The 57671-nt window shown below is 68.3% G+C and carries 41 protein-coding genes and 1 tRNA gene (2 of these 42 running past the window's edge); 26 read left to right on the forward strand and 16 right to left on the reverse strand.

The annotated features are described in order from the left end of the window. The 5 genes from FHR66_RS07570 to FHR66_RS07590 all read right to left on the reverse strand — a co-directional run. A protein-coding gene (locus FHR66_RS07570; RefSeq protein WP_160969598.1) for a YoaK family protein crosses the window boundary here: on the reverse strand, window positions 1-64 show its 5' portion. The gene continues 605 nt to the left of window position 1, outside the view; the window shows 64 of its 669 coding nt (coding positions 1-64); its start codon is at window positions 62-64; the stop codon falls past the left edge of the window. Between the two features lie 87 nt (window positions 65-151). Further along, window positions 152-604 (reverse strand): hypothetical protein, encoded by a 453-nt coding sequence (locus FHR66_RS07575; RefSeq protein ID WP_184647261.1) that lies wholly within the window; start codon window positions 602-604, stop codon window positions 152-154. A 41-nt stretch (window positions 605-645) separates the two neighbouring features. Next, window positions 646-2046: a PhoH family protein gene (locus tag FHR66_RS07580; protein WP_160969602.1), complete on the reverse strand. Its 1401-nt coding sequence runs from the start codon at window positions 2044-2046 to the stop codon at window positions 646-648. Window positions 2047-2128: 82 nt separating this feature from the next. Continuing rightward, entirely contained in the window at window positions 2129-2608 is a 480-nt protein-coding gene (locus tag FHR66_RS07585; RefSeq protein WP_010343914.1) for a peroxiredoxin, read from the reverse strand. A gap of 61 nt (window positions 2609-2669) precedes the next feature. Beyond that, window positions 2670-3245, reverse strand: a complete 576-nt coding sequence (locus FHR66_RS07590) for a glycine cleavage system protein R (protein WP_087943489.1) — start codon at window positions 3243-3245, stop codon at window positions 2670-2672. Window positions 3246-3411: 166 nt separating this feature from the next. Between FHR66_RS07590 and dapA the strand changes: the two genes are divergently transcribed. Further along, window positions 3412-4320 (forward strand): 4-hydroxy-tetrahydrodipicolinate synthase, encoded by a 909-nt coding sequence (gene dapA / locus FHR66_RS07595; RefSeq protein WP_160969604.1) that lies wholly within the window; start codon window positions 3412-3414, stop codon window positions 4318-4320. 17 nt (window positions 4321-4337) lie between these two features. Beyond that, complete coding sequence (locus FHR66_RS07600; RefSeq protein ID WP_048489026.1) at window positions 4338-4862, forward strand: hypothetical protein; 525 nt, start codon at window positions 4338-4340, stop codon at window positions 4860-4862. A gap of 463 nt (window positions 4863-5325) precedes the next feature. Here the strand turns inward: FHR66_RS07600 and fdxA are convergent, their stop codons facing one another. From fdxA to FHR66_RS07625, 5 genes are all read right to left on the reverse strand, one after another. Then, window positions 5326-5649: a ferredoxin FdxA gene (gene fdxA / locus FHR66_RS07605; RefSeq protein ID WP_017909525.1), complete on the reverse strand. Its 324-nt coding sequence runs from the start codon at window positions 5647-5649 to the stop codon at window positions 5326-5328. Window positions 5650-5741: 92 nt separating this feature from the next. Beyond that, on the reverse strand, window positions 5742-6641 hold the full coding sequence (locus FHR66_RS07610) for a 2-dehydro-3-deoxygalactonokinase (RefSeq protein WP_160969606.1): 900 nt from the start codon (window positions 6639-6641) through the stop codon (window positions 5742-5744). Beyond that, window positions 6638-7561, reverse strand: coding sequence for an SMP-30/gluconolactonase/LRE family protein (locus FHR66_RS07615; protein ID WP_160969608.1), 924 nt, complete (start codon window positions 7559-7561; stop codon window positions 6638-6640). Before FHR66_RS07615 ends, FHR66_RS07610 begins: the two co-directional genes overlap by 4 nt. Window positions 7562-7565: 4 nt before the next feature. Next, window positions 7566-8717 carry a galactonate dehydratase gene (gene dgoD, locus FHR66_RS07620; protein ID WP_160946586.1) on the reverse strand — a complete coding sequence of 384 codons (1152 nt, stop codon included), beginning with the start codon at window positions 8715-8717 and terminating at the stop codon, window positions 7566-7568. Beyond that, window positions 8714-9334 carry a 2-dehydro-3-deoxy-6-phosphogalactonate aldolase gene (locus FHR66_RS07625; protein WP_160969610.1) on the reverse strand — a complete coding sequence of 207 codons (621 nt, stop codon included), beginning with the start codon at window positions 9332-9334 and terminating at the stop codon, window positions 8714-8716. Before FHR66_RS07625 ends, dgoD begins: the two co-directional genes overlap by 4 nt. A 276-nt stretch (window positions 9335-9610) precedes the next feature. On the opposite strand from FHR66_RS07625, the gene FHR66_RS07630 reads away from it, so the two are divergent. The 9 genes from FHR66_RS07630 to folE2 all read left to right on the forward strand — a co-directional run bounded on the left by FHR66_RS07630 (window position 9611) and on the right by folE2 (window position 26745). Next, on the forward strand, window positions 9611-10573 hold the full coding sequence (locus tag FHR66_RS07630; RefSeq protein ID WP_160969612.1) for a LysR substrate-binding domain-containing protein: 963 nt from the start codon (window positions 9611-9613) through the stop codon (window positions 10571-10573). Window positions 10574-10860: 287 nt separating this feature from the next. Continuing rightward, window positions 10861-13797, forward strand: coding sequence for a TonB-dependent receptor (locus FHR66_RS07635; protein WP_160969614.1), 2937 nt, complete (start codon window positions 10861-10863; stop codon window positions 13795-13797). An 83-nt stretch (window positions 13798-13880) separates the two neighbouring features. Next, window positions 13881-15818: a sialate O-acetylesterase gene (locus FHR66_RS07640; RefSeq protein ID WP_167087626.1), complete on the forward strand. Its 1938-nt coding sequence runs from the start codon at window positions 13881-13883 to the stop codon at window positions 15816-15818. 17 nt (window positions 15819-15835) lie between these two features. Further along, window positions 15836-17527, forward strand: coding sequence for a DUF5597 domain-containing protein (locus tag FHR66_RS07645; protein ID WP_343160689.1), 1692 nt, complete (start codon window positions 15836-15838; stop codon window positions 17525-17527). Window positions 17528-17580: 53 nt separating this feature from the next. Then, window positions 17581-20463 (forward strand): TIM-barrel domain-containing protein, encoded by a 2883-nt coding sequence (locus tag FHR66_RS07650; protein ID WP_160969618.1) that lies wholly within the window; start codon window positions 17581-17583, stop codon window positions 20461-20463. A gap of 529 nt (window positions 20464-20992) precedes the next feature. Next, window positions 20993-22486 carry a xylulokinase gene (xylB, locus tag FHR66_RS07655; protein ID WP_167087628.1) on the forward strand — a complete coding sequence of 498 codons (1494 nt, stop codon included), beginning with the start codon at window positions 20993-20995 and terminating at the stop codon, window positions 22484-22486. Window positions 22487-22520: 34 nt separating this feature from the next. Next, the gene (gene xylA, locus FHR66_RS07660) at window positions 22521-23861 is read left to right on the forward strand and encodes a xylose isomerase (RefSeq protein ID WP_167087630.1); all 1341 of its coding nucleotides are present in this window, start codon (window positions 22521-22523) and stop codon (window positions 23859-23861) included. Between the two features lie 90 nt (window positions 23862-23951). Beyond that, window positions 23952-25379 carry a sugar porter family MFS transporter gene (locus FHR66_RS07665; protein ID WP_160968947.1) on the forward strand — a complete coding sequence of 476 codons (1428 nt, stop codon included), beginning with the start codon at window positions 23952-23954 and terminating at the stop codon, window positions 25377-25379. Between the two features lie 418 nt (window positions 25380-25797). Next, a complete protein-coding gene (gene folE2, locus FHR66_RS07670; RefSeq protein ID WP_160968949.1) occupies window positions 25798-26745 on the forward strand; it encodes a GTP cyclohydrolase FolE2 in 948 nt (315 codons plus the stop codon). A 262-nt stretch (window positions 26746-27007) separates the two neighbouring features. On the opposite strand, the gene FHR66_RS07675 is transcribed toward folE2, so the two are convergent. After that, window positions 27008-27082 (reverse strand) — tRNA-Glu (locus FHR66_RS07675). 30 nt (window positions 27083-27112) lie between these two features. Here FHR66_RS07675 and pcnB point away from each other — a divergent pair. The 7 genes from pcnB (at window position 27113) to FHR66_RS07710 (ending at window position 33345) form a co-directional block, all read left to right on the forward strand. After that, window positions 27113-28531 carry a polynucleotide adenylyltransferase PcnB gene (pcnB, locus tag FHR66_RS07680; RefSeq protein ID WP_160969037.1) on the forward strand — a complete coding sequence of 473 codons (1419 nt, stop codon included), beginning with the start codon at window positions 27113-27115 and terminating at the stop codon, window positions 28529-28531. Continuing rightward, the gene (gene folK / locus FHR66_RS07685) at window positions 28528-29037 is read left to right on the forward strand and encodes a 2-amino-4-hydroxy-6-hydroxymethyldihydropteridine diphosphokinase (RefSeq protein WP_160968951.1); all 510 of its coding nucleotides are present in this window, start codon (window positions 28528-28530) and stop codon (window positions 29035-29037) included. Before pcnB ends, folK begins: the two co-directional genes overlap by 4 nt. 31 nt (window positions 29038-29068) lie before the next feature. Then, window positions 29069-29887 carry a 3-methyl-2-oxobutanoate hydroxymethyltransferase gene (gene panB, locus FHR66_RS07690; RefSeq protein WP_160968953.1) on the forward strand — a complete coding sequence of 273 codons (819 nt, stop codon included), beginning with the start codon at window positions 29069-29071 and terminating at the stop codon, window positions 29885-29887. Continuing rightward, a complete protein-coding gene (gene panC / locus FHR66_RS07695; protein ID WP_160968955.1) occupies window positions 29884-30723 on the forward strand; it encodes a pantoate--beta-alanine ligase in 840 nt (279 codons plus the stop codon). Before panB ends, panC begins: the two co-directional genes overlap by 4 nt. A 173-nt stretch (window positions 30724-30896) precedes the next feature. Beyond that, entirely contained in the window at window positions 30897-31277 is a 381-nt protein-coding gene (gene panD, locus FHR66_RS07700; RefSeq protein WP_160968957.1) for an aspartate 1-decarboxylase, read from the forward strand. Then, a complete protein-coding gene (pgi, locus tag FHR66_RS07705) occupies window positions 31274-32788 on the forward strand; it encodes a glucose-6-phosphate isomerase (protein WP_167087632.1) in 1515 nt (504 codons plus the stop codon). The genes panD and pgi overlap by 4 nt, the downstream gene beginning before the upstream one ends. 137 nt (window positions 32789-32925) lie before the next feature. Beyond that, a complete protein-coding gene (locus tag FHR66_RS07710) occupies window positions 32926-33345 on the forward strand; it encodes a hypothetical protein (RefSeq protein WP_160968961.1) in 420 nt (139 codons plus the stop codon). Here FHR66_RS07710 and FHR66_RS07715 read toward each other — a convergent pair. Continuing rightward, the gene (locus tag FHR66_RS07715) at window positions 33342-34484 is read right to left on the reverse strand and encodes a cytochrome-c peroxidase (protein WP_160968963.1); all 1143 of its coding nucleotides are present in this window, start codon (window positions 34482-34484) and stop codon (window positions 33342-33344) included. The two genes, FHR66_RS07710 and FHR66_RS07715, sit on opposite strands and share 4 nt — an antisense overlap. 26 nt (window positions 34485-34510) lie before the next feature. On the opposite strand from FHR66_RS07715, the gene FHR66_RS07720 reads away from it, so the two are divergent. The 6 genes from FHR66_RS07720 (at window position 34511) to FHR66_RS07745 (ending at window position 50759) form a co-directional block, all read left to right on the forward strand. Beyond that, complete coding sequence (locus FHR66_RS07720; protein ID WP_160968965.1) at window positions 34511-39445, forward strand: IPT/TIG domain-containing protein; 4935 nt, start codon at window positions 34511-34513, stop codon at window positions 39443-39445. Between the two features lie 63 nt (window positions 39446-39508). Next, window positions 39509-44893, forward strand: coding sequence for an RHS repeat-associated core domain-containing protein (locus FHR66_RS07725; protein ID WP_160968967.1), 5385 nt, complete (start codon window positions 39509-39511; stop codon window positions 44891-44893). After that, window positions 44877-45326, forward strand: coding sequence for a hypothetical protein (locus FHR66_RS07730; RefSeq protein WP_160968969.1), 450 nt, complete (start codon window positions 44877-44879; stop codon window positions 45324-45326). Before FHR66_RS07725 ends, FHR66_RS07730 begins: the two co-directional genes overlap by 17 nt. Window positions 45327-45664: 338 nt before the next feature. After that, window positions 45665-46042 (forward strand): hypothetical protein, encoded by a 378-nt coding sequence (locus FHR66_RS07735; protein ID WP_160968971.1) that lies wholly within the window; start codon window positions 45665-45667, stop codon window positions 46040-46042. Window positions 46043-46462: 420 nt separating this feature from the next. Continuing rightward, window positions 46463-49084 (forward strand): glycoside hydrolase family 3 protein, encoded by a 2622-nt coding sequence (locus tag FHR66_RS07740; RefSeq protein ID WP_456361734.1) that lies wholly within the window; start codon window positions 46463-46465, stop codon window positions 49082-49084. A gap of 112 nt (window positions 49085-49196) precedes the next feature. Further along, entirely contained in the window at window positions 49197-50759 is a 1563-nt protein-coding gene (locus tag FHR66_RS07745; RefSeq protein WP_160968975.1) for a sodium/sugar symporter, read from the forward strand. A gap of 28 nt (window positions 50760-50787) precedes the next feature. Here FHR66_RS07745 and FHR66_RS07750 read toward each other — a convergent pair whose 3' ends face one another. The 3 genes from FHR66_RS07750 to FHR66_RS07760 form a co-directional block, all read right to left on the reverse strand. Continuing rightward, window positions 50788-52581 (reverse strand): sensor domain-containing phosphodiesterase, encoded by a 1794-nt coding sequence (locus FHR66_RS07750; protein WP_208417133.1) that lies wholly within the window; start codon window positions 52579-52581, stop codon window positions 50788-50790. A gap of 81 nt (window positions 52582-52662) precedes the next feature. Further along, entirely contained in the window at window positions 52663-53229 is a 567-nt protein-coding gene (locus FHR66_RS07755) for a response regulator transcription factor (protein ID WP_160968977.1), read from the reverse strand. Then, window positions 53226-54449, reverse strand: a complete 1224-nt coding sequence (locus tag FHR66_RS07760; RefSeq protein ID WP_167087634.1) for an ATP-binding protein — start codon at window positions 54447-54449, stop codon at window positions 53226-53228. The genes FHR66_RS07755 and FHR66_RS07760 overlap by 4 nt, the downstream gene beginning before the upstream one ends. A 125-nt stretch (window positions 54450-54574) precedes the next feature. Here FHR66_RS07760 and ispG point away from each other — a divergent pair, with 125 nt between their 5' ends. Then, window positions 54575-55840, forward strand: a complete 1266-nt coding sequence (ispG, locus tag FHR66_RS07765; protein WP_160968981.1) for a flavodoxin-dependent (E)-4-hydroxy-3-methylbut-2-enyl-diphosphate synthase — start codon at window positions 54575-54577, stop codon at window positions 55838-55840. After that, window positions 55821-56546, forward strand: a complete 726-nt coding sequence (locus FHR66_RS07770) for a phosphatase PAP2 family protein (protein WP_048489048.1) — start codon at window positions 55821-55823, stop codon at window positions 56544-56546. The genes ispG and FHR66_RS07770 overlap by 20 nt, the downstream gene beginning before the upstream one ends. A gap of 26 nt (window positions 56547-56572) precedes the next feature. Here the strand turns inward: FHR66_RS07770 and FHR66_RS07775 are convergent, their stop codons facing one another. Beyond that, window positions 56573-57671 carry the 3' portion of a TPM domain-containing protein gene (locus tag FHR66_RS07775; RefSeq protein WP_160968983.1) on the reverse strand. The gene runs 86 nt beyond the window's last position, so 1099 of the gene's 1185 nt are visible here — the last part of the coding sequence; its start codon lies off the right edge, out of view — the gene reads right to left on this strand; its stop codon occupies window positions 56573-56575.

Below are 57671 nucleotides of genomic sequence, written 5' to 3' on the forward strand. Positions count from 1 at the left end.
TGCCGGCGACGGCGGCCAGCGCCCCAGCGAAGGCCCAGGCCCAGCGTGGCAGTTCCAGGTTCATGCCGCGCGCAGGGCAGCCGCGGCGCGGCGGCCGCGGGATGCGCACGCTCCAGCGTGCCGCCCGCACTGGCGCCTGCCTGCAGCCACCTCAGCGTGCGCCGTTGAGCGCGATCTCGGAAAAGCGTTCGCTGGCCGGGTCGTAGACCGCGCCCCAGAAACGGCTGCCGCCGCCGCAGGCCTTTACCGCGTCGACCGTGGGGTCGCGCTCGCTGTTGTCGTCCGGCGCGAAGGCGTTGACGTAGATCGCCTGCTTGCCGCGGTACAGGATGCCGACGTATTGGCGATCGGACGCGGTGGGGTCGGCGATCTGCGGCTGCAGTTGCGCCAGGTGCGCCTCCAGTTGCGCGATCTGCTCCGGGGTCGGGATCCAGTAGCCGGCGACGTCGCCGTCGTGGCGCGCCGGGCTGTCACGCGAGCAGGTGTCGAGCACCTGCGCCGCGGTGCTGTTGCGGGTGACGATCCACGACTGCCCGGCCTTGACCGCGGTCGGCACCGTGGCGGCGGGCCCGCGCGCGGTGGCGCAGGCGCCGAGCAGGGCCATGGCCAGCGCCGCGCCGGCCAGGCGCACGCCGGCCGCCGCGTTCACAGCACCTCCGAGGCGTAGTCGGCCAGGCGCGAACGCTCGCCGCGGCGCAGGGTGATGTGCGCGCTGTGCGGCCAGGCCTTGAAGCGATCCACCGCGTAGGTCAGGCCGGAGGTGGTCTCGGTCAGGTACGGTGTGTCGATCTGTTCGACGTTGCCCAGGCACACGATCTTGGTGCCGGGGCCGGCACGGGTGATCAGCGTCTTCATCTGCTTCGGGGTCAGGTTCTGCGCTTCGTCCAGGATCAGGTAGCGCGACAGGAAAGTGCGCCCGCGCATGAAGTTCATCGAGCGGATCTTGATGCGGCTGGCGAGCAGATCGTTGGTGGCCTGGCGGCCCCAGGTGCCGCCTTCCTGGGTGTGGGTGAGCACTTCCAGGTTGTCGGTGAGCGCGCCCATCCACGGCGTCATCTTCTCTTCCTCGGTGCCGGGCAGGAAGCCGATGTCCTCGCCGACGCTGACCGTGGCGCGGGTCATGATGATCTCGCGGTAGCGCTGCTGGTCCATGGTCTGCGCCAGGCCCGCGGCCAGCGCCAGCAGGGTCTTGCCGGTGCCGGCGGTGCCAAGCAGGGTGACGAAGTCGATTTCCGGGTCCATCAGCGCGTTGAGCGCGAAGTTCTGCTCGCGGTTGCGCGCGGCGATGCCCCACACTGCGTGCTGGCCGCTGCGGAAGTCGTCGACCAGCGCCAGCGTCGCCTTGCGCTCGGCGCTGACCTTGACCACGCGCAGTTCCACTTCGTCTTCGCCGGGCAGGTACAGGTACTGGTTCGGGTACCAGTCCTCGTCGGCGGCCAGGGCGATCTCGTAGCAGGTGCGGCCCTTGTCGCTCCAACTGCGCAGGTCCTGGTTGTGCTTCTGCCAGAAATCCTCCGGCAGCTCGATCGCGCCGGTGTAGAGCAGGCTGAAATCGTCGAGCGCGCGGTCGTTCTCGTAATCCTCGGCGACCAGGCCGCTGATCGCCGCCTTGATCCGCAGGTTGATGTCCTTGGACACCAGGATCACCGGAATTTCCGGCTGTTCCTCGCGCAGCGCCAGCACCGCGGCCAGGATCTTGTTGTCCGGGGCGACGCTGCCGAAGCTGCGCCCGGGCTCGACCGGACGGATCTGGAAATACAGCCGGCCGATGCTGCCGGTGCTCTTGAGCTGGATGCCCTGCGGATGGCTGAGCGGAATGCCGGATTCGATCTGCTCGGCGCCGGCGCCCTCGATCAGTTCGTTGAGGAAACGGCTGACCTGGCGCGCGTTGCGGCTGACTTCGGACATGCCCTTCTTGGCATTGTCCAGTTCCTCGATCACCTGCATCGGCAGGAACACGTCGTGTTCCTCGAACTTGAACAGCGCGGTCGGATCGTGCATCAGCACGTTGGTATCCAGCACGTAGATGCGCTTGCCTCGGGTCATCATGGATTCCTGGAAGAGGAGCAGGGACGAACCATCGCTGCCTGCGGGGCAGGGCGATGCGGGGTGCGGGAAACGGCAGTGATCACTGCTTGGCGGCGGCCTGCAGCGCGTCGAGCACGGCCTGGGCGTGGCCGGGAACCTTGACCTTGCGCCAGCTGCGGACCAGTTGGCCGGTCGGCGAGAGCAGGAAGGTGCTGCGCTCGATGCCCAGCACCTGGCGGCCGTACATGTTCTTTTCCTTGATCACGTCGAAGGCGCGGCACAGCGCCTCGTCGGCATCGCTGATCAGCGGGAAGCGGAAGCCCTGCTTGGCGCAGAAGTTGTCGTGCGACTTCACCGAGTCGCGCGACACGCCCAGCACGGTGGCGCCGGCCTGTTCGAACTGCGGCAGCAGCGCGTTGAATTCGATGCCCTCGGTGGTGCAGCCGGGCGTGCTGTCCTTCGGATAGAAATACAGCACCAGCCAGCGGCCGGCGTAATCGCCGAGCGTGGCGCTGGCGCCGCCGGACAGCGCCAGCGGCAAGGCCAGCGTGCTGCGGTCCAGGGTGTCGCCGTCCTTCATGGGGTGTCCTCCGCGTGCATCGCCATCATCTGCGTTCGATTGCGTCGGTGTCCAGCACGGCTCAGAACTTCATCGGATCCATGATCGCGTCCAGGTTGAGGTGGTCGCAGAACTCGAGGAAGTCGTCGCGGAGCGCGGCGATGTGCATGTTCGCCGGCACCCCGATCGTCACCTGCGCCGAGAACATCTCCGCGCCGGTCTGCATGGCGCGGTAGCGCGTGCTCTGCAGGTTCTCGATGGTGATGCCCTGGCGGTCGAAGAAATCGGCCAGCTGGAACAGGATGCCCGGTTTGTCGGCGGCGATGACCTCGACGATGTACGGCAGCAGGTTGGACTGCGCCTGCTTGGCGCCGGTGCGGTACCACACCAGCTTCATGCCTTCCTCGCGGTCGAGGCGGGTGAGCATGGCTTCGAGCTTGGCCACCGAGTCCCAGGAGCCGGTCGCCAGCGCGGTCACCGACACGTCGCGGCCGACCGTGGCCAGGCGCGCATCGACGAGATTGCAGCCGCTGTCGGCGATACGACGCGTCACCGGCAACAAGGGCGACTCCGGATGCGTCGTGTAGGCGTTGATCAGGAGGTGGTTTTCGGTCGGCGCGGGCCGGGGCGTGGTGTCGGTCAAAGGGGCTTCCGGCATTGCGTAAGGCTGAACGGCATCCGGGCGGTCGCCCGGCACGGTGTGCAGCATACTTGCCCGCGCTTTCGGGCCGCAAGTAACATGCGGGGCGACCCTGCCCCGCGTGCGGGGCCGATCCGTCCGCGCAGCCTGCGCGGCCCTCCTCTCCCAGCGAGCACCCGGCATCTTGTCCCTCTCCGGCATCATCACCGCCCTGGCCACGCCCTTTGAGGGCAATGGCGACCTCGACCTCGACGCCTGGCAGCTGCTGCTCAAACGCCAGCTCGACGGCGGTGTGCAGGGGTTGGTGGTGGCCGGATCGACCGGCGAGGCGGCCACGCTGCTGGACGCCGAATACGACCGGATCCTGCGCGAGGCGGTGCAGACGATCGGCGGGCGCGTCCCGGTGCTGGCCGGGACCGGCCTGTCCGGCACCGCCAAGACCGTGGCGCTGACCCGCCGCGCCGCCGCCAACGGCGCGCAGTACGCGCTGGTGGTGACGCCGCCGTACGTGCGCCCGACCCAGGCCGGGCTGATCGCGCATTACACCGAGGTCGCCGAGCAGGGTGGCCTGCCGGTGATGCTGTACAACGTGCCCGGCCGCACCGGCTGCGACCTGCTGCCGCAGACCGTGGCGCAGCTGGCGCAGCACCCGAACATCGTCGGCATCAAGGACGCCAGCAGCGACCCGCAGCGCATCGCCGCGCTCGCGGCCCTGCGCAGCGAGCACTTCGCCGTGTTCAGCGGCGACGACGGCAGCGCCGCGCAGGCGATGCTGGCCGGCTACGACGGACTGATCTCGGTCGCCTCCAATGCCTTGCCGCGCGCCTACCGGCGCCTGTGCGACCTGGCGCGCGCCCGCCAGGCCGAGCCCGCGCAGGCCTGGGACGCGCGGCTGCAGCCGTTCCATGCCTTCTGCGGCATCGAATCCAACCCGATTCCGGTCAAGGCGCTGCTGCAGCGTGCCGGGATCGGCCAGGGCCTGCGGCTGCCGCTGCTGCCGCTGTCCGCGGCGCACCACGCCACGGCCGACCGACTTGCCGCCGACGCTGTCGCGTTGGAAGACCTATCCAGCCGCGAAACGCTCGCGGCCTGACTCCAGGAGATTGATTGATGCGTGCTTCCGTTCCCTACGTCCGCGTGCTGTCGGCCGCCGTGCTGGCGACCACCCTGGTCGCGGCCACCAGCGGTTGCAGCTGGTTCCACAAGGGCAAGCCGCGCGGCGACTATGCGCTGGCGCCCGACATGCGCCCGCTGGAAGTGCCGCCGGATCTGACCTCGCCCGATACCTCGGCGGCGATGAAGGTGCCGGCGCTGGCCTCGGCGCAGCGTCCTGCGGCCCCGGCCGGCCAGGCGCCGGCGGCGTCGAACAGCGGCTTCGTGGTGCCGGGCGCGCGCGACCAGGTGTTCGGCCAGGTCGGCGACGCGCTGGGCGGCATCGAAGGCGTCACCATCGCCAGCCGCGCGCAGCTGCTGGGTTCCTACGACGTGGCCTACGAAGGCAGCAACTTCCTGGTCCGCGTGGTAGCGGTGGATGCCGGCGTGTACGTCTCGGCGGTAGACCCGCGCGGCCTGCCGGCCACCGGCGAAGCGCCGGTCAAGCTGATCGCGGCGCTGAAGGCCAAGCTGGGTCACTGAGCCGGTACGGGTCCGGCGCGTGCGCCGGATCTGTTGCAGAACGCGAAACGGGCGCCGCAGTGCGCCCGTTTTCGTTCGGCGAGAACACGGCGCGGTTTCTTTGCAGATGCAAGGGGCGGCTTTAGCCGGGATGGGCTTGATCGGGATGTCCGTCGCGGCTGATCCAGAAAAGGGGACAAGCGCCATTCCTTGCTTCAGCGCGACGCTGCGCGCCGTACCCTCAACCCAACCCCTCTCCCGGAGGGAGAGGGGCTCGCGCTTCTCCCTTCTCCCTCTGGGAGAAGGTGCCCCGCAGGGGCGGATGAGGGTCGGGCGAAGCCTCGCGTCCTACGAGGGTGTAACCACCCCCGTGCCCGGTCGAGCGGCGGCAACGCGAGTTGTCAGAGGCGCCCTGAAGTCGCAGCTTGTCTCTACGGTTTTGTACGGTCTGGCGGGCGGCGCCTGGGCGGAATCCGCGGCGCGGTTACTTCTGCAGCAGCGGCAGCTTGTTCGGCTTGCCGTCCCACTCGGCGGCGTCGGGCAGCGGTTCCTGGCGCGTGGTCAGCACCGGCCAGGCCTTGGCCAGTTCCGCGTTGAGCGCGACGAAACCTTCCTGGCCGGCCGGCACGTCGTCCTCGGGATAGATGGCGTTGGCCGGGCATTCCGGCTCGCACAGGGTGCAGTCGATGCACTCGTCCGGATCGATCACCAGGAAGTTCGGGCCGGCGTGGAAGCAATCCACGGGGCACACTTCCACGCAGTCGGTGTATTTGCACTTGATGCAGTTTTCGGTGACGACGAAAGGCATGGCTCGATCCGGCGATTAACCCGGTAATTCTAATGCAAAGCGGCTGTCACCGCCGTGTGTGGGCCGGCTGGGGGCGGCGCGCGACGTGCGGCTCAGCCGGCGAGACCGCCGTGCTGCCGCGCAAGGCGATACAGGCCGCGCGCAGCCAGATCTTCCGGATGGGTGCGCACGCTGCTGCCGAGTGCGGCCAATGCATGCGCATAGCGCGCCAGCAGGCCGCTGCCGCCAACCAGGTGCACCACCGGCGGCAAGGTGGCGTGGGCGCGCAGTTCGTGGCCGATCAGCAGCCCGGACAGGTAGGAGGGCGCCGCGGCGCCGCTCAGGCGGTCGAACAGGCCCAGGCTGCGCACGCCGAACAGATGGTGCAGCAGGCCGCCGGGATCGCCGCTGCGCTGCACGCCGGCATCGAACGCGGCCGCGTCGAAGGCGCCGTCGTTGGCGTCCATCAACCGCGCCAGCAGGCTGTGCGTGCGCAGCAGCGCGTACAGTTCGCCGGTCATCAGCGTCGCCACCGAGGCGATGCGCCCGTCCTGCAACGTCACCCACTTGCTGTGGGTGCCGGGCAGGCAGACGTGGTGGATGTCGGCCGCATGCGGTTCCTGTGCGAGCAATGCGAGCAGGCCGATCAGTTGGGTCTCCTCGCCGCGCATCACGTCCGGCACGGCATCGGCATCGCTGGCCACGCCGGGCACGAACCACAGGGTACGGCCGGGCAGGGCCGGGTCCTGCAGCGGCTGCATCGCCGCGGCCAGCGCGGCGGCGTCGGCCGGGCAGGGCGCGTATGGCAGTTCGATCCAACCGTTGCGGCTGCCGATCATCCCGCACAGGACGACATCGCCGTCCCAGCCGTCGATCAAGGTGGCCAGGGTCGCGGCGAAGCGGCCCTGGCAGGCGGCGATGCCCTGGGCGCTGCGGCGCTGTTCAAGGATGTTGCCCTCGGCATCGAGCCGATAGCCGCGCAGGCTGCTGGTGCCCCAGTCGACGACGATCATGCGCTGGCGATGCGTCCTTCGGGCAGGCCGGCGATACCGACTTCAGCCACGAACACGCCGCCGGCCTGCGGCGTGCGCGCCAGTTCGTCGTCGGTGTGGTCCTGCCGCGAGGTGCTTAGGAACAGGGTGCCGCCATCGGTACCGCCCAGGGCGGGGCAAGTGGGATGCTTGACCGGCAGGGCGACGCTGCGCTCGACGCTGCCGTCGGGGCGATAGCGCACCACGCGCCAGGCGCGCCATTGCGCGTTCCACAGGTGGCCTTCGGCGTCGACGATGGCGCCGTCCGGCTCGGCATCGGGGTGATCCAGTTCGGCGAATACGCGGCTGTTGGCGGTGTGCGCGGTGTCCGGGTCGTAGTCGCAGCACAGGATGCGCGGCTGCACCGAGTCGCAGTAGTACAGGGTGCGGCCGTCGGCGCTGAAACAGATCGCGTTGGGGATGGCCACGCCCGGCAGCGGCAGGCGGCGCAGACCGTGGCGTGCCGACCATTGATAGAAGCTGCCGACCGGCGCCTGGTCGTCGCGTTCGCTCATGGTGCCGAACACGAAGTTGCCGTGGCGGTCGGCGCGGCCATCGTTGCTGCGGGTGTCGTCGCGCTCCGGCTCCACGTCCGCCAGGTGCTGCAGCGGCAGCGCGCTGTCGCCTTCGGCGGCGGCGTCCGGATCGGCGGCGTACACGCCCTTGGCCAGCGCCAGCAGCAGGCGGCCGTCGTCGAACAGGCCCAGGCAGCCGGGGCGGTCGGGCAGGTCCCAATGGCGGCTGGCGTTGCTGGCGGGATCGTGGCGCCACAGGCGGCGGCCGCTGATGTCGACCCAGAACAGCATGCCGCGGCGCTCGCACCACAGCATGCCTTCGCCATGCTCACAGCGGCTGTCCACCGCCAGGGTGGCGGTGTGGCGGGGCGGAATGGAAACGTTCATCGGCTCACCACTCGGCGATGCTGCCGTCGGCGTGACGCCAGATGGGGTTGTGCCAGTCGGGTGGGTTGGCGTTGGCATGGCGCAGGCGCTCCTCATCGATCTCGACGCCGAGGCCCGGTTTGGGCAGGGCGGCGATGCTGCCGCCATTGTCGCAGGCGAAGTCGTCCTTGTTGAGCACGTAGTCGAGCAGGTCGGCGCCTTCGTTGTAGTGGATGCCGATGCTCTGTTCCTGCAGCACCGCGTTGTGCGAGACGAAATCCACCTGCAGGCAGGCCGCCAGCGCCACCGGGCCGAGCGGGCAGTGCGGCGCCAGGCCGACCTCGTAGGCCTCGGCCATGCTGGCGATCTTCAGGCATTCGGTGATGCCGCCGGCGTGCGAGAGGTCCGGCTGCAGCAGCGACAGGCCGCCGGCCTGCAGCACCGGCTTGAAGTCGAAGCGCGAGAACATGCGCTCGCCGGCCGCCAGCGGGATGGGCGTGGACGCGGCCAGCCGCGGGTAGTACTCGGCCTGCTCGGGCAGCACCGGCTCCTCGACGAACAGCGGCTTGAACGGTTCCAGTTCGCGCAGCAGCACGCGCGCCATCGGTGCGGCCACGCGGCCGTGGAAGTCGATGCCGAAATCGATGGCGGTGCCGAACGCCTCGCGGATCTGCGCCACCTTGGCCACCGCCGCGTCCACCGCGCGCGGGCCGTCGATCAGCTTCATTTCCTCGGTGCCGTTGAACTTGAAGGTGTCGAAGCCGAGGTCGCGGTAGCCCTGGATCTGCGCGATGGTCGCCGCGGGACGGTCGCCGCCGACCCAGCGGTAGGTCTTCATGCGGTCGCGCACGCGCCCGCCCAGCAGTTCGTACACCGGCACGCCCAGCGCCTTGCCCTTGATGTCCCACAGCGCCTGGTCGATGCCGGCGATGGCGCTCATCAGGATCGGGCCGCCGCGGTAGAAACCGCCGCGGTAGAGCATCTGCCAGATATCGTTGATCCGCGCCGGGTCCTTGCCGATCAGGCTCTCGCCGAGTTCGCGCACCGCGGCCTCGACGCTGCGTGCGCGGCCTTCGATGACCGGCTCGCCCCAGCCGGTGATGCCTTCGTCGGTCTCGACCTTCAGGAACAGCCAGCGCGGCGCGGCGTGGTAGGTGGTGAGGCGGACGATCTTCATGCGCGGTCCAGATAGGCGTGGCGGAAGGCGGCGGCGTGCGCCTGGGTCTGGGTCAGCGGCTGGCCGGGGCGGTACAACTCGCCGCCGATGCCGGCGCCGATCGCGCCGGCGCTCAGGTAGTCGTGCAGGGTCTCGGTGTTGACGCCGCCGACCACGAACAGCGGCACCTGCGCCGGCAGCACCGCGCGCAGGGCGCGCACGTGGCCGGGGCCGTAGGTGGCGGCGGGGAACAGCTTGAGCATCTGCGCGCCGGCGTCCAGCGCATCGAACGCCTCGGTGGCAGTAGCGAAGCCGGCCACCACCTGCAGGCCGCGCGCCACCGCGTGGCGGATCACCGGCGGGCGCGTGTTGGGGGTGACGATGAAGCGCGCGCCCAGATCGGCCAGGGCGTCGACGTCGCCGATCTGCAGCACGGTGCCGCCGCCGATCCAGCAGCGCTGCCCGAACGCCTGCGCGGCCGGGCCGATGCTGTCGGCCCAGCGCGGCGAATTGAGCGGGATCTCGATCGCGTCGTAGCCGGCGTCGACCAGCGCCCCGACGTGCGCCAGCGCGTCCTCCGGGGTGAGGCCGCGCAGGATCGCGATCAGCGGGAGTCGGAACGGGGAAGCGGCGGACATCGGGGTACCTGGCGGAAGCGGCGTTGAAGGAGGCGCGCGGTCAGCGCGGTGCCGGGTGCGGCCTGGCGGCAAGGCCGCGGTCCGCGCACGCTGCATCGACGCTGGCGCGAACCCGGCTGAATCGGCCTGCCTGCGTTGGCATGGGCGGCGGCGACGCCAGCAGGGGCGCGATGGGCGGTAGCCTGCGCGCGTGAGCTATGCTCTGCAAATGAAATTTTAGGCATATTCTATTCCGTCGCCGAATACACGGCGTCGCCCTCAGGATGCCTGCCCACGATGAATGCTGCCGCCAATCCCTGGTTCAATGCCGCGCGCCTGAAGACCCGGCACCTGTTGCTGCTGCTGCAGTTGCACGAACACCGTTCGGTGCTGCGCGCGGCCGAGGCGGCCAGCATGACCCAGCCGGCGGCGTCCAAGCTGCTGGCGGAAATGGAGGACCTGCTGGGGGTGAAGCTGTTCGAGCGCCACGCGCGCGGGGTCGAGCCGACCTGGTACGGGCAGGTGCTGATCCGCCGCGCGCGCGCGGCGATGTCGGAGATCGGCCGCGCCCAGGAAGAGATCGCCGCGCTGTGCGAAGGGCGCATGGGCCAGGTCTCGATCGGCACCGTGGTCAATCCGGGCACCAACCTGGTGCCGCAGGCGATCGCCGAGGTCAAGCGCGAGTTCCCCGGCATCCTGGTGCGGGTGGAGATGGACTACAGCCGGCCGCTGGTGGCCAAGCTGCTCGACGGCCAACTCGACATCGTGATCGGGCGCATTCTCGGCCCTTACGGCGCCGAGGCGCTGGAGTTCGAGCCATTGGCCGACGAGCCGCATTCGGTGATCGCCCGCGCGGGCCATCCGCTGTCCACCCGCGCCGACCTGCGCCATGCCGATCTGGCCCGCTACGGCTGGGTGCTGCCGCCGGCCGACAGCGTGCTGCGCGCGCGCCTGGACGCGATGTTCCTGGAGCACGCGGTGCCGGCGCCGCAGAACGTCATCGAGACTTCCTCGCTGCCGGTGATGACCAGCCTGCTGCGCGGCAGCGACCTGCTGGCCGCGCTGCCGGCCGAGGCGGTGGCGCCTTACGTGCAGGCCAAGCTGCTGACGGTGCTGCCGATCACGCTGGGCGTGCGCATGGAATCGTTCGGCATCGTGCGCCGCCGCGACTATCTGTTGCCGCCGGGCGCCGAACGGGTGTTGCTGGCGTTGCGCAACGCCGCCAAGCGGCTGTATCCCGAGCGGGCGGCGAGCGTTTGACCTCCGCTGCAGGCGCTGCATAGCGCACGCGGACGATTTTGTAGACATGCCGTGGTGCGCATCCCGCTAGTCTGGAATCACATAGCTGGACGGGAATTTTTCATTTGCTTCACGCGAAGTGCATTTCTAGTCTCGGCCGATCGCGTTAGCGACCGACTTGCCACTCTGCGCAGCGGCGCCTTCCGATACGGCAACGGCTGAGACCGACGCCGTCACAACTCGCAGGACGGCGCCCTGGCGCGACCGTCGCCCGTGTCTGTGTGCATGTCTCCTGGGAGGGAAACAGCATGGCATCGCAGCATCCTCGTGGTCCGGCTCTGCCGACCGCAGCGTCACGTCGTCCCCGCGTTTTGCCGCGTTCGCTCATCGCGCTGAGCATCGGCTTGCTGCTCAGCGCACAGGCGCTGGCGCAGGAGGCGGAGCCTGCGACCGCGCAGCCTGCCGCCCGCAAGAAGGGCGACCCCGTGACCCAGCTCGATGCGGTCGAGGTCAAGGGGGTACGCGGTAGCCTGATCAAGTCGCAATCGATCAAGCACGATGCCGAGCAGATCGTCGATTCGGTCAGCGCCGAGGACATCGGCGCATTGCCGGACCGCAGCGTCACCGAAACCCTGCAGCGGGTCAGCGGCGTGACCATCGATCACTTCATGGCGCGCAACGATCCGGACCACTTTTCGGCCGAGGGCAGCGGGGTGATGATCCGCGGCATGACCCAGGTGCGCGGCGAACTCAACGGCCGCGACAGCTTCAGCGCCGCCAGCGGCCGCGGGCTCAGTTTCGAGGACGTGCCGGCCGAACTGATGGCCGGCGTGGACGTGTACAAGAATCCATCGGCGGAAATCATCGAAGGCGGCCTCGGCGGCACGGTCAACCTGCGCACGCGCATGCCGTTCGACCAGCCCGGCCGGGTGATCGGCTTCACCGCCGACGCCAACTACGGCGATCTGAGCAAGACCTACAAGCCGTCGGGCTCGTTCCTGTTCAGCGATCGCTGGACCACCGGCCTCGGCGAGATGGGCCTCATGCTCGACGTGGCGCACTCGGAACTGGCCACGCGCAGCGACGGCATCCAGGTCGAGCCGTTCGTGCGCCGCACCGATCCGGCGCTGCTCGCCGGGACCACCTTCGACAAGGTGTACGTGCCGGGCGGGGTCAACTGGCGGCAGATGGATTTCGAGCGCAAGCGCAAGGGCGTGGCGGCCGCGTTCCAGTGGCGCCCCAGCGACGCCACCGAGCTCTACGTGCAGTACCTGCGCTCGTCCTACGACATGAACTGGCGCGATCGCGCCGCGTTCTTCAACGACGACACCAACGCCATCGTGCCGGCGCCAGGCACCACCTTCACCTACGACAGCGAAGGCCGTTTCGTCAGCGGCTCGCCGGTATCCAACTCGTGGCGCGGCAACGTCACCGGCAACGATGGCGTGCGTTTCTACACCGACAACCGCTATGCCCAGCAGAGCACCACCACCTCCGATCTGTCCGGCGGCTTCAGCCATCGCCTGACCGACCGGCTGACCGTGCGTGGCGACATGCAACTGGTGCGCTCGCAGAGCGACGTGCTGGATTTCACCTTGTTCAGTTCGATCTATCTGCCGGGCCTGAACGTGGACCTCGGCGGCCGCTACCCGGCGGTGACCCTGGCCGACCCCGGCTACACCGCCAACCCCTCCAACTATTTCTGGAGCGCGGCGATGGACCATCTGGCGAAGAACCGCGGCCGCGAGCTGGCCACGCGCTTCGACCTGGAATACAGCTACGACGACAACCCGTGGCTGCGCACCTTCCGCGCCGGCATCCGCGCCACCGACCGCACCCAGACCAACAAGAACTCCGGCTACAACTGGGGCGTGATCACCGACAACTGGGCCACCATCCCCGGCACCGCCACCGGCCTGGCCGACCTGGCCAACTACATGACGGCCTCGTCATCGCTGTACACCTACTCGAACCTGTTCCGCGGCAAGGTGAACGTGCCGACGCAATTGGTCTTTCCGCGCAACAGCGCGGTCAAGGACTACGCCGGCACCTCGGCGCTGATCGAGCAGATCGTTGCGCTGCGCGGTTATGGCTGGGCACCGGATCAGTACCAGTTGCAGGACACCAACCGCCAGTTCGAGCGCACCCAGGCGGCGTACATGGTGATGTACTTCGGCAACGACGACGCGCTGGGCGTGCCGGTGGACGGCAACATCGGCGTGCGCGTGGTGCAGACCAAGACCGAGGCGGCGGGCTATGGCCAGTATCCGGACCTCTCTGCCACCTCGGCTTCGGGCGATCTCAAGTCCCGGTACTACGGGCAGTACTTCCAGAACTCCGCGCAGAATAGTTACACCGACGTGCTGCCGAGCTTCAACCTGCGCTTCAAGTTCTCCGATGCGCTGCAACTGCGCCTGGCCGCCTCCAAGGCGATGGCGCGGCCGGACTACACCCAGTTGCAGCCGTACCTGCTGTTGGCTGCCACCATGAACGACGACGGCTCGCCGAAGGACTGGACCGGCACCGCCGGCAATCCCAACCTCAAGCCGATGAAGGCCGACCAGTACGACGCCGCGCTGGAGTGGTACTTCGACAGCAGCGACATGATGTACCTGACGCTGTTCTACAAGAGCGTCAAGGACTACTTCTCCAACCAGACCGTCACCGAGAACTACGGCGGCCAGGACTTCCTGGTGACGCGCCCGTACAACATGGACAAGGGCCGCATCCGCGGCTTCGAGTACGGCTATACCCAGTTCTTCGACTCGCTGCCGGGCTGGATGAGCGGCTTCGGGGTCAATGCCAACTTCACCTTCGTCGACAGCAGCGGCGGCGTGAACACGGCCACCGATCCGTACACCAAGACCACCGTGACCGGCGTGGCGCTGCCGCTGGAAGGCCTGTCGCGGCGCAGCTACAACCTCGCCGGCATCTACGAGAAGGGGCCGCTGTCGGTGCGCCTGGCCTACAACTGGCGCTCGCGCTACCTGCTCACCGCCAGCGACGTGGCGACCAAGCTGCCGACCTGGTCGGACGACTACGGCCAGCTCGACGGCTCGGTGTTCTACCGCTTCACCCCGCACCTGCAATTGGGCATCCAGGCCAACAACCTCACCAATTCGGTGACCAAGGTGCTGATGGGGCCGACCTCGTACAGCGACGGCGAGGTCGACCCGCGCCTGTACACCCGCAGTTGGTTCGTCAACGACCGCCGCTACTCGCTGGTGCTGCGCGCCAACTGGTAGGCGCGCGCAGCGTCCGGCACGCGATCCGCCTGCCGCGAGGCGGGCGGCCGCTGCCGGCCCTTCCCCCGATGCAGGATCCGCTCATGGCCGCACCCTTGTTCCCCACCGTTCGCTGCCTGGCGCTGCTGGCCCTGGCGCTCGCGTCATGGCCGGCGGCGGCGGAGCTGCAACTGCCCTTGCTGTTCGACGACGGCGCGGTGTTGCAGCGCGATGTGCCGATTCCGGTGTGGGGCTGGGCCACACCGGGTACACGCATCCAGGCGCGCCTGGACGGCGCCAGCGCCAGTGCGGTCGCCGGCGCCGATGGCCGCTGGCAGTTGCAGTTGCCGGCGCATGCGGCCGGTGGCCCGTACGTGCTGGAGGTGCAGGGCGACGGCAGCCAGCGCCGCATCGGCGACGTGCTGATCGGCGACGTGTGGCTGGCCAGCGGCCAGTCCAACATGGAGTGGCCGCTGGCGCAGGCGCGCGACGGCGCACGCGAAGTGGCGGCGGCGACGGATCCGCAGCTGCGCAACTTCAAGGTGCCCAAGGCCTGGGCGGCGCAGCCGCAGCCGCGGCTGCCCGGCGGCAGCTGGGTCGCGGCCACACCGGTCACCGCGGGCGCGTTCTCGGCGGTGGCGTATTTCTTCGCGCGCGACCTGCGCCAGCACACCGGGGTGCCGATCGGCATCATCGACAGCACTTGGCAAGGCAGCGCGATCGAGGCCTGGATGGACGCGGCCTCGCCCGGTGTGGATGCGGCGCAGGTGCGCACGCGCATCGCGCAGATGCAGGTCAAGGACGCAAAGGAGCTTGGCGAGACCAGGCGGCGCCTGGCGCGCTGGCCGCAGCCGACGGGCGCGCAGGCGGATGCGGGCTGGGCGGCGGCCGACCTGGACGACCGCGACTGGGACCGCCAGCCGCTGCCGGGGCTGTGGGAGCAGCACGGCTACGTCGGCATGGACGGCGTCGCCTGGTATCGCACCACCTTTACCCTGAGCGCGGCCGAGGCCAAGACCGGCGCGGTCGTGGGGATCGGGCCGGCCGACGATGCCGACACCACCTACGTCAACGGCGTCGAGGTCGGCCACACCGAAGGGCGCTACACCGAGCCACGCCGTTACCGCGTGCCGCCGACGGCGCTGCGCGCTGGCGTCAACCACATCGCCATCCGGATCCTGGACACCGGCGGCTTCGGCGGCATTCCCGGCGATGCGGCGGCGTTCTTCGTGCAGCCCGACGGTGGCCAGCCGCGCTCGCTCGCCGGCGACTGGCAGTTCCGTCCCGGCAAGGTCACGCTGGCCGCCAACGACGACAAGAACCAGGTCCCGACCCTGCTGTACAACGCGATGATCCATCCCCTGCAGCCGTTTCCGGTCAAGGGCGTGATCTGGTACCAGGGCGAGAGCAACGCCTACCCGTATGGCGCGCTGCGCTACCGCGAGCAGTTCGCGTCGCTGATCGGGCGCTGGCGGCAGGAGCGCGCACAGCCGCAACTGCCGTTCCTGTGGGTGCAGCTGGCCAACTGGAAGGCCGGCAACGATCAGGGCGACCTGAGCCCGTGGGCGCAACTGCGCGAATCGCAGACCAGGACGCTGGCGCTGCCGGCGACCGGACAGGCGGTGACCATCGACATCGGCATGCCGGACAACATCCATCCCACCAACAAGCAGGACGTGGGGCATCGCCTGGCGCTGGTGGCGCGGCATGTGGCCTACGGCGAAACGCTGGTCTACAGCGCGCCGGTGTTCGCGCGCGCCACGTTCGCCGACGGCCAGGCGCGGGTGATGTTCGACATGATGGGCAGTGCGCTGGCGGTGCGCGGCGGCGGCAACGTGGTGCGCGGCTTCGCCCTGGCCGGTGCCGATCGCCGCTTCCATCCGGCGCAGGCGCGCATCGAGGGCGACCAGGTCGTGGTCCACAGCGACGAGGTGCCGCAGCCGCAGGCGCTGCGCTACGCCTGGAGCGAGAACCCCGAGGATGCCAACCTGGTCAACCGCGAGCAGTTGCCGGTGGGCCCGTTCCGCACCGACAGCTGGTGAGGCAGGGCACGCGCCACGTGGCAGGCACCGGATCGCGGCTGCGCGCCGCGCGTTGCGGATGGGGGCTGCAGTGCCTGCTGTCGTTGCTGCTGGCCGCCTGCCAGGCCGCGCCGGATGCACCGCCGGCCCATGCGCGCGCTGTAGCCGCCACCAGTGCGCCATCGGCGCCGGCACAGGTACCGATCCCGCGTCTGGTCAGCAGCGACGGCCGTCATGCGCTGCTGGTCGACGGCGCGCCATTCCTGATCCTCGGCGCGCAGGTCAACAATTCCAGCAACTATCCTGCGGCGCTGGCGCAGGTGTGGCCGGCGATCCGTGCGCTGGGGCCGAACACCGTGCAGGTGCCGATCGCCTGGGAACAGGTGGAGCCGGAAGAGGGCCGTTTCGATTTCTCCTTCGTCGACACGCTGCTGGCGCAGGCGCGCACGCAGCGGGTGCGCCTGGTGCTGCTGTGGTTCGGCACCTGGAAGAACAACGGCCCCAACTACGCGCCGCACTGGGTCAAGACCGACGATGCGCGTTTTCCGCGCGTGGTCGCGCGCGACGGGCGTCGTCTTGGCTCGCTGTCGCCGCTGGCGGCGGCCACGCTGGAGGCCGACCGCAAGGCCTTCGTCGCTTTCATGCGGCACCTGCGCCAGGCCGATCCGCAGCGCACCGTGATCATGGTGCAGGCGGAGAACGAGCCGGGCACCTATGGCAGCGCGCGCGACTTCTCGCCGATGGCGCAACGCGTGTTCGAGGGTCCGGTACCGCCTGACTTGCTGCAGCGGCTCGGCAAGCCGCCGGGCAACTGGGCACAGGTGTTCGATGCCGATGCCGACGAGATCTTCCACGCCTGGCACATCGCCCGCTTCATCGACCGCGTCGCCGAGGCCGGCAAGGCCGCATATCCCTTGCCGATCTACGTCAACGCGGCGTTGCACGGCCCATTCAATCCCGGCCAGCCCGGGCAGTACGCCAGCGGGGGTCCCACCGACAACGTGCTGGACGTGTGGAAGGCGGCGGCGCCGCACATCGATCTGCTGGCGCCGGACATCTACATGCCGGAGTACCCGCTGTACACCACGGTGCTGCAGCGCTATGCGCGGACGGACAACGCGCTGTTCGTCGCCGAGACCGGCAACCGCCCCGAGTACGCGCGTTATCTGTATGCGGCGCTGGGCCACGACGGCATCGGCTGGTCGACCTTCGGCATCGACTACAGCGGTTACTCCAACTATCCGCTCGGCGCCAAGCGCGTGGACGCGCAGGCGCTGGCGCCGTTCGCGCTGGGCTACCGTGCGGTGGGCATGGGCATGCGCGTCTTCGCCAAGGCTGCGGCAGTGGGCAAGTTGCACGGCACCGCCGAGGCGCCGGGCCAGGCGGTGCAGGAACTGCCGCTCAACGCGCGCTGGAGTGCCACCATCACCTACGGCGTGCCGCAGTTCTGGTTCCAGGGCGAGCCGCCCGGCAATCCCGCGCCGATCGGCGCGGCGCTGATCGCCGAACTGGGGCCGGACACCTTCCTGATCACCGCCCAGCACGCGCGGGTGACCCTGCATCCGGCCAGCGCGGCGACCGCCAACATGCTCTACGACCGGGTCGAGGAGGGCGTCTACGAGGGCGAACACTGGCGGTTCCGGCGCAACTGGAACGGCGACCAGACCGATTACGGGCTCAACTTCTCCGACGTGCCGCAGTTGCTGCGCGTCACGCTGGCGACCTACTGACGACGCGGCGGCGCCCGTGGCGCCGTGCTGCGTGACCATCCAAGGGAGTGAACATGCACAACGCGAACCGTCACCTGCCGCCATCGTTGCCACGCCTGTTGCTGCTGTCGCTATCGCTTGTCACCGCGTCCGCCGCTGCGCAGCAGGTGATCCGCGAGGCCGACGGCGTCACCGTGCGTCCCAGCGCCAAGGGCGCGGCGCCGGTGCGGCTGCAGGTGATCGACCGCGGCATCGTCCGGGTCAGTGCCGATCCGACCGGCGCGTTCCAGCGCACGCCCAGCCTGATGCGGGTGCCGGTGCAGGGCGACACCGGCTTTACGCTGGAGCAACACGGCGAGACGGTGCAACTCAAGACCGCCAGGTTGACCGCGCAGGTATCCACCGTCGACGGCCATGTCGGCTTCGCCGATGCGCAGGGCACGCCCTTGCTGGCGGAAGTGGCGGGCGGGCGCAGCTTCGCGCCGTTGCAGGTCGAAGGGCGCGACTACCTGAGCGTGCGCCAGCGCTTCGTCTCGCCGCGCGACGAGGCCTTCTACGGGTTCGGACAGCACCAGCAGGGCTGGATGAACCAGAAGGGCCACGACATTGAGCTGCTGCAGAGCAATCTCGACATGGCGGTGCCGTTCCTGGTCTCCAGCCGCAACTACGGCATCCTCTGGGACAACAATGCGATCACCCGCTTCGGCGATCCGCGCGGGCTGCAGCCGCTGCCGGCGTCGCTGCGCCTCTACGACGCGCAAGGCAAGCCCGGCGCGCTCACCGCGCACTACGCGATCGACGGCAAGCCGGTGCTGGAGCGCCGCGAGTCCGATATCGACTACCAGTACATCAAGGACCTGGCCAAGTTTCCCGCCGCGGCCAAGCCCGGCGACAAGCGCCGCATCCAGGTGCGCTGGGAAGGCCAGATCGAGGCCGAGCGCGGCGGCACGCACACTTTCTCGCTGTATGCCAGCGAATACGCCCGGCTATGGGTCGACGGCAAGCTGCTCGTCGACCGCTGGCGACAGAACTGGAACCCCTGGCACCACGAGTTCGCGTTGCAGCTGCAGCCCGGCCAGCGGCATACCCTGAAGGTCGAGTGGGACCTGATCGACCCCAGCTACATCGCGCTGCTGCATCGCGACCCGCTCCCGGCGGCCGAGGCCGGCGACCTGTCGCTGTGGTCCGAAGCGGGGCAGATGATCGACTACTACGTCGTCGCTGGCGCCAACGCCGACCAGGTCATCGCCGGCTACCGGCAACTGACCGGCAAGGCGGTGTTGCTGCCGAAGTGGGCCTACGGCTTCTGGCAGAGCCGCGAGCGCTACAAGACCCAGGACGAATTGCTCGGTGCGCTGGCCGAGTACCGCCGGCGCCAGCTGCCGATCGACAACATCGTGCTCGACTGGTCGTACTGGCCGGAGAACGCCTGGGGCTCGCACGACTTCGACCGCAGCCGTTTCCCCGATCCGGACGGCATGGTCAAAACGGTGCACGCCAGCCATGCGCAGCTGATGATCTCGGTCTGGCCGAAGTTCTACCCGAGCACGGACCACTACAAGGAACTGGACGCGGCCGGGCACATCTACCGGCGCAACGTCGCCGTGGGCGAACTGGACTGGATCGGCAAGGGCTACACCAACGCCTTCTACGACCCGTACGCGGCCGACGCACAGGCGATCTACTGGCGGCAGATCGACGAAAAGCTCAACCGCAAGGGCATCGACGCCTGGTGGCTGGACGCCGACGAGCCCGACGTGCACTCCAACCTGGACATCGCCGAGCGCAAGGCGCGGACCACGCCGACCGCGCTGGGGCCGTCCACCGAGTTCTTCAATTCCTATCCGTTGCCGCACACCCACGGCGTCTACGCCGGCGATCGCGCCGCCGATGGCAAGCGCGTGTTCATCCTGTCGCGCAAGGGCTACGCCGGCATCCAGCGCAATGCCGTGGCGGTGTGGAGCGGCGACATCGCCTCGCGCTGGGAGGACATGCGCGAGCAGATCTCCGCCGGTGTCAACGTGTCGATGTCGGGCCTGCCGAACTGGACCTTCGACATCGGCGGCTTCGCCGTGGAGAAGCGCTACGAACGCCAGGATCCGGCGCATCTGCCCGAGTGGCGCGAGCTCAACACGCGCTGGTTCCAGTTCGGCGCCTTCGTGCCGCTGTTCCGCTCGCATGGCCAGTTCCCGTACCGCGAGATCTGGAACATCGCGCCGGAAGGCACGCCGTACTACGCCAGCATGGCCTACTACAGCCGCCTGCGCTACGCGCTGCTGCCCTACATCTACACGCTCGCCGGCGACACCTATCACCACGACGGGGTGATGATGCGCGGCCTGCCGATGGACTTCCCGCACGACCCCAACGTCGCCGACATCGACGACGAATACCTGTTCGGGCCGGCGTTCCTGGTGGCGCCGGTGACCCGCTTCGGCGCGACCTCGCGCAAGGTCTACCTGCCGGCGGGCACCGACTGGGTCGATTTCAACAGCGGCGCGCGCCACACCGGCGGCCAGACCATCGACGCCGCCGCGCCGCTGCAGCGCATGCCGCTGTTCGTGCGCGCCGGCGCCATCGTGCCGATGACCCCCGTGCAGCAGTACGTCGACCAGGTCCCGGATGCGCCGCTGACCGTGGTGGTCTACACCGGCGCCGACGGCCGCTTCTCGCTGTACGAGGACGATGGCACCGGCTATGGCTACGAGAAGGGCGAGTTCAGCCGCATCCCGTTGCAGTGGGATCAGGCCAGCGGCGTGCTGCGCATCGGCGCGCGCGAGGGCCGCTGGCCGGGCATGCAGGCACGGCGCAGCATCCATGTGCGCTTCGTCGATGGTCCACGCGCGGATGCCGGTGCGCTCGAACCCAAGGCCGACGCGAGCGTGGAGTACAGCGGCCAGCCCCTTGAAGTGTCGCGCAGCGGCACCGGCCATGCCGCCGCGGCGCAGGCCGGATGAGCCTGGGGCGACACACGAGGGATTGCCAAGGCCGATTGCCGCATGCCGGCGGTCGTGGCGTACGGCGTGGGTCGCGATGCAGCGAAGCGCATGCTCCAACGCAAAGGCGTCGTCCTGGCGATGGCAAGGAAATAGCCGCGGCGCGTTCTAGCCCCTCTCCCCTCGGGAGAGGGGTTGGGGTGAGGGTACGGAGCGAAGCCCTCGTGCCAACAACCACCGCAAGTCGTTACCTGACGCTAGCTACGCCCGTACCCTCATCCGCCCCTGCGGGGCACCTTCTCCCGGTGGAAGAAGGGAGACGCGTCCCGTCGTCTCCCAGACCTGACTGCATCCCAACCCCATCCGCCGCGATCTTGCAGTGCAGCACGCATCGCGCTGGCCTGGCGCGATGGTGGCCGGCATCATGCGCGACGGAACCACAGGCGCCTCGCGCACTACACTCTGCCCCTGGCGCGCCATCCGCGTGCGCCGACCTTTCTTCTGGAGCGACGATGGAATTGGCGGTGCGCAAGACGTGGCAGGTGCGGCAATGAGTCTGTACATCGGCCTGGACGTGGGGACGCAGAGCGTCAAGCTGCTCGCCTACGATGCCGACAGCAGGCAGGTGGTGGCCACGCACGGCCACGCGCTGGAACTGATCAGCCGCGACGACGGCACCCGCGAGCAGCAGGCGCAGTGGTGGATCGACGGCATCGTCGCCTGCTTCGCCGCGCTGAGCGCGGAACAGCGGGCGCAGGTGCGGGCCATCGGGGTGTCCGGACAGCAGCACGGCTTCGTGCCGCTGGATGCGCAGGGCCAGGTCACCGCGCCGGTGAAGCTGTGGTGCGACACCAGCACCCAGCGCGAGTGCGAGGAGATCATGGACGCGGTCGGCGGCGCGCAGCGCTGCGTGGAACTGGCCGGCAACCCGATCCTGGCCGGCTACACCGCCTCCAAGCTGCCGTGGACGCGCAAGCATCGCCCCGACGCCTACGCGGCGATGACCTCGGTACTGCTGCCGCACGACTACATCAATTTCTGGCTCACCGGCGAGCGCTATGCCGAGGTCGGCGACGCCTCCGGCAGCGGCTGGCTGGACGTGCGCACGCGGCAGTGGTCGGAGCCACTCCTGCAGGCCATCGATCCGCAGCGCGACCTGGCCGCGGCGCTGCCGCCGCTGGTGCCGACCGAGACCAGTTTCGTCCTGTCTGCCGCCGCGGCGCAGACGCTGGGCCTGCCGCGCGAGGTGCGGGTGGCCACCGGCGGCGGCGACAACATGATGGCGGCGATCGGCACCGGCAATGTGGTGCCCGGACGCCTGAGCATGAGCCTGGGCACCTCGGGCACGCTGTTCGCCTATGCCGAGCGCCCGGTGGTGGACCCCGACGCGCGCTGGGCCGCGTTCTGCTCCTCCAGCGGCGGCTGGCTGCCGCTGATCTGCACCATGAACTGCACCGTCGCCACCGAGACCATCGCGCGCCTGTTCGGCATCAAGACCGGGCAGGGCGAGGCCTTGCTCGCCGCCACCGCGCCCGGTGCCGACGGACTGGTGCTGCTGCCGTTCTTCAACGGCGAACGCACCCCGAACCTGCCGGCCGCGCGCGGTTGCCTGACCGGCATGGATCTGCACAACAGCACGCCGGCGCATTTCTATCGCGCGGCGATGGAGGGCGCCAGCTACAGCCTGCGCAACGGCTTCGACGCCTTCGTCAATGCCGGGCTGCACTTCGATGCGATCTCTCTGACCGGCGGCGGCAGCAACAGCGCCGGCTGGCGCCAGCTCATCGCCGACCTGTTCGGGCTGCCGGTGCACGTGCCGGCGCAGGCGGAGGGCGCGGCGTTCGGCGCCGCGCTGCAGGCGCTGTGGGCCGATGGCTGGGCGCAGGGCGAGCGCGCCAGCCTGGCCGAGGTGGTGCTGCAGCACCAGCAGGACGACGCCTCGCGGTCCGCGCAGCCGGATGCGCAGCGCGGCGCGCAGTATCAAGCGCACTACCAGACCTTCCAGCGGCATCTGCAGGCCATCGGCCCGCTGTACGCCGCGTGATTTCCCTTCCCCCGCAACGCACCAGGACTTCGTGATGAGCACTTCCGTCTACACCGGCGCCAAGGCGTACTTCCCGGGCATCGGCCGCATCCCGTTCGAAGGCAAGGCTTCGGACAACCCGCTGGCGTTCAAGGTCTACGACGCCGACAAGAAGATCGGCGACAAGACAATGGCCGAGCACCTGCGCTTCGCCGTGGCCTACTGGCACAGCTTCTGCGGCAACGGCGCCGATCCGTTCGGCCCGGGCACGCGCGCCTATCCCTGGGATGCCGGCAGCGATGCGCTGGGCCGGGCCGAGGCCAAGGCCGATGCGGCATTCGAGTTCTTCACCAAGCTCGGTGTGCCGTACTACTGCTTCCACGACGTCGACCTGGCGCCGGACGCCGAGGACGTGGGCCAGTATGAAAAAAACCTCAAGCACATGGTCGGTATCGCCAGGCAGCGCCAGGCCGAGACCGGGGTCAAGCTGCTGTGGGGCACCGCCAACCTGTTCTCGCACCCGCGCTATATGAACGGTGCGGCGACCAACCCGGACTTCGACGTGGTCGCGCGTGCGGCGGTGCAGGTCAAGGCCGCGCTGGAGGCGACCGTGGAGCTGGGCGGCGAGAACTACGTCTTCTGGGGCGGCCGCGAAGGCTACGCCTGCCTGCACAACACGCAGATGCGGCGCGAGCAGGAGCACCTGGCGCGGTTCCTGACCCTGGCCCGCGACTACGGGCGCAGCATCGGCTTCAAGGGCAATTTCCTGATCGAGCCCAAGCCGATGGAGCCGATGAAGCACCAGTACGACTTCGACAGCGCCACCGTGGTCGGCTTCCTGCGCCAGTACGGCCTGGACCAGGACTTCAAGCTCAACATCGAGGCCAACCACGCCACGCTGTCCGGGCACAGCTTCGAGCACGACCTGCAGGTGGCCAGCGACGCCGGCCTGCTCGGCAGCATCGACGCCAACCGCGGCAATCCGCAGAACGGCTGGGACACCGACCAGTTCCCGGTCGACCTGTACGACACGGTGGGGGCGATGCTGGTGGTGCTGCGGCAGGGCGGGCTGGCTCCGGGCGGGCTCAACTTCGACGCCAAGGTGCGCCGCGAGTCGTCCGATCCGCAGGACCTGTTCATCGCCCACATCGGCGGCATGGACGCGTTCGCGCGCGGCCTGGAAGTCGCCCATGCGCTGCTGACCGCCTCGCCGCTGGAACAGTGGCGCCGCGAGCGCTACGCCAGCTTCGACAGCGGCGCCGGCGCGGCCTTCGCCGCCGGCAAGAGCACGCTGGCCGACCTGGCTGCGCACGCCGCGCAGGCCGGCGAGCCGACCCAGCGCAGCGGCCGCCAGGAAGCCTACGAGAACCTGATCAACCAGTACCTGCTGCGCTGAACCGGTGCGCGGCGGCGGCCCGGTGCCGCCGTCGCGCATGCTGCTTCCGCGCGCCGGCCGTCTTCCTCTTGCACGCCACCAGGTGAATCCATGTCCAGTGTTCCGATCGATCGCCACGCCGACGCCGGCGAGAACACCCGCCTCATCATCCTGATCAGCTGCGTCGCCACCATCGGCGGCTTCCTGTTCGGCTTCGACAGCGGCGTCATCAACGGCACCGTCGACGGCCTCAAGGCGGCCTTCCAGTCCAGTTCCGCCGGCACCGGCTTCGAGGTCGCCTCGATGTTGCTGGGCTGTGCGGTCGGCGCGTTCCTGGCCGGCTCGCTGGCCGACCGCTGGGGCCGGCGCACGGTGCTGATCGTGTCGGCGGCGCTGTTCCTGGTGTCGGCGCTGGGCGCCGGCGCGGCGCACAACTCGGCGGTGTTCGTGCTGGCGCGGATGATGGGCGGTTTCGCGGTGGGCGCGGCCAGCGTGATGTCGCCGGCCTACATCGCCGAGGTCGCCTCGGCGCGCTACCGCGGGCGCCTGGCCACGGTGCAGCAGATCGCCATCATCGGCGGCCTGTTCTGCGCCTTCCTCAGCAACTACCTGCTGGCCAAGGCCGCTGGTGCGTCCACCGAGGCGCTGTGGCTGGGCCAGCCGGCCTGGCGCTGGATGTTCTGGATGCAGGCGCTGCCGTCCACGGCGTTCCTGCTGCTGTTGCTGGCGATTCCGGAAAGCCCGCGCTTCCTGGTGGTGAAGGGCCGCCGCGAGCAGGCGCTGGCGGTGCTGACCCGTCTGTACGGTGCTGCCGCCGCGCAGACCAAGCTGATCGAGATCTCCGGGTCGCTGTCGGCCGATCAGCACAAGCCGCGCCTGTCGGACCTGGTCAGCAAGGTCACCGGCAAGGTCCGCCCGATCGTGTGGATCGGCATCGGCCTGGCCACGTTCCAGCAACTGGTCGGCATCAACGTGGTGTTCTATTACGGCGCGGTGCTGTGGCAGGCGGTGGGCTTCTCCGAGAGCGATGCGCTGTTGATCAACGTGCTGTCCGGCGCGCTGAGCATCGGCGCCTGCCTGGTCACGGTGGTGCTGATCGACCGGATCGGGCGCAAGCCGCTGCTGTGGATCGGTTCGGCCGGCATGGCGGTGTCGCTGGCGCTGGTCACCATCGCCTTCGCCAGCGCCTCGCTGGATGCGGCCGGCAAGCTGGCGCTGTCGCCGGGCATGGGCCGGCTGGCGCTGATCGCCGCCAACGTCTACGTGGTCTTCTTCAACATGTCCTGGGGCCCGGTGATGTGGGTGATGCTGGGCGAGATGTTTCCCAACCAGATCCGCGGTTCCGGCCTGGCGGTGGCCGGCGCGGCGCAGTGGATGTCCAATTTCGCCATCACCGTGACCTTCCCGGTCCTGCTCGGCAGCATCGGCCTGGCCGGCGCCTACGGCATCTACACCGTGGCCGCGTTCCTGTCGGTGTTCTTCGTGCTGCGCTACGTGTACGAGACCAAGGGCAAGGAACTGGAGCAGATGCAGGGCTGAGGCGGAGGCTGGCGCGCGCGGCGCGCGTGCCGCGTCCGGGTCGATGCGTCTGCAGCGAGCGGTTGAAGGCATTGGCAAAGCGGCGAGGGCGCTGCGCGCTCCGTACCCTCACCCCAACCCCTCTCCCGGTGGGAGAGGGGCTTTGGCTTCTCCCTTCTCCCCTCGGGACCATGGCCCCCTTCTCAGGGGAAGGTGCTCCGCAGGGCGGATGAGGGTACGGGCAAGCCGCGCAAGCAGGTCCACGCGATCCAGCCGGACACGGCAGCCCACACCGGCCCGACGAAAGGGCCTGGCACCGCTAACGGCTGAGGCGGGCCATGAGCGCTCCTCTCGGTGCGAGTTGGGTATGTTATTTTATAACAATTGAAAGCTTGGCTTCTTTACCTTTCCCTCGCCCCTTGCTGCTCCAGTCGATCCGATGAACCTGCAGACACCCTTGCCGTTGCCCGATGTCGCCGCCGACGAACCTTCGGAGATCGCCGCTCCCCTGAACTGGGTCGGCATGGACGGCATCGCGCTGCCGATCTGCCTGGAGACGGGCGAGGGCGGAAGTGCGACGGCAGTGCCGGCGCAGGCCGCGCTCGCCGTCGACCTGCCGTCGGCCCAGGTCAAGGGCATCCATATGTCGCGGCTGTACCGCCTGCTCGACGAAGCCGCGGAGCAGCCGCTGTCGCCGTCGCGGCTGTCGCAGTTGCTGCGGGCGATGGTGCACAGCCATGCCGACTGCGCCTCGACCGCGGCACGGGTGTCGCTGCGCCTGGAACTGCTGCGTCGCCGTCCGGCGCTGCGCAGCCCGGGGCTGGCGGGGTGGAGGGCGTATCCGCTGCGGATCGACGCCGAACTGCGCGGCGGCGTGGTCCGCCTGGGACTGGGCGTGGAGCTGCTGTATTCCTCGACCTGCCCCTGTTCGGCGGCGCTGGCGCGGCAACTGCTCAGCGAGGCCTTCGTGCAGCAGCACCTGGACCAGGCCTCGCTGTCGCGCGAAGCGGTCGCGGACTGGCTGCTCCGGCACGGCAGCCATGCCACCCCGCACAGCCAGCGCAGCGTGGCCTCGGTGCGGGTGGGCGTGTCGGCGCGCGCGGTGCGCTTCGACGCCGAGGCCCTGATCGCGCTGGCCGAGCAGGCCCTGGCCACGCCGGTGCAGGCGGCGGTGCGCCGCGCCGACGAACAGGCGTTCGCACGCCGCAACGGCGAGAACCTGATGTACGTGGAGGACGCCGCGCGGCGCCTGCAGCAGGCGCTGGGCGCGCGCTATGCCGAGGTGCAGGTGCAGGTGCGGCATCTGGAGAGCCTGCATGCGCACGATGCGGTGGCGGAGACCGCGTCGCCTCCGGTCGCCATCGCAGCCGGGCAGCCTGCGCACTGATTCGGCGCGGACCAGCCGGGCGGCGGACTGGCCGTGGCCTGCATGCGGATCTGCGTCGACCCGATCGCGCCCAGCGCTTGGGCCAGCGCGCGGGCCTCGGGTTCTTCGAAACGCTGACCGACGTGCGCAGCCGCCTGGGGCGATGGCGCTTGGCGTCCGGCCTCCCAGGATGCGGCGTTGCCGGCCGCTGCCGGTCCCCGAAACGCAAAAAACCCCGCCAGGGCGGGGTTTTTGCTGTGTCGCGCTGCAGGCGAGGCGAGGATGGCGCTCCCTAGGGGACTCGAACCCCTGTTTTAGCCTTGAGAGGGCCACGTCCTAACCACTAGACGAAGGGAGCGTTTGGTCGCGTCGATTGCAGCGCGCTAGTATATGGGTCTCGCCGCCCTTCGGCAATCCCGCAACCCGATACGGAAGCGCCATCATCAATCCGCCAGTTCCATCGCCATTCACCCTGCGCGCGATCCCGCGCGATCAGCACCCCATCTCGCGCAAGGACATCAGCCCCAACGCCCTGCGCGTGCTGTACCGGCTGCGCGAGGCCGGCTTCGGCGCGTACCTGGTCGGCGGCGCAGTCCGCGACCTGCTGGTCCAGGTGCAGCCCAAGGACTTCGACGTCGCCACCGACGCGACCCCCGAGCAGGTCAAGCAGTTGTTCCGCAACTGCCGCCTGATCGGCCGCCGCTTCCGCCTGGCGCACGTGGTCTACGGCCGCGAGATCATCGAGGTCGCCACGTTCCGCGCCAACGTCGACGACGGCAGCGGCGACCGCGAGGTGGATAACGGCCGCCTGGTCCGCGACAACGTCTACGGCAGCATCGAGGACGACGCGGTACGCCGCGACTTCACCTGCAACGCCCTGTACTACGCGATCGAGGACTTCTCGGTGCGCGACTACACCGGCGGCTTCGAGGACGTGCAGGCGCGGCTGATGAAGCTGATCGGCGATCCCGAGCAGCGCTACCGCGAGGACCCGGTGCGCATGCTGCGCGCGGTGCGCCTGGCGGCCAAGCTCGACTTCGAGATCGAGGCCGGCACCGCCGAGCCGATCCCGCGCCTGGCCGGGCTGCTGGCCGAGGCCGCGCCGGCACGGCTGTTCGAGGAAGTGCTCAAGCTGTTCCTGTCCGGCCACGGCGTGGCCAGCTTCGAGGGCCTGGAGCGGCACGGCCTGCTCGCCGCGCTGTTCCCGGAGAGTGCGGCGGCGCTGCGTTCCAACCGCAGCGGCGCGCTGCGGCGGATGCTGATCGAAGGCCTGCGCAACACCGATGCCCGCGTCGCCAACGACGAGCCGGTGTCGCCGGCGTTCCTGTTCGCCCTGTTGCTGTGGCCGGCCTACTGCCGCGCGCTGATGACCCTGCAGAAGCAGGGCATGCAGATGGAGGAGGCGCAGCGCCGCGCCGCCGACCGGGTGACCCTGCACCAGCTGAGCACCGTGGCGCTGCCGCGGCGCTTCTCGCTGCCGATGCAGGAGATCTGGCTGCTGCAGTCGCGCTTCACCTCGCGCCAGAAGAAGCGGGTGGTGCGCACGCTGTCGCATCCGCGCTTCCGCGCCGCGTTCGACTTCCTGATCGTGCGCCAGTCGGCCTCCGACGAGCATGCGGCCGACATCGCCTACTGGCGCGAACTGCAGCAGCAGCCCGGCTATGCGCCGCCGCCGCGCGGCTTCGATCCGGACGTGGACTACGCCGGTGACGAGCTGGCGTTCGCGCCGCCTGCCGACAGCGAAGAGACCCCCAAGCGCCGCCGGCGCCGGCGCCGCCGTCCGGACGCCACCGCGCCCCTCGAGTGAGCGCCGTTGTGGAGACGCCGGTCCAGGCCTGCATCGGCCTGGGCGGCAACCTCGGCGACGCCGCCGCGACCCTGCGCGCGGCCCTGGCCGCGCTCGATACCTTGCCGCAGACCCGCCTGCTGCGCGCCTCGCAGCTGTACCGCAGCCCGGCCTGGGGCCGCGAGGACCAGCCGGACTTCATCAACGCCGCGGCGCTGGTGGCCACCACGCTGCCGGCGCCGGCGTTGCTGCAGGCGCTGCTGGACCTGGAAAGCCGCCACGGCCGCCAGCGCCTGCCCGGCGAACGCTGGGGCCCGCGCACCCTGGACCTGGACCTGCTGCTGTACGCCGAGGCGGTGATCGACCTGCCCGGGCTGCAGGTGCCGCATCCGTTCCTGCACGAGCGTGCCTTCGTCCTGCTGCCGCTGGCCGAGATCGCCGCCGAGGCAATCGTTCCGGGGCATGGAACGGTGCGTGACGTCCGCGACCGCATCGAAACCGGCGGGATCGTGCCAATCGGTAGATAATGCTCGGCTCATTACCGCAGCACATGAGCTTATGAGCAGCCACGCCGACAGCAAGCCCTGGACCGTTCCCGCCCTGGCCGAGGCCAAGCGCCGCCAGCAGAAGCTGGTGATGCTGACCGCCTACGACGCCGGCTTCGCGCGTGCGTTCGACGCCAATGGCGTGGACCTGATCCTGATCGGCGATTCGCTGGGCATGGTGGTGCAGGGCCACGACTCGACCCTGCCGGTGACCGTGGACGACATCGTCTACCACACCGCGGCGGTGGCGCGGGTGCTGCAACGCGCGCTGCTGGTCGCCGACCTGCCGTTCCAGTCCGATGCCACGCCCGAGCGCGCGCTGGACGCATCGACCCGGCTGCTGCAGGCCGGTGCGGAGATGGTCAAGCTGGAGGGCGCCGGCCACAAGCTGGACGTGATCCGTTTCCTCAGCGAACGCGACATCCCGGTGTGCTCGCACCTGGGCCTGACCCCGCAGTCGGTGCTGACCTTCGGCGGCTACAAGATCCAGGGGCGCGAGGAGGCCGCCGCGGCCAAGTTGCTCGCCGACGCCAAGGCGGTCGCCGCGGCCGGCGCCGCGCTGCTGGTGCTGGAATGCGTGCCGTCGCCGCTGGCCGCGCGGATCACCGCCGAGATCGGGATCCCCACCATCGGCATCGGCGCCGGCCCCGATTGCGACGGCCAGGTGCTGGTGATGCACGATTTCCTCGGTCTGGACAGCGGCCACCGCCGCCCGCGCTTCGTCAAGGATTTCCTGGCCGAAGGCGGTTCCATCGCCGGGGCGGTGCGCGCCTACGCCGACGCGGTGCGCGCCGGTACCTTCCCCGACGCCGAACACGCCTACGCCAAATGATCGAGACCATCACCGACCTGGCCCGGCTGCGCGCCACCGTTTCCGGCTGGAAGCGGCAGGGCCTGCGCGTGGCCTTCGTGCCGACCATGGGCAACCTGCATGCCGGACATTTCTCGCTGGTGATGCTGGCGCGGCAATACGCCGACCGCGTGGTGTCCAGCGTGTTCGTCAACCCGACCCAGTTCGGCCCGAACGAGGATTTCACCCGTTATCCGCGCACCCCGGAAGCCGACACCAGCGGCCTGGAAGGCGCCGGCTGCGACGTGCTGTGGCTGCCGACGGTGGAGAGCATGTATCCGCTGGGCGTGGAGCTGGCGCTGCGCATGCATACCCCGGGCGTCAGCGAGGTGCTGGAAGGCGCCTGCCGGCCCGGCCATTTCGATGGCGTGTGCACCGTGGTCGCGCGCCTGTTCAACCAGGTGCAGCCGGACCTGGCCGCGTTCGGCAAGAAGGACTACCAGCAGCTGGCGGTGATCCGGCAGATGGTGGCCGACCTGGCGTTCCCGATCGAGATCCTCGGCGGCGGCATCGTGCGCGAGGCCGACGGCCTGGCGATGAGTTCGCGCAACCAGTACCTGTCGGCCGAGGAGCGGCCGCGTGCCACGCACATCCATCGCACCCTGCTGGCGATGCGCGAGGCCCACTTGGCCGGGCGCCCGCGCGCCGAGGTGGAGGCCGCGGCAACCGCGCAGCTGCAGGCGGCCGGCTTCGAGGTCGACTACAGCGTGCTGCGCGCGCCCGACCTGAGCGAGCCGCAGGACGGCCGCGGTCCGCGCGTGGCGCTGATCGCCGCGCGCCTGGGCCGCACCCGGCTGATCGACAACCTGGAATTCTGAGCAAGGCAGGCCACCGCTGCCGGCATAGGCGCGGCTTCGGCCGCGACCAGCTTCGCGGTAAGGCCTGCCGCGGCTGAAGCCGCTCTTACGGCCAGTTGAGGCGGGCTCTCACCACCGCCAGCTAACCCCTCGGCTGCTAAACTGCGCGTCTTTCCTGACCGCAGTCCCGTGCCATGCAACTGAGCCTGTTGAAGACCAAGATCCACCGCGCCACCGTCACCCATTCCGAGCTGAACTACGAGGGCTCGATCGCCATCGACGGGCTGCTGCTGGACGCGACCGGCATCCGCGAGTTCGAGCAGGTGCACATCTGGGACGTGACCAATGGTGCGCGGTTCAGCACCTACGCGATCCGCGCCGACGAGGGCAGCGGCATCATCTCGCTCAACGGCGGCGCCGCGCGCCACGTGCAGGTCGGCGACCTGATCATCATCGCCGCCTTCGCCGGCATGAGCGAGGAGGAAGCCGCGCGCTTCCAGCCGACCCTGGTCTACGTGGACGGCAAGAACAAGATCACCCACACCAACCACAGCATCCCAAAGCAGGCCGCATGACACAGTCCACCGGTTTCGACGCACTGCATTCCCACGCCCAGCGCCTGCGCGGGGCGCGCCTTCCCGACCTGCTGGCGGCCGAACCCGGCCGTGCCGAGACGTTGGCGCTGCAGGTCGGACCGCTGTACTTCAATTTCGCGCGGCAGAAGTACGACCGCGCCGCGCTCGACGCGCTGCTCGCGCTGGCCGCCGACCACGACCTGGCCGGCGCCTTCCAGCGCCTGTTCCGCGGCGAGACGGTCAACGTCACCGAGGGCCGCGCCGCGTTGCACACCGCGCTGCGCGGCGACCTCACCGGTGCGCCGGTGGCCAGCCAGGCCCACGCCAGCGCGCGCGAGGTGCAGCAGCGCATGCGCGCCCTGATCGATGCATTGGCGCAGACCGAGGTCACCGACATCGTCAGCGTCGGCATCGGCGGCTCCGATCTGGGCCCGCGCCTGGTCGCCGATGCGCTGCGTCCGGTCACCGGCGCGCGCTTCCGCGTGCACTTCGTCTCCAACGTGGACGGCGCGGCGATGCAGCGCACCCTGGCCACGCTGGACCCGGCGCGCACCGCCGGCGTGCTGATCTCCAAGACCTTCGGCACCCAGGAAACCCTGCTCAACGGCCAGATCCTGCGCGACTGGCTGGGCGGCAGCGAGCGCCTGTACGCGGTCAGTGCCAATCCCGAACGCGCCGCCAAGGCCTTCGACATCGCCGCCGGCCGCGTGCTGCCGATGTGGGACTGGGTCGGCGGCCGCTACTCGCTGTGGTCGGCGGTGGGCTTCCCGATCGCGCTGGCGATCGGCGCCGACGCCTTCGAACAGTTGCTGGACGGTGCCGCGCAGTTCGACGCGCACGCCCTGAACGCGCCGCTGGAGCGCAACGTGGCCGTGCTGCACGGCCTGACCACGCTGTGGAACCGCGACCTGCTCGGCTACGCGACGCAGGCGGTGATGACCTACGACCAGCGCCTGGCGCTGCTGCCGGCCTACCTGCAGCAGTTGGTGATGGAAAGCCTGGGCAAGCGCGTGCGGCTGGACGGCAGCCCGGTCGAGGCCGATACCGTGCCGGTGTGGTGGGGCGGCGCCGGCACCGACGTGCAGCACAGCTTCTTCCAGGCGTTGCACCAGGGCACCAGCATCGTGCCGGCCGACTTCATCGGCTGCATCCGCAACGACGACCCGTATACCGTCAACCACCAGGCGCTGCTGGCCAACCTGCTGGCGCAGACCGAGGCGCTGGCGAACGGGCAGGGCAGCGACGATCCGGCCCGCGACTACCCGGGCGGCCGCCCGAGCACGCTGATCCTGCTCGACGCGCTGACCCCGCAGGCGCTGGGCGCGCTGATCGCCATGTACGAGCACAGCGTGTACGTGCAGTCGGTGGTCTGGGGCATCAACGCCTTCGACCAGTTCGGCGTCGAACTGGGCAAGCAACTGGCCAGCCAGCTGCTGCCGGCGCTGCAGGGCCAGTCCACCGAGGTTGCCGATCCGGTCACGCGCGCGGTGCTGGCGCGGTTGCAGGGCTGACGCGAAGCGAAGCGCACGGGGCGGTTCGCCCCCGTGCGTCCGCGAGGAAGGATGCGGCCTTAGGGCGTGCATCGCAATGGCAATCGCCGATCAGGGAGGACACAGGGATGATGAACGCGAAAAGGATGGTGTGTTGGATGGTGCTGCCGGCGCTGCTGAGCCTGGGGGCGTGCCAGCGGCAGGCACCGGAGCAGACTCCGGCCACGGCGGCGCAACCGCTGCACGTCGTCGAGGTCCGGATCGGCGCGATGCGCGACGGCAGACCCGTGCCGCAGACCAGCGATGCGCCGATCCTGGCCTACGTCGCCCTGAGCGGAGCCGCCCAGGGACAGGTCCTGAAAGCGCGGTTGCTGGACCTGCGCGATGGTCGCCAGGTCGGGCTGGTGGAGCGTGCCGTGACCGGCTCCGATCAGGTCCAGTCGCTGCGTTTCGACAACGCGGCCGGCTGGCCGCCGGGGCGTTACATGCTGGAGGTGACGCTCGATGGCAAGCTCGCCTCGCAGCAGGACGTGGACGTGATGGAGCCGGCGAACAGCGCGCCTCGCACTGGTTCCTAGCGCGGCGCCGCGTCGGTACTGGACAGGGCCTGCAGGAACAGCACCAGCTTGTGCTTCTCCTCCGCGGTCAGGCTGATCGGTCGATTGCGGGCGAGGTTACGATAGTAGACCTCGTGTTCCACCGCGGACGGCAGATCGGCGATGCTGCCGTCGTGCATGTAGGGCGCGGTATCGGCCACCGTCCGTAACGACGGGGTGCGGAAGGCGCCCAGATCCTGCGGCGCCCGCGTCACCGCAAAGCGCCCCAGTTCCGCCACGCGAACGTCGGAGAGGATGGAATCGCCCAGGCTCCGGCCTTCGCGTTTCTGCCGCTCCAGCACGACGAGCAGGGCGGCGACGTTGCCGGCGACCTGGTTGAAGCCGATGCCGGCATGATGGAAGCGCTGATCGCTCGTGGTCGCAGGTGTGCCGTCCAGCCGGTGGCAATCGACGCAGCCGGCCTTGCCGGAAAACAGCGCCAATCCCTCGCGTTCGTCCTCGCTCAGCGAGGCTTGCGCGCCATGCGTCGTCCGAGAGGTCTCGTAGCGGGTCGGCGGTGCCGGCAACGCGCGGATGTAGGCGGCGAGCGCGGCGGCCACGACCTGGATGTCGCCGCCGTCCTCGCCGGAGGCCGCATGCAACAGTGCGGCGTAGCGCGGGTCGCGGGCGAGGTGGGTCAGCACGGCCTGCCGATCGGGCAGGCCCATCTCGCGCGGGTTGGTCAATGGCTGCAGGACCGCGTCCTCCAGCATCGCTGCGCGCCCATCCCAGAAAAAGTGCGTCATGAAGCGGCTGTCGAGCAGGCTGGGCGCGTTGCGTGTGCCGCGCTGGCCGCCCGTCCCGGTGGACACCGCGGCACCGTCGGTATAGGCCAACTCGGCGCGATGGCAGCTTGCGCAACTGGTCTTGCCGTCCGCGCTGAGCCGCGTGTCGTGGAACAGCGCCTGGCCAAGCGCGATCCGGGCCGCCGCCGTGTCGTGCCGGCCGCCACCACACCCGGTCAGCGCCAGGACGAGGGCGGCCGACCACAGGCGCATGCAGATGACGATGTGATGACGCCGGTTCCTTGGCATGACGCTGTTGACTCCTGTCCCCGCTGTCGGATATCTATATCCACGCTGAATGCACGAAGCAAGGTCAGCATACGGACAGCCGGCCAACGTGGCCAGTCTTCAGGGATGAGAGCATGGAACGTCGCGGCGCAGGAATGGGCTCGGTCGTGGGTTTGCTGAAGCAGGCGGCGCATGCATCCGCGCGCGGTTGGCGGCGCCTCGTGGGCAGAACGGTGGCGGCCTTGCTGCTGACCCTTCTGGCCTGCACCTCTGGCGCCACCTCCTACGTCTACGACGCGCAGGGGCGTCTGGTCGCGGTCAGCAACGATGCCGGCGCAAGTGCCCGCTATCGCTACGACACGATGGGCAATATCACCGCCGTCGAACGCGTCTCCAGCGGAACCCTGGCGGTGCTGGGCTTCAGTCCGGCGCGCGGTGCGGCCGGCGATCGCGTGCTGATCCAGGGGCAGGGGTTTTCCACCGCGGCGTCCGCCAACAGCGTGGCCTTCAATGGACAGGCGGCCACGGTGGTGGCTGCCAGCGCACGCGAGTTGACCGTGCTCGTGCCTGCCAATGCCAGTACCGGCCCGATCTCCGTGACCGTGTCCGGGCAGAGCGCGAGCAGTGCGCAGCAGTTCGTGGTCGATGCCAACCTCCGTCAGCCGGCCATTACGGGCGTATCGCCGTTGATCGCCAGCGCCGGTACGGCGATCACCGTCGATGGACAGAATCTGGTGCCGGTCGCCGGGCAGACCACGGCGAAGCTGGATCGCAAGACCGCGGTGCTGTCGAGCGCCACCGGCACGCGCCTGGTCTTTCCGGTGCCGGACAGGAGCGGCAGCGGGCCGGTGACCGTGACCACGCCCTACGGCAGCGCCACGAGCAGCCAGGATGTGCTGGTGGTGCCGAACAGTGTGTCGCCCGCTGATATTTCCGGAGTGACGCGGCTGTCCGTGGATGCCGCCGCCGTCGATGTCGCGATGGCGACCGCGGGCAAGTCCGCCGCGGTCCTCGTCAGCGGCATGGCTGGCGACTACCTCAGTGCCCAGTTTCAGGCGCTGGGCTCCACCACGCTGAACTATCGCGTGTTCGGCACCGACAACGTGCAGATCGCCAGCGGGCTGGTGAACGTCGACCAGCCCACCCTGCATCTGCCGCGGCTGAAGGTCGGCGGCACCTATCTGCTGCTGTTCGCCCCGAGCACGGCCACGGCAAGTTGGAAAATGAGCGTGGAGCGGTCCAGGGCCCTGGCAGTGGACGGCGCCGAAACAGGCGTTGCCACCGCGGTCGCCGCGCAATCGAAGCGCTACACCTTCCTGGCCCAGGCCGGGAGCCGGCTGGGGCTGGGGGTGGCCGAGCAGTCGCCGGTCGGCAGCGGCTGGGGAACCGCCTTGGTGCAGGTCTTCGACGCCGACGGCGTCAATCTGGGCTATCAGTACTGCAATCAGGCCAACAACGGCTGCGCACTCAACATCGCCGCGCCCAGGACCGGCGTGTATCAGGTGCTGCTGACGCCCGGCACCAGCGGTGCGCGCACGCTGCGCCTGAATCTGTTGCTGTCCTCGGATCTGTTGCAGGCATTGCCGAAAGACCAGGACGTGCTGGCCGAAACGTCGCGTCGAGGACAGAACCTGCGTCTGTCGTTCGATGCCGTGGCCGGCGATGCCTTCGCGTTGCACGTGGCCGCGCAGACCACCGTGCCGGCTGGTCGCGATGTGTACTACCGCGTTTACGCGCCCGATGGCACCAGTGTCGCGTCGATGGCGGTGCGTGCGGCTGGCACCACCTACCTGACGGCCAGGACCAGCGGCACCTATCAGGTGCTGGTGGATCCCGGCTTCGGAGAAACCGTGCGGTTGCAGACGCGGCTCAGCACCGGAGACACGAGCGGTGGCGGTGGCTGGATCGATGGCGCCACCGGCGCATTCGCCACGCAACTGCCGGGCGACAGCGTGTACTTCACCTTTTCCGCGACCGCCGGGCAGAGCCTGGGGCTTGGCATCAGCGAGCTGCAGTCCAACGAAAGCGGCCCGCTCAACCTCACCCTCTATGGCCCCGCTGGCACGCCGATGGCCGGCGCCGCCTGCGAGGTGGCCAACGACGGATGCGATGTGAATCTGCCGGAACTGGCGGCGGGACGTTACGGCGTCCTGGTCGCGCCTGCCACGACGACGCAGACGATGCGCTTCAAGGCGACCCTGTCTACCGACCTGGGGCTTGCCTTGACGCGGGATGCGGTCAGCCAGGTCGGCATCGGCCGGCGCGGGCAGAACGCCATGCTGTCGTTCCAGGCCGGTGCCGGCGAGGCATTGGCGGTTCAGGTGTCGGAGCAGACCACGACGCCGGCGAACGGCGCGGTCTACTACCGCGTGTACCGGCCCGATGGCACGGCGTTGTCGTCGATGGCGGTCTCCGGTTCGGGCACCCTGACGATGAACACGCCTGTCGCCGGGACTTACCGGTTGTTCGTGGATCCGCGCCATGGCGCGACCATGTCCGCCAAGGTGCTGGTGACGGCCGGGAGCGCGGGCGGGTTGCAACTGGATGGCAGCAGCGGCGAGTACAAGACAAATGCTGGTCAGAGCGCCTTCTTCAGCTTCAGCGCGTCGGCCTTGCAGAACCTGGGATTGGGGCTCAGTGACCTCGTCCTGAGCAACGGGACCTACGTCAGCGTCAAGATCGCCAACCCCAATGGTTCCACGCTCACGACCGCGACGTGCTATGCCTCCAGCGGCTGCGCATTCAATCTGCTGAATCTCGCCGCAGGCAACTATGGTGTGACCGTGAGTCCGCAATCGGGCTCCCAGAGCATCGCGTTCAAGGTGACCCTGTCCACGGAGGTCGCCGGCTTCCTGCAGAAAGATGCGTCGAGTTCCGTGGACATCTCGCGCTACGCCCAGAACGCGCGCCTGACGTTCACCGGGACCGCCGGCGAGAGCCTGGCCTTGCTCGCCGCCGACGTCGTGACCAGGCCTGCAGGCCGCGACGTGGTCTATGCGGTGTATCGGCCGAACGGCGCGTTGTGGAAGAACGTAACGGCCAGCGGCAATGTCATTCTGACCCTGCCCAATCTCCCTGAGACGGGAAGCTATCGGGTGTTCGTCGATCCGGCGGGCGGCGCGTTGTGGTCGGCCCGCTTGAAACTCTCCACGGGCCAGGACGGCAATGTCGAACTGGACGGCGCAGGTGGCAGCTATCAGACGCCGGCAGGGCAGGGCGTGCATTTCTCCATCGATACCCAGGCCGGCCAGAATCTGGGGCTGGGGATCACCGACATTGGGGTGAGTTCGGGCAATTACTTCAATATCGCCGTCTACAGTCCGAACGGTACGACCTTGTACAGCGGCAGCTGCTACGTCCAGGATGGCTGTTCGTTGCCGCTGAGGAACACCTTGGCGGGACGCTACAGCGTGGTGGCGACACCGGCCTCGACGAGCCAGACGATCCAGTTCCGCGCTGTGCTTTCTTCCGAATTGCTGGATCAGCTGACCCGCGATCAGCCGTTGCATCTGGCGCTGGCGCGGTATGGGCAGAATGCGCGGCTGCGCTTCCAGGCGCAGGCAGGCGAGTCGCTGATGCTGCTGATCGCGGCGCAGACGACGCTACCCGCCGGTCGCGATGTGGTGTATCGCGTGTTGCGGCCAAATGGCGCTGTCTGGAGGACGGCGACCATCAAGGTTGGCGATGCGATCAATCTGATCAATATTCCGACGTCTGGCGAGTATGCAATCCAGGTCGAGAGTCGGACCGGAAGCCCGCTGGAATCGGACATCACCCTTTCCTCCGGGATCTCGCTGCCGATCGATGGCCCTCCGTTGCATGTGGTGACCCGCTTGCCGGCGCAATACAAGCACTTCTCCTTCATCGCTAGTCAGGGGCAGAACCTTGGACTGGGCATCAGCGGCATCCAGATCGTGGGCTCAGGGTGGCAGCGCGTTGTTGCGTCCGTCTACAAGGCCGATGGCAGCACGCTGGCGAGCGGATACTGCGACGTGGAGCGCGGCGGCTGCGATTTCGATCTCATCAACCTTGCTGCAGGCAAGTACGCAGTACTGATCACTCAAGAGGAGGAGCAGGCAGCAACGTACGACGTAACGCTTTCCAGCGATCTCGCCTTGAACCTGCAGCGCGACACGCCGCTGGCCGTCTCCGTCGCCAGACGCGGGCAGAATGCCCGGTTGAGCTTCCAAGGGCAGGCGGGCGACAAACTCGCTGTGCTGGTGCAGAACCAGGCGACCACGCCCGCGGATGGCACCAGCTATTACAGCGTCTACCAGCCAAATGGCACCCTGCTTACGTCCGGATCGACGCGTACCGGTACTGCGATCGGCCTGGGCAGCCTGCCGACGACCGGCCAATACAGCGTGGTGGTCGATCCGCAGTATGGGCAGACGATCGACACCACCGTCGCCTTGTCCACCGGCACGTCAGTGGCCGTGGACAGCAGTCGCACGTTCGCTGCGGGTCCGCCCGGCGCGGGCATTTTCTTTTGGTTCGATGCGCAGGCCGGGCAAAAGCTCGATGTCGGACTCGATCAGATCGCACTGTCAGGCAACGGCTTCGCTTGGGTCTACGCGACGTTCTATCGTCCGGATGGCAGCAAGGTTTTCTCCAACACGAATTGCTTCCGTACCTACGGCTGCGGATTCTCCATCGACGCCGCCCAAGCCGGACGCTACGGCGTCGTGGTCGTTCCTTCGTCGGAAGACCAGAGTTTCGCTATGACCGCCTCGGTATCCAGCACCGTCGTCGGCACCTTGGCGTGGGATGTCCCGCAGTCGATCGCGCTGGACCGGCATGGCAAGACCGCCACACTGTCCTTCAGCGGCACGGCCGGGCAGGGCGTTTTGCTGCGGGTGACCAATCAGACGACCACGCCGGTCGGCCGGTCGGTGACCTATGCGCTGTATCGGCCTGACGGACAGTCGTACAGATCGCTCAGCGCCAGCGCCGGTAGCAGCGACCTGAGCTTCCCGGCGCTCCCGACGAGCGGCACCTATCGATTGCGGATCGTGCCCGAGGACGGCGTCACTGCGGCGATGGACATCACTTTGGACAGTACGCCCTAGAACACCGACGCGATTCCACCGAACGGACGCAGATCGGCGGCAGGCATGGAGCGGAGCGAGCATATGACGTGGTTCAACAGCGCATGGAAAAGCGTGATCTTGGGCGGGATGCTGGGCGCGCTGGCGTCGACGGCCGCATCCCAGCAACTGGTCTGGTCGACGGCGGCCATGCCGGCCATGCCGGCCATCGGAATCGGCACGGTTCCTGCGGTGGTCGGGCAGTGGCATGCGACCACATTGGCCGATGGCAGCGAGCTGGCGCTGGCACCCGACGGGCGCTTTCTGCGCCATCGCGTGCCCGGTCAGCGTGCGCGCGAGATCGCGCTGCCGTCGGTACGTATCGATGCCAGCGTCACGTTGCTGCCGAGCGGGCGTGTGCTGGTGTGGGGAGGACGCGATACCCAGGGCCGATTGCAGGAAGGCGGCGTGTGGTTCGACCCGGCAAGCGCCTCCGTGCAGCCGGCCATCGGGCTAAGCCTGCGTGCGCGCTATGGGCACACCGCCACGGTACTGACCGATGGTCGCCTCCTGCTCGCCGGCGGCACTGGCGATGGCGCCGGCGCGCAGATGTGGGACGAAGCCAGTGATCGGGCGATCACCCTGCCTGCGGATCTGCCGGGCGGCGGCAACGCAACCTCGCGCCTGCTTGCCGATGGCCGCGTGGCGTTGCCGGCGTCGCGGAACGCCACGCGCATCGCCAGCGATGCCGCGTTCGATCCGCTCGCGGGCGCCTTTCTTCCGTACTCGGCCAGCGTCGCGGATGCGCCAGGCGCGACGCGGCTCGCCGGCAGCGTGCCTGTGCAGGGGGCAGAGGGCGTCGCGCCGACCGCGCGGCTCGCGCTGCGCTTCTCGCGTCCGCTGCACATGCCCACGTTGTCCGCGCGCACCGTCACCCTGGTCGGTCAGGAGGGACGCGTCGCCGTGCGTATCGCGCCGGTGGAGCAGGGCCGTCTGCTGTTCGTGCAGCCGCGTCAGGCCTTGTTCCCGGATTCCCGTTACACCCTGATGGTCGACGGTGCGCGTGCCGCCTCGGGCGATGCCGTGCCGCTGATCGCCCTGGATTTCCGCACCGCTGCGTACGACAGCAACGGACAGCCGGTGGCGCACGCAACGGCGGCGCCGGCTGCGGCGGTCGCTGCGCCCAGCGTGCGCATGACCGGTGCGGGCACGCCGGCGTCCTGTGCCAATGACGTTCTGCCGTGCCGCGCTCGCGGCCTGTTGGTGGACGGCGTCTGGTACCCGGGACAGGACAATACCGACAGCCGCTGGCGCATCTATGGCGCCTCGCAACAGCCGGAACACAACGCCCGCATCGCGCGCATCGCCGCGACCTTCCACGTCACGATGGTGCGCGGGCGTGTGGTGCGGGTGGATCAGCAACCCGTGGCCGGGGTCGAGGTCAGTATCGGCAAGGAGCGGGCGGTCACCGACAAGAACGGCTGGTTCACCTTGTTCGATGTGCCGGCGGGGCATCAGGAACTCTACGTCGATGGCAGCACCGCCAACACGACCGGCGCCGAATACGGCCAGTTCGTCGTCGGCACGGACGTCGCCGCGGGTCGATTGAACGAACTCGGCTATCTGCTGCATCTGCCACGCATCGCCGCGCGCGACAAGATCCGGATCCCGTCGCCGACCGTGGAGGACATGGTCGTTGGCCACCCGGACATTCCCGGCCTGCAGTTGCGCATTCCCAAGGGCACCGTCGTGCTGGATCGCAAGGGCCGCCTGGTGACCGAACTGGCAATCGTGCCGACGCCGGTCAATCGTGCACCGTTCCCGGTCACCGAGAACCATCCGATGGCCTTCACGGTCGAGCCGGGTGGCGCGCAGATCCGCGGACTCGACCCCGGCGCCAACAACGGCATCCAGGTCTATTACCCCAACTACGACGGCTACGCCGCGGGCACCCAGGCCAACTTCTGGATGTACGACCCGCGCGATGGCTGGCGCGTCTACGGCAAGGGCACCGTCTCGGCCGACGGCAAGCATTTCGTTCCCGAGCCCGGCGTCGCCCTGCATCAGACCATGGGCGGCATGTACAGCGTGCCCAGCAACGACCCGCCCAGCGAGGCCGGGTTGCCGCCGGATGGGCATTGCTGCGGAACCCCGGGTAGCGGCGGCGTCGCCAATGCGGCCGATCCCATCGACTTGAAAACAGGTGAATTCGTCCATTCGGAAACCGATCTGCAGATCGCGGACGTGACGGCGCTGAGCCTGTCGCGCAGCTACCGTCCCCACGACCTGAAGCAGCGCGAGTTCGGCATCGGCACCGCGTCCAACTGGGGCTATTACCTGCACAATCCGGGCGGCACCTACGATTCGCTCGATCTGGTGCTGCCGACCGGCGCCTATATCCGCTTCGATCGGGCCTCCGGCTCCGGCCCGCGTGGCGAGTGGCGGCAAGCCGGTTCGACCACGCAGTATGCGGGCGCCGTGCTGCAATCGGTCTACGATCCGGACCCGTTGCAGCCCTGGGGCCGCGGATTTCGCATCACCCTGCGCGACGGCAGTCGCATGCAGTTCTCCAGCTACATGGACACCCGCCTGCGCTGGCTGGAGGACCGATACGGCAATCGCACCACACTGCTTTATGACGCGGGTCTGGTCTCGCGCATCGTGTCGCCCAGCGGGCGCTACATCGGCCTGGAATACGACACCCGCAATCGCGTTGCCGCCGCCACCGACAACGCCGGCAATCGCTGGACCTATGCCTACGACAGCAATGGCCTGCTTGCCACGGTAGGGTTCCCCGATGGCGGCAGCAAGGCGTACGCCTACCAGACCAAAATCCAGAACAATGCGCTGGCGCAGCACCGGCTGCAGTCCATCACCGACGCGCGCGGCAAGCGCGTCCTGCTCAACGAGTTCGAGGTCGTCAACGGCGCGTCCACCGGCAGGGTGATCAAGCAGACCCAGGCCGATGGCGGTGTCTTCGTCATCGACTACGCGCATGTCGACGGCGGCACCACCGGCGTCCTCGTCACCAGTCCCGACGGCAGCAAGCGCCGCGTCCTGTTCGACGGCAACAGCGCCTACCCGAAGACCGACATCCTGGCCTACGGCACCGACAAGCAACAGACCTACAGCTTCGAGCGCAACGCCTACGGGCAGGTCACCGCCAGTATCGACCCGCTCGGCCGTCGCACCGAGTATCGCTACGACGCGGGCGGGCGACCGCTGCAGGTCACGGTGCTGGCCGGCACCGCACAGGCGCGCGTGTCCAGCCTCAGCTACACCAGCGACGGCGACCTGCAGTCGGCGACGGATCCGCTGGGACGGGTGACGCGCCTGGACTACGGCGCCAACCGCTGCCTGACCGCGGTCACCGATCCCGGAGGCCGTACGGCCCGCTTCGCCTGCGATGGCGCGGGCCTGCCGTTGAGCGCGACCAATGCCATCGGACAGACCATCGCCTTCCAGTACGACGGCTACGACCTGGCCGGCATGGTCGATCCGCTGGGGCGCAGCACGCGCTTCCAGTACGACGGCCTGGGGCGGGTGACCGGCAGCCGCGACGACCAGGGCAACGCCACGCGCCAGGAATACGACGCGCTTGGCCGGGTCAGCAAGGCCTACGATGCCGCCGGCAACGTGACCGAATTCGGCTACGACAAGAACGGCAACGTCCTGGCGATCCTGCTGCCGCACGGCAACGGCATCACCTATACCTACGACGAGCGCAACCGTCCGCTGACGCGTACCGACGCGCTGGGCCAGTCCGAGACCTGGACCTATGATTTCATGGACCGCGTCGCGAGCTACACGGACCGCAAGGGCCAGAAAAAGACTTTCACTTATGACGTGCTCGGGCGCTTGTCAGTGGTCACCGAGGCCGATGGGCGCACTCAGACCTTCACCTACGACGCCGGCAACCGCCGCGTCGCGCTGGTCGACTCGGCAGCGGGAACCCTGGGTTGGGAATACGACCTGTTCGACCAGGTCACCGAGGCCATCACCCCGCAAGGCAACATCGTCTACGAATACGACGCGGTCGGCCGCCGCACCAAGATGACCGCGGCCAACCAGGCGGCGCTGGAGTACCGCTACGACGACGTCGACCGCCTGCGCACCCTGCTGCAGGGGAGCGAGACCGTGGCGTTCGAGTATGACGCCGCCGATCGCCTCACCGAGACCACCTTGCCGAATGGGGTCAAGACCGGGTACGCCTACAACACCGCCAACCAGACGACCGGCATCGCCTGGCTCAAGCCGGATGGCACGGCCCTGGGCGAGATCGGCTACGGCTACGACCAAGTCGGCCAACTGGTGGCGCAGACCGGCAGCTTCGCCCCGCAGGCGCTACCGGCCGCACGCACCGGCAGCTTCGATGACAACAACCGGCAGACCCAGGCCGACGCCCAGACACTGAGCTACGACGCCAACGGCAACCTGATCTCCGACGGCGTGCGCACCTACGTCTGGAACGCACGGGACCAGTTGGTCGAAATCAAACAGGGGACGGCGAGCATCGCCAGTTTCGGCTATGACCCGCTTGGCCGGCGAACCAGCAAGACCGAAGGCGGACAGACGATCAGCTATCTGTACGACGGAGTGGATCCGGTGCAGGAAACCCAGGGCGGCACCGTCAACCCGATCCTGACCGGACTTGGCATCGATGAGCGCTACGCGCGGAACGAAGCCAGCGGACGTGCGTACTTCCTGAGCGACGCGCTTGGCAGTACGCGCGCACTAACCAACGCCAGCGGCTCATTGATTCAGCGCTACGACTACACGCCTTACGGACAGACCAGCCAAGCCAACACGGCAACCAGCAATCCATATCAGTACACGGGGCGGGAGCGGGATGCGAGCGGGCTTTATTACTACCGGGCGCGGTATTATCAGCCAAACTTGGGGCGCTTTGTTAGTGAGGACCCCATTGGGTTAGTCGGTGGAGCAAATGCTTATGCCTACGTTCATGGTTCTCCATTGATGTATGGAGATCCTTTAGGTCTTTTTGATTTGCCATCAATTCCCCAGCCGGTAGTGGATGCGGCAGCAGGTTTTGGCGACTCGTTGTCATTTGGGTTGACGAACTACATCCGGGATCAATGGGATATTAATGGCGCAGTTGAAAAATGTTCAGGTTATTATTCTGGTGGGCAAGTCGCCGGAACTGTTTATAGTTTAGCTATGCCTCTGAGTCGATTGGGCTACGTGGCAAAAGCCCGTCAGATTCCAAGATTGGGATTGTCTGCGGAGGAAAGCGTGATCGCAAGAAACGCTCTGAAGAATTATTTTAGAGGACCTTTCGCTTACTCATTGAGAAATTGGCATGCCGTCACATATGAAGGCCTGGTGGCGCAAGGAAAGAGTGGCGCCGACATAGTTGCTGGTGCAGGAAGAACGAGCGTTGGGTGGACATCCGTTTTAGTCGGAGGCGGCTTAGTAGGTTCGGCAACGCGCGCAGGAAGAATCGGAGGTAATTGTGGTTGTGGCCAATAAAATACTGGTTCGTCGTTATAGGGTTTACGATCCGCTAGAGCAGGATGTCTTTGTCTATGGTGGTGGGGAGTTAAATTTTTTTGCATCTGGCAATAAGGATTTGAATGTGGCGGGTTGGCTTGTTGATTGGGAGAAAATATTGCATGGCCCAAAGCGAATAATATTTTTTGAAGATGGTGGTTTTAAATTTATCGACGTTGGTGGGTTGGTTTTTAAAATCGGGCATGGAGTTGAGGTGCATTGCGTTCGAAATATTTTTATTTCAAAATTGAATGTTGTTAATAACGGCATACTGGCCGTTTCTGTTACATACCTAACTCCTTGGTGGCGACTAATTTTTGATGATGGCAGTCACCCGGACTTGCAATTTCCTTTGGAGTATTTCTCTAAGTTATGGAATGACAATATTTTCATATTTAATAAATCTAGCTAGTTCTGGATGATGGGCGGATGTAAGTGCGGATAAAGATTGTGGTGGGAGGTGGGGCTTTTTTCTATGGCTGTTGCTCTTCTTCTTTTGGTGGGTGTATTTTTTGCTGATTAGGCTCTGTACGTGCAATGAGGCTAGTGGACGTGCGTCCGTTTGCATTGATTTTGGCTTGCTGAAGCGATCTACGGAATGAGATGGTCAGTATTATCCTTTTTTTGGCTGAAGGGGTATGGACCATGAATAATTTCGATTGTCATATTTATGCGTGCCGTTGATTTCCTCTCGGTTTATGGCGCAAGCACATTCTTAGTTCTGTGCTACGGTGTTTCGGCGCAGTTTCCTTGCAGGCGGCTTATGCAGCACTGAAGCGCGATATCAATTCGCGGAGCGAAACGCCCGTTTACATGATGCTTGGCGACGATTGGCCCAACGGGGTACTGTTTCTCGAGACCGTGGTGGCTGCTCCGGATGAGATCTCTGCAGAAATTCATCGGGCCTTGGCAAGCATGTTCGATGCGGAGGGTTGTAGGTTCTCCCTGTGCATGTATGACGGGGCTTTTAATCACTATGAAAGTTTTTTTTCTCCAGATTTTTTCGATCAGTTGTATGCGTTCGCGTTCGGCAAGAACGACCATGTCGTCAATCTCGATGCGTCATTGCTTGCCTCCGGGCAATGGAAGGACATTATCGCCGCCTGTCGACTGAGAGCCTCGATCTAGAAGGAATGGTCCTTGTGCCGTCGGGCCTGTAGCGAACCACTCCGTCTGAATTCGACATTGATTACCGACCAGACGTTACTGTCACTGACTCGGCCATGCTCCATGACGGGGAAGAAGGCCATCGAACTGGCAAGCGATCAGGTGCGTATCTGCCGGTATGCGGTCCCGGATCTGCGCAGCGTGCAATGTTGGTTCTATTGCGATGCAGCAAAATCTCCGCGGCGATGCTGTCTATCTTGGTGAGGCAAGGCAAGTCCATGCCAGACACCACAAGCAAACCCGGTATTCCATCGCTATAGCGTCAACCGATATCCCGGCGGCATCGCGGCATACCTCGCGGCGCGGTTGACAGGCTTGGGGCGATTCGGGAAGCGTAGGCGCCGGCCGCACTCGGCGTGTGCGGTCCGGCCGCGACATGGCATGCGTTCGCCGTTCCTGGGAGGGAGTCTCTTGCACACACAGCCTGTTGGCGCGACCGCGCCGCTTCGCACTGCGCTGGCCGCGGCCGCCGCGCTTGGCCTACTCGCCCTGGTCGCGGCGGTTCCGGGCCGCTCGGTTCCCGCCACGGCGGCCCCGGCCCCTGCGCCGCCGCCGATCCACCCGGAACTGTGGCCGTCGCCGGCCTGGCCGCTGAAGGAGGATCCGGCGCTGGAGGCGCGCATCACCAAGCTGATGGCGCAGATGTCGGTGGAGCAGAAGGTCGGGCAGACCGTGCAGGGCGACATCGGCAGCATGACCCCGGACGACGTGCGCCGCTATCACATCGGCTCGGTGCTGGCCGGCGGCAATTCCGATCCCGGCGGCAAGTACGACGCCAGCCCGGCGCAATGGCTGGCGCTGGCCGATGCCTATTACGCGGCGTCGATGCAGAAAGACGGTGCCGGCCCGGCGATTCCGATCATCTTCGGCATCGACGCGGTGCACGGGCAGAGCAACATCGTCGGCGCCACGCTGTTCCCGCACAACATCGGCCTGGGCGCGACGCGCGACCCGGAATTGATGCGCAAGATCGGCGAGATCACCGCCGCCGAGACCCGCACCACCGGCATGGAGTGGACCTTCGCCCCGACCGTGGCGGTGCCGCAGGACGACCGCTGGGGCCGCACCTACGAGGGCTATTCCGAATCGCCCGAGGTGGTGGCCAGCTACGCCGGCAAGATGGTCGAGGGCCTGCAGGGCGTGCCCGGCACGCCCGGTTTCCTCGACGGCACGCACGTGATCTCCTCGGTCAAGCACTTCCTCGGCGACGGCGGCACTACCGACGGCAAGGACCAGGGCGACACCCGGATCAGCGAGCAGCAGCTGCGCGACATCCACGGCGCCGGCTATCCGCCGGCGATCGCGGCCGGCGCGCAATCGGTGATGGCCTCGTTCAACAGCTTCAACGGGGTCAAGATGCACGGCCACAAGGCCATGCTGACCGACGTGCTGAAGGGGCAGATGCATTTCGGCGGCTTCGTGGTCGGCGACTGGAACGGCCACGGCCAGGTGCCCGGTTGCCGCAACGACGACTGCCCGGCCGCGTTCAACGCCGGCGTCGACATGCTGATGGCGCCGGACAGTTGGAAGGGCGTCTATGAGAACGCGCTGAAGGCGGTGAAGTCGGGCGAGATCCCGATGGCGCGGCTGGACGATGCGGTGCGGCGCATCCTGCGGGTGAAGCTGCGCCTGGGCCTGTTCGAGGCCGGCAAACCGTCGCAGCGCCCGCTCGGCGGCAAGTTCGCATTGCTCGGCGCGCCCGAGCACCGCGCGGTAGCGCGGCAGGCGGTGCGCGAATCGCTGGTGCTGCTGAAGAACCAGCAGCAGGTGTTGCCGCTGAAACCGCAGATCAAGCTGCTGGTCGCCGGCGATGGCGCCAACGACATGGGCAAGCAGGCCGGCGGCTGGACCCTGAACTGGCAGGGCACCGGTACCAAGCGCGCCGACTATCCCAACGGCACCACCATCTGGGAAGGCTTGCAGCAACAGGTCACTGCCGCCGGCGGCAGCGCCGAACTGGCGGTGGACGGCAAGTTCACGACCAAGCCGGACGTGGCGGTGGTGGTGTTCGGCGAGAATCCCTACGCCGAGTTCCAGGGCGACATCGCCACGCTGCTGTACAAGCCCGGCGACGACAGCGACCTGGAGTTGATCAAGTCGCTGAAGGCGCAGGGCATTCCGGTGGTGGCGGTGTTCCTGAGCGGGCGGCCGCTGTGGGTGAACCGCGAGATCAACGCCGCCGATGCCTTCGTCGCGGCCTGGTTGCCAGGCTCGGAAGGTGCCGGCATCGCCGATGTGCTGCTGCGCAAGCCCGACGGCAGCGTGCAATACGATTTCCACGGCAAGCTGAGCTTCTCCTGGCCGCGCACCGCGGTGCAGTTCGCCAACAACGTCGGGCAGAAGAACTACAACCCGCAATTCGCCTTCGGCTACGGCCTCACCTACGAGGACAAGGGTGATCTGAACCGCCTGTCCGAGGTGTCCGGCGTCTCCGGCGCGCAGGCGGTGGGCGGGGTGTACCTGGATCGCGGCAAGCCGGCGACGGGCATCAACCTGATCCTGTTCGGCGGCGCCCAGGCCAACCTGCCGGCGACGACCTTTCCGGCGGCGTTGGCCGACGGGTCGTTGAAGGTCACCGCGATCGACTACAAGGCGCAAGAGGATGCGCGCCGCTTGGTCTGGTCCGGTACCGGCAAGTCGGGGCTGGCGCTGGTATTGCCCAAGCCGCTGGACGTCTCGCGCGAGAGCAATGGCGACCTGCAATTGATCCTGACCCTGAAGGTGGATGCGGCCCCCAGCGCCGCCACCCGCATCGGCGTGGCCTGCGGCCATGACTGCGGCGCGCGCCTGGACCTCGGCAAGGCGCTGGCCGCGTTGCCCAAGGGCGAGTGGCGCACCCTCGGCGTGCCGCTGAAGTGCTTCGCGGTGGCCGGCGCCGACGTGACCCGGCTCGAGCGCCTGCCGCTGATCGAGAGCGACGGCGCGCTGGATCTCTCGCTGTCGCGGATCGCGCTGGGCAGCAGCCACGACGCGCAGAGCGTGGTCGACTGCCCGCTGCGCTGAGTGGCGGCGCAGGCGGCCGCCGCGCCGCCATGGCAAATACGAACGGCGCCGCCCGGGTGGGCGGCGTCATGGACAACGATGCAAACCGGGCTGCGGCCCGCAGGAGAAGGCAGTGGGTCTGGCGACGTTGGATGTGGCGATCGTGGTGGTGTATCTGGCGGGCATCTTCATGCTCGCGCAATGGGTCTCGCGGGAGAAGGCCGGGCACCGCAAGAGTGCCGAGGACTACTTCCTGGCCAGCAAGACCCTGCCGTGGTGGGCGATCGGCGCCTCGTTGATCGCGGCGAACATCTCCGCCGAGCAGATCATCGGCATGGCCGGCTCCGGCTACGCGATCGGCCTGGCGATCGCCTCCTACGAATGGATGGCGGCGCTGACGTTGCTGATCGTCGGCAAGTTCTTCTTGCCGATCTTCCTGCGCAACGGCATCTACACCATGCCGCAGTTCCTGGAGCAGCGCTACGGCAAGTGGATCCGCACGCTGATGGCGGTGTTCTGGCTGCTGCTGTACGTGTTCGTCAACCTGACCTCGATCCTGTGGCTCGGCTCGATCGCGGTGAGCCAGGTCACCGGCATGGACCAGACGCTGGCGCTGGCGCTGATCGGCGTGTTCGCGCTGGTCTACCAGTTGTACGGCGGCTTGAAGGCGGTAGCGCTGACCGACATCGTGCAGGTCACCCTGCTGGTGCTGGGCGGCCTGCTGGTCGCCGGCCTGACCCTGTCGCGGATCGGCGACGGTGCCGGCGTGCTCGCCGGCTTCCGGCACCTGTGGAACGCGCACCCCGAGCATTTCCACATGATCCTGTCCAAGGACAACCCGTTCTACAAGGATCTGCCGGGCCTGAGCGTGCTGATCGGCGGCCTGTGGGTGATGAACATCAGCTACTGGGGCTTCAACCAGTACATCATCCAGCGCGCGCTGGCGGCCAAGAACATCGGCGAGGCGCAGAAGGGCATGGTGTTCGCCGCGTTCCTGAAGCTGCTGATGCCGGTGGTGGTGGTGGTGCCGGGCATCGCCGCGGTGGTGCTGGCGCCGGACCTGGCCAAGCCCGACCAGGCCTATCCGACGATGATGCAACTGCTGCCCAGCGGCATCCTCGGCCTGGTGTTCGCCGCGCTGGTGGCGGCGATCGTGGCTTCGCTGGCGTCCAAGATCAACTCGGTGGCGACCATCTTCACCCTGGACTTCTACGCCAAGTTCCGCCCGCAGGCCGACCAGCCGCAGTTGGTGCGGGTCGGCCGCGTGGCCGCGGTGGCCTCGGTGCTGATCGGCATCCTCACCGCGCGGCCGCTGCTGGGCAATTTCGACCAGGGCTTCCAGTTCATCCAGGAATTCACCGGCTTCTTCACCCCGGGCGTGGTGGTGATCTTCATGCTCGGCCTGTTCTGGAAGCGCGCCAACGAGGCCGGCGCGTTGACCGCGGCGATCGGCTCGGTGCTGCTGTCGTTCGCGCTGAAGAAGCTGTGGCCGGAACTGCCGTTCATGGACCGCATCGGCCTGGTGTTCGTTCTGTCGCTGGTGGCGGCGGTGCTGGTGTCGCTGCTGACCCCGCAGGCGCCGGCGCGCGACCTGATCCGTACCGACGACGTGCGCTACGGCACCACGCTGGGCTTCAAGCTCGGCGCCGCGGCGGTGATCGCGATCCTGGTGGCGTTGTACGCGGTGTTCTGGTGAGCCACGGGCGGGCCGTGGCGCGGCGCGCTCAGGCGTCGCCGCCCTGCCACGGCTCGGCCAGCCAGGCGTCGAGCGCGTCGGCCGGCATCGGCCGCGCGATCCAGTAGCCCTGGCCTTCGTCGCAGCCCCAGTCGCGCAGCATCCGGTACACGGTTTCGCTCTCGATGCCCTCGGCCACCACCTGCTGGCCGAAGTCGTGGCCGAGATGGATCATCGACGGCACCAGCATGCCGTCGCTGCGGCTGCCGGGCAGGGCGCGGATGAACGACTGGTCGATCTTCAGCGCGCTGGCCGGGATGTTCTTGAGATAGCCGAGGTTGCTGTAGCCGGTGCCGAAGTCGTCGATGGCGATCTTCACCCCGAGCGCGCTGATCTGCTGCAATTGCTCGGCCACGCGCTGCGGGTCGCGGATCATCGCGCTCTCGGTGAATTCGATCTCCAGCGCGCCGGGCGCCAGCGCATGCTGTTGAAGCAGCGCCTGCAGCCGAGCGATGAAGTCGGCCTGTTCCAGGTCCACCGCCGACACGTTCAGCGACACACTGAAGGTATAGCCGCGCTGTTGCCACAGCGCCGCCTGGGCGATGCCGGTGCGCAGCACCCAGGCGGTGATCCGGCTCATCAGCGCGGTCTTTTCCGCCAAGGGAATGAAGTCGTTCGGCGCCACCGTGCCCAGCAACGGATGCTGCCAGCGCAGCAGCGCTTCCACGCCCACGCATGCGCCACTACGCAGGCTCACCCGCGGCTGGTAATGCAGGCTCAGCTGGTTCCGTGCCTCCAGCGCCTCGGGCAAGGCGGCCAGGATCCGGAAGGCATTGCGCTGGCTGGCGTCGTGGCTGCGCTCGTACAGGCTCCAGCGCTGCCCGCGTTGGCGCGCCATGTCCACCGCGGTGGTCAGCGAGCGCACCGTGTGGTTGGCGCTGAGCGCCCCGTCCAGGCGCACCGCGCCCAGCGAGGGGCTGGCCGCATGCGGAATGCCCTGGTGGTCGATCGCCGCGGCGAAGGCGTCGCAGACGTGTTCGCACCAGTACTCAAGATGCGCCGTGTCGCTGCCTTCCATGATGAACACGAAGGTGGTGGTGTCGATGCGGTACAGCGGCAGGCTACCCAGCGCCTGGCGCAGGCGATCGCGCGCGGCCAGCAGGTAGCCCTCGGCGTACTCCCAGCCCAGCGCCTTGACCATGTCGCGGAAATAGTCGATGCCGCACACGTCGATCGCCACCGCCGTGTCGTGCTGGTCGGCGGTCTGCAGCGACAGCCACATGGTCAGGTCGTCGTTGAAGCGGCTGCGGTTGGGCAGGCCGGTCAACGCATCGACGAAGCCGCTGTTGCGCAGCGTGTCGATGCGGACCATCAGCAGGTCGCGCAGGTCCTGCAGGGTGCGGCGCGCGACCTCGTCGAACTCGTGGCGCGGCTCGCTGTCGATCACGCACAGCGTGCCGAGGCTGGCGCCGTCGGCCATCAGCAGCGGCGCACCGGCGTAGAAGCGGATGAACGGCGGGCCGGTGACCAGCGGGTTGTCGCGGAAGCGCGGATCCTGGCGCGCATCGGGCACGAACATCAGTTCCGGGCTATGGATCGCATGCGCGCAGAACGCCTGGCTGCGCGGCGTTTGCGCAGCCTCCAGGCCGACCCGGGACTTGAACCACTGGCGCTGTTCGTCGATCAGCGAGACCAGTGCGATCGGCACCCGCAGGTAGCGGGACGCCAGCTGCGTGACCAGATCGAAGACATGGTCGGCGGGCGTGTCCAGCAGGCACAGCTGGCGCAGGGCGCTGAGCCGTTGCGGCTCGTCCAGCAAGGCGGGTGGGGGTGATTTCAACATACCGAATTAGCGGCCCGGCACCAGGGGACTTGAGCGCCGGCCGGACCGGTGTCTACACCGGTGTCTACGCTGCCGCCCGGTTCAGCGTGGCGGGTCGCGCTGTGGGCTGGGCCGCTTGGCCAGCTTGCGCTGCAGCGAGCGGCGGTGCATGCCGAGTAGCCGCGCAGCGGCGGAGACGTTGCCGCCGGTCTCGTGCATGGCCTGCTGGATGTGTTCCCACTGCAGGCGGCTGAGCGGGGTCATCGCGTCCGGCACGTCGCTGCCGTCCTCGTCTTCCTCTTCCTCGGCCTCCAGGCCGATCGCGCGCAGGATCATCGGCACGGTGGCCGGCTTGGGCAGGTAGTCGTCGGCGCCGAGCTTGATCGCCTCCACCGCGGTGGCGATGCTGGCGTAGCCGGTGACCAGCAGGATGCGCATGTCGCCCCGGATCGCGCGCAGCGGCTGGATCAGCGCCAGGCCGGATTCGTCGCCGAGCTTCAGGTCGATCAGCGCGTAGTCCGGCGGCGCCTCGGCGGCCAGCGCCAGCGCGGCGGCGGCGCTGTCGGCGGTGCGCGTCTCCAGGCCGCGGCGGGCGAGGGTGCGCTGCAGGGTGCGCAGGTACAGCGGATCGTCGTCGACCAGCAGGCCCAGCGGGGTGTCGGTGTTCATGCGGAGGTCTCCAGGGCGAGCAGCGGCAGGCGGAAGCCGACCCGGGCGCCGTGGTCCGGTGCCGGCTCGGTCCACAGCTCGCCGCCCAGGCGTTCGATGGTCGCGTGCGACAGCGCCAGGCCCACACCCATGCTCTCGGGCTTGCCGCTGCGGAACAGGGTGGCCGGCAGGCCGACCTGGTTGGCGTCGAAGCCGCCGCCGTAGTCGCGGACCTCGCCGACCAGTTCGCTGCCGGTGACGCGCACGGTCAGGTCCACCTGCGGGTGGCCGGCGCGTTCGCCGGCGTCGGCGGCGTTGTTCAGCAGCACCTGCAGCAGGTGGCCGATGGCGCTTTCCATGCGCAGTTGCAGCGGCGCGTCGTCGTTGCGGCGCAGGCGCACGGTGGGCCGTACCAACTGCCACTGATGCAGCACCTGCGTCAGCGATACGGTCTGGCCGCCGGCGCGCTGCGCGGGGGCGGCCAGCGCCAGCACCCGTTCGCGGCACTGCACCAGCAGTTCGCGCAGCGTGTCCAGGTCTTCACGCAGTTCCGGCTGCTGGCTCTGTTCGGCGATGTCGTCGGTGAGCAGGGTCATCGTCGCCAGCGGCGTGTTCAGCTCGTGCGCCACCGACGCAGCATGGGTGGCCAGGGCGACGATGCCCTCGTTGCGGGTGAAGCGCTCGCGCAGCAGTGCCAGCTCGCGCTCGCGTTCGCGCATGGCCATCGCCAGGCGGGTGGAGAACACCAGCACCACCACCGTGGACAGCAGGAAGTTGGCGGCCATGCCCCAGCGCTGCAGGTCCAGCGCCTGATAGGGGCCGTGCGGCAGAGGCAGGCCGAACAGCGCGCTGACCGCATAGCCGGCCACGCAGGCCAGCGCCACCGCCAGCGCCCAGCGCAGCGGCAGGGCCAGCACCGCCAGCGCGATCAGCACCAGGAACAGCGAGCCGAAGGCATTGCCGATGCCGCCGCTCCAGCCGACCATCCAGGTCAGCACGGTCACGTCGACCAGGATGTGGCCGAAGGCGGTGGCCGGCGCGGCCGAGTCGGCATGGCGCAGGCGCAGTTGCGCGTACAGGTTGAACAGCGCCAGCACCGCCACGCCGGCCCACAGCGGCGCCTGCGGCAGCGGCAGCTGCAGCGGCCAGGTCGCCACCAGGATCGTCGCGGCCTGGCCGGCGGTGGCCAGCCAGCGCAGGCTGCACAGGGTGCGCAGGAAGGAGGCGTCGGTGGAATCCATGCTGCGCATCGTATGCGCTGGACCGGGGGCCTGCCTGCGACAAACCGTCGCAGCGTCACCGGTCTCGCTGAATCGCCGGTGCCGGCGCGTGCGGCAGGACGTGCCGCGCAGGCTAAAATGGGCGCATGTACGACGCCGTCAGCCGCCCCACGCCCCCCGCCGATGCCGCGCCCTGGGCGCGCCGTCTCACCCAGCCGGTCCGCATCGGCGGCGTCACCATGGGCGGCGGCAAGCCGGTGGTGGTGCAGTCGATGACCAACACCGACACTGCCGACGTCGCCTCCTCGGTCAAGCAGGTGGCCGAACTGTGGCGCGCCGGCTCGGAACTGGTGCGCCTGACCGTCAACAATCCCGAGTCGGCCGCGGCGATCCCGCGCATCGTCGACAAGCTGCGGATGATGGGCATCGAGGTGCCGCTGATCGGCGACTTCCACTACAACGGCCATCAGTTGCTGGCCGCCGAGCCGGCCTGCGCCGAGGCGCTGGCCAAGTACCGGATCAATCCCGGCAACGTCGGCTTCGGCAAGAAGAAGGACACCCAGTTCGCGCAGCTGATCGAGTTCGCGCTGAAGTACGACAAACCGGTGCGCATCGGCGCGAACTGGGGTTCGCTGGACCAGGCGCTGGCCGCGCAACTGATGGACGAGAACTCGCGGCGCGACGTGCCGTGGGACGCCGGCCGGGTGCTGCGCGAGGCGCTGATCCGTTCGGCGCTGGACTCGGCCGAGCGTGCGGTGGAACTGGGCCTGGGCCGCGACCGCATCGTGCTCAGCTGCAAGGTCAGCGGCGTGCAGGAGCTGATCGCGGTGTACCGCGACCTGGCGCAGCGCTCGGACTTCGCCCTGCACCTGGGCCTCACCGAGGCCGGCATCGGCAGCAAGGGCATCGTCGCCTCCAGCGCGGCGCTGGCGGTGCTGCTGCAGGAAGGCATCGGCGACACCATCCGCATCTCGCTGACCCCGGAGCCGGGGCAGTCGCGCACGCAGGAAGTGATCGTCGCCCAGGAACTGCTGCAGACCACTGGCCAGCGCGCCTTCACTCCGCTGGTCACAGCCTGCCCGGGCTGCGGCCGCACCACCTCCGAGTTCTTCCAGGAACTGGCCAAGGTGGTGCAGAACCACGTCCGCGCGAAGATGCCGGAGTGGAAGGTGACCCATCCCGGCGCCGAGAGCATGACTCTGGCGGTGATGGGCTGCGTGGTCAACGGGCCGGGCGAGTCGCGCCACGCCAACATCGGCATCTCGCTGCCGGGCACCGGCGAGGCACCGGCCGCGCCGGTGTTCATCGACGGCGAGAAGAAGGTGACCCTGCGCGGCGAGAACATCGCCCACGAGTTCGTCGCGCTGATCGACGACTACGTCGAACGTACCTATGTCCGCCGCACCGGGTGAGTCCGCCGCCGAGGCGGCCGGCCTGCGCCGCTGGCTGCGGTTGAACGCCTGGCGCGTGGTGCTGCTGTTCGCGGGGGTGCTGCTGCCGTTGGGCGTGTTCGTGATGCTGGCCGAGGACGTGCACGCACTCGAAGACCTCTATTTCGATGAGCCGCTGCTGTGGAGCATGCGCGGCCTGACCAGCCCCGGCTGGGACCGCTTCTTCACCGTGGTCACCGAGGCCGGCTACCAGTACGGCGTGATCCCGCTGGACACGCTGATCGTGCTGGTGCTGCTGGGCCTGCGCCGCTGGCGCGAGGCGCTGTTCGCCGCCCTGTCCTTCATCGGCTCGGCGCTGCTGAACATGGGCGCCAAGCAGTTCTTCCAGCGCGACCGGCCCAGCCTGTGGGAGTCGATCGCGCCGGAGCACCACACCTTCAGTTTCCCCAGCGGCCACGCAATGGGTTCGATGACCCTGGCGGCGGTATTGATCGCGCTGAGCTGGCGCACCCGCTGGCGCTGGCCGGTGCTGTGGCTGGCCGGCAGTTTCACCCTATTGGTCGGTGTGTCGCGGGTGTACCTGGGCGTGCATTACCCCTCGGACATCCTCGGCGGCTGGAGCGCGGCCCTGGTCTGGGTGGTGGGGCTGTACCTGCTGCTGTTCCGCGGCGAACGCCGGCCGCGTTGGCGGGCGCGGCGCGCGCTGGCCGCCACCGACGCGCGCTGACGCCAGCGCGGGGACGTCGCCGCGCTCTACCAGCTAGAACTCGCGCCGCCGCCGCCGGAGCTGCCGCCGCCGGAGGACGAATCGCTGCTGGAGGACGAAGACGAGGAGGACGAGGACGATGACGATCCTGCGGACTCCGCCGCGGCGCGTTCCTTGGCCGCCTGGGCGGCGTGGTAGCTGGCGGTGTAGGCGAATACCCCGGGGGCGGTCTCGGCGATATGGCCCTTGCGGATCAGCGCATTGCGCTTTCGCGCCTGCGCCTGCACGAAGCGGCTGTAGCGCTGCGGCGAGCGGTAGCGCTGCGCGGCGATGGCCAGGGTCAGCACCAGGATCAGCAGTTCCAGCGCCAGGAAGATCACCGTCATCGTCATCGACTTGGCCGACAGCAGCACCACGAAGATGCCGGGGTTGGCGCTGAGGAACAGGCGGATGAACCATGCCAAGAAACCGCCACGTGCGCTGTCCTGGACCAGTTCCTCGGGCTTGGCCGACAGGCGCGGGTGCCGCCGCAGCAGGCGCCTGCGCAGATAGCCGGTCCAGGCCTGGCGCAGCGGCAGCAGCAGCCACACCAGCACCAGCAGGCCGGCCCAGGCGATGGCGCCGCGCCGCCAGTGCATGCCGTCGTCGGCCGGTTGCGCCAGTTCGGCGATGGCCTCCGGATCCTGCGCAGCGGCGCGGCCCATGAAGTCGAACGCGGCCACGATCGCATCGGCGGTGTCGCCGTGGCGCAGGCGCGGCGCCAGGTAGTCGTCCAGTGCGTGCCGCGCGACCACGTCGGGCAGCACGCCTTCCAGGCCGTAGCCGACTTCGAAGCGCGAACGCCGGTCCTGCATCGCCAGCACCAGCAGCAGGCCGTTGTCGCTGCCTTGCCGGCCGAGCCGCCAGGTGCGGAAGGCGCGTTCGGCCAGGCGCTCGATCGGTTCGTCCTGTAGCGATGGCAGGATGTAGACCGCGCCCCAGATGTGCTGACGGTCGCGCAGGCGCTGCAGCGCCGCGTTGATCCGCTGGGTGTCCTCCGCGCTGAGCGTGCCGGCGGGATCGACCACGTTCGGTGTGTACGCCGGAATGGCGACGGCACAGCTGCCGAGCGCCGGCCACAGCAGCAACGCCAGGACCAGCAGGGCG

The sequence above is a fragment of the Xanthomonas sp. F4 genome (assembly GCF_011761895.1).

Excerpts from the sequence above, each read along its gene's own strand:
- FHR66_RS07575 (WP_184647261.1), bottom strand. The coding sequence starts at position 604 with ATGGCCCTGCTCGGCGCCTGCGCCACCGCGCGCGGGCCCGCCGCCACG.
- FHR66_RS07580 (WP_160969602.1), bottom strand. The coding sequence starts at position 2,046 with ATGACCCGAGGCAAGCGCATCTACGTGCTGGATACCAACGTGCTGATG.
- FHR66_RS07585 (WP_010343914.1), bottom strand. The coding sequence starts at position 2,608 with ATGAAGGACGGCGACACCCTGGACCGCAGCACGCTGGCCTTGCCGCTG.
- FHR66_RS07590 (WP_087943489.1), bottom strand. The coding sequence starts at position 3,245 with ATGCCGGAAGCCCCTTTGACCGACACCACGCCCCGGCCCGCGCCGACC.
- FHR66_RS07600 (WP_048489026.1), top strand. The coding sequence starts at position 4,338 with ATGCGTGCTTCCGTTCCCTACGTCCGCGTGCTGTCGGCCGCCGTGCTG.
- fdxA (WP_017909525.1), bottom strand. The coding sequence starts at position 5,649 with ATGCCTTTCGTCGTCACCGAAAACTGCATCAAGTGCAAATACACCGAC.
- FHR66_RS07610 (WP_160969606.1), bottom strand. The coding sequence starts at position 6,641 with ATGATCGTCGTCGACTGGGGCACCAGCAGCCTGCGCGGCTATCGGCTC.
- FHR66_RS07615 (WP_160969608.1), bottom strand. The coding sequence starts at position 7,561 with ATGAACGTTTCCATTCCGCCCCGCCACACCGCCACCCTGGCGGTGGAC.
- dgoD (WP_160946586.1), bottom strand. The coding sequence starts at position 8,717 with ATGAAGATCGTCCGCCTCACCACCTACCACGCCGCGCCGCGCTGGCTG.
- FHR66_RS07625 (WP_160969610.1), bottom strand. The coding sequence starts at position 9,334 with ATGTCCGCCGCTTCCCCGTTCCGACTCCCGCTGATCGCGATCCTGCGC.
- FHR66_RS07630 (WP_160969612.1), top strand. The coding sequence starts at position 9,611 with ATGAATGCTGCCGCCAATCCCTGGTTCAATGCCGCGCGCCTGAAGACC.
- FHR66_RS07635 (WP_160969614.1), top strand. The coding sequence starts at position 10,861 with ATGGCATCGCAGCATCCTCGTGGTCCGGCTCTGCCGACCGCAGCGTCA.
- FHR66_RS07640 (WP_167087626.1), top strand. The coding sequence starts at position 13,881 with ATGGCCGCACCCTTGTTCCCCACCGTTCGCTGCCTGGCGCTGCTGGCC.
- FHR66_RS07650 (WP_160969618.1), top strand. The coding sequence starts at position 17,581 with ATGCACAACGCGAACCGTCACCTGCCGCCATCGTTGCCACGCCTGTTG.
- xylB (WP_167087628.1), top strand. The coding sequence starts at position 20,993 with ATGAGTCTGTACATCGGCCTGGACGTGGGGACGCAGAGCGTCAAGCTG.
- xylA (WP_167087630.1), top strand. The coding sequence starts at position 22,521 with ATGAGCACTTCCGTCTACACCGGCGCCAAGGCGTACTTCCCGGGCATC.
- FHR66_RS07665 (WP_160968947.1), top strand. The coding sequence starts at position 23,952 with ATGTCCAGTGTTCCGATCGATCGCCACGCCGACGCCGGCGAGAACACC.
- folE2 (WP_160968949.1), top strand. The coding sequence starts at position 25,798 with ATGAACCTGCAGACACCCTTGCCGTTGCCCGATGTCGCCGCCGACGAA.
- panB (WP_160968953.1), top strand. The coding sequence starts at position 29,069 with ATGAGCAGCCACGCCGACAGCAAGCCCTGGACCGTTCCCGCCCTGGCC.
- panC (WP_160968955.1), top strand. The coding sequence starts at position 29,884 with ATGATCGAGACCATCACCGACCTGGCCCGGCTGCGCGCCACCGTTTCC.
- panD (WP_160968957.1), top strand. The coding sequence starts at position 30,897 with ATGCAACTGAGCCTGTTGAAGACCAAGATCCACCGCGCCACCGTCACC.
- pgi (WP_167087632.1), top strand. The coding sequence starts at position 31,274 with ATGACACAGTCCACCGGTTTCGACGCACTGCATTCCCACGCCCAGCGC.
- FHR66_RS07710 (WP_160968961.1), top strand. The coding sequence starts at position 32,926 with ATGGTGCTGCCGGCGCTGCTGAGCCTGGGGGCGTGCCAGCGGCAGGCA.
- FHR66_RS07720 (WP_160968965.1), top strand. The coding sequence starts at position 34,511 with ATGGAACGTCGCGGCGCAGGAATGGGCTCGGTCGTGGGTTTGCTGAAG.
- FHR66_RS07725 (WP_160968967.1), top strand. The coding sequence starts at position 39,509 with ATGACGTGGTTCAACAGCGCATGGAAAAGCGTGATCTTGGGCGGGATG.
- FHR66_RS07740 (WP_456361734.1), top strand. The coding sequence starts at position 46,463 with ATGCGTTCGCCGTTCCTGGGAGGGAGTCTCTTGCACACACAGCCTGTT.
- FHR66_RS07750 (WP_208417133.1), bottom strand. The coding sequence starts at position 52,581 with ATGTTGAAATCACCCCCACCCGCCTTGCTGGACGAGCCGCAACGGCTC.
- FHR66_RS07755 (WP_160968977.1), bottom strand. The coding sequence starts at position 53,229 with ATGAACACCGACACCCCGCTGGGCCTGCTGGTCGACGACGATCCGCTG.
- FHR66_RS07760 (WP_167087634.1), bottom strand. The coding sequence starts at position 54,449 with ATGGATTCCACCGACGCCTCCTTCCTGCGCACCCTGTGCAGCCTGCGC.
- ispG (WP_160968981.1), top strand. The coding sequence starts at position 54,575 with ATGTACGACGCCGTCAGCCGCCCCACGCCCCCCGCCGATGCCGCGCCC.
- FHR66_RS07770 (WP_048489048.1), top strand. The coding sequence starts at position 55,821 with ATGTCCGCCGCACCGGGTGAGTCCGCCGCCGAGGCGGCCGGCCTGCGC.